Origin of the sequence: Rhizobium leguminosarum (assembly GCF_002953715.1) — a bacterium.
GTDB lineage: Bacteria > Pseudomonadota > Alphaproteobacteria > Rhizobiales > Rhizobiaceae > Rhizobium > Rhizobium leguminosarum_V.
On the sequence record NZ_CP025012.1, the window covers coordinates 4575001 to 4632671 of the forward strand.

A 57671-nucleotide genomic window follows, 5' to 3' on the forward strand; every position below is an offset into this window, starting at 1 on the left:
CCAGTGGCAATTGTGATTAAAGTGGAACGCTCTGGAAAGTGCGGCCGTAGTGGGTGACAGCCCCGTACGCGTAGATATCATGATTGTCCTAGAGTAGGGCGGGACACGAGAAATCCTGTCTGAACATGGGGAGACCACTCTCCAAGCCTAAGTACTCGTGCATGACCGATAGCGAACAAGTACCGTGAGGGAAAGGTGAAAAGCACCCCGACAAGGGGAGTGAAATAGAACCTGAAACCGGATGCCTACAAACAGTCGGAGCCCGCAAGGGTGACGGCGTACCTTTTGTATAATGGGTCAACGACTTAGTGTAACAAGCAAGCTTAAGCCGGTAGGTGTAGGCGAAGCGAAAGCGAGTCTGAATAGGGCGATTTAGTTTGTTGCATTAGACCCGAAACCGAGTGATCTAGCCATGAGCAGGTTGAAGGTTGGGTAACACCAACTGGAGGACCGAACCCGCATCTGTTGCAATAGATTGGGATGACTTGTGGCTAGGGGTGAAAGGCCAATCAAACTCGGAAATAGCTGGTTCTCCGCGAAATCTATTTAGGTAGAGCGTCGAGCGAATACCCCCGGGGGTAGAGCACTGGATGGGCTATGGGGACTCACCGTCTTACTGATCCTAACCAAACTCCGAATACCGGGGAGTACTACTCGGCAGACACACGGCGGGTGCTAACGTCCGTCGTGAAAAGGGCAACAACCCTAACCTCCAGCTAAGGTCCCCAAGTCATGGCTAAGTGGGAAAGGATGTGAGGATCCCAAAACAACCAGGATGTTGGCTTAGAAGCAGCCATCATTTAAAGAAAGCGTAACAGCTCACTGGTCTAAATAAGGGTCTTTGCGCCGAAAATGTAACGGGGCTGAAGCCATGCACCGAAGCTGAGGATTTGCGAGCAATCGCAAGTGGTAGCGGAGCGTTCCGTAAGCTGATGAAGGGAGACCCGTGAGGGCTCCTGGAGGTATCGGAAGTGCGAATGTTGACATGAGTAACGATAAAGAGGGTGAGAGACCCTCTCGCCGAAAGACCAAGGGTTCCTGCTTAAAGTTAATCTGAGCAGGGTTAGCCGGCCCCTAAGGCGAGGCAGAAATGCGTAGTCGATGGGAACCACGTTAATATTCGTGGGCCTGGTGGTAGTGACGGATTGCACAAGTTGTTCATTCTTATTGGATTGGATGGGCAGCGGAGCGGTTCCAGGAAATAGCTCCACCGTATAGACCGTACCCGAAACCGACACAGGTGGTCAGGTAGAGTATACCAAGGCGCTTGAGAGAACTATGTTGAAGGAACTCGGCAAATTGCACGCGTAACTTCGGAAGAAGCGTGACCCCATGCTAGGCAACTATTATGGGGTGGCACAGACCAGGGGGTAGCGACTGTTTATCAAAAACACAGGGCTCTGCGAAGTCGCAAGACGACGTATAGGGTCTGACGCCTGCCCGGTGCTGGAAGGTTAAGAGGAGAGGTGCAAGCTTTGAATCGAAGCCCCAGTAAACGGCGGCCGTAACTATAACGGTCCTAAGGTAGCGAAATTCCTTGTCGGGTAAGTTCCGACCTGCACGAATGGCGTAACGACTTCCCCGCTGTCTCCAACATAGACTCAGTGAAATTGAATTCCCCGTGAAGATGCGGGGTTCCTGCGGTCAGACGGAAAGACCCCGTGCACCTTTACTATAGCTTTACACTGGCATTCGTGTCGGCATGTGTAGGATAGGTGGTAGGCTTTGAAGCGGGGACGCCAGTTTCCGTGGAGCCATCCTTGAAATACCACCCTTATCGTCATGGATGTCTAACCGCGGCCCGTTATCCGGGTCCGGGACAGTGTATGGTGGGTAGTTTGACTGGGGCGGTCGCCTCCGAAAGAGTAACGGAGGCGCGCGATGGTGGGCTCAGACCGGTCGGAAATCGGTCGTCGAGTGCAATGGCATAAGCCCGCCTGACTGCGAGACTGACAAGTCGAGCAGAGACGAAAGTCGGTCATAGTGATCCGGTGGTCCCGCGTGGAAGGGCCATCGCTCAACGGATAAAAGGTACGCCGGGGATAACAGGCTGATGACCCCCAAGAGTCCATATCGACGGGGTTGTTTGGCACCTCGATGTCGGCTCATCGCATCCTGGGGCTGGAGCAGGTCCCAAGGGTTTGGCTGTTCGCCAATTAAAGCGGTACGTGAGCTGGGTTCAGAACGTCGTGAGACAGTTCGGTCCCTATCTGCCGTGGGTGTAGGAATATTGACAGGATCTGTCCCTAGTACGAGAGGACCGGGATGGACATATCTCTGGTGGACCTGTTGTCCTGCCAAGGGCATAGCAGGGTAGCTATATATGGACGGGATAACCGCTGAAGGCATCTAAGCGGGAAACCCACCTGAAAACGAGTATTCCCTATCAGAGCCGTGGAAGACGACCACGTTGATAGGCCGGGTGTGGAAGTGCGGCAACGCATGAAGCTTACCGGTACTAATAGCTCGATCGGCTTGATCGTTCTCATTGACTATGCTCATCGAACTCCCGGCAAACACATCGTGTTTGTCCGGATCGATGTGCCAGACCTTTGTCCTGACGCGCCAATGGCGCTGCGGACGGCCCGCCAAACGATTGGCGACGGCCTCTGGCCTGTATGGGTGCCACAAGCACCCGCAGCCGGAAGAGATCGAAAGACGTGTTCAAAAAAGAAAACAGGCTAACGCCTGCCAGCTTCTCAAAACATATAGTTGCGCTTTGCCGACCTGGTGGTTATGGCGGGGTGGCTGCACCCGTTCCCTTTCCGAACACGGCCGTGAAACGCCCCTGCGCCCATGGTACTTCGTCTTAAGACGCGGGAGAGTAGGTCGCTGCCAGGTCTGCAAAACGCAACTAATCAATCTTCTCATCACAACCTACGGCCCATGCCGTCACAAAAGGGCCGCTCACAAAGCGGCCTTTCGTGTTATAATACTGCAGCAAATCCCATCGATTTGCACATGGCGCGGGGTGGAGCAGCCCGGTAGCTCGTCAGGCTCATAACCTGAAGGCCGCAGGTTCAAATCCTGCCCCCGCAACCAAATCCTCTCTGAAGATCAGCAACTACCTTCTTATCGCTCGCGGAAAAGCTTCGCTTTCCCTGGCGATGGTAGCTCCTCGTTCGCAAAGCTCACCATAACCTGAAGGGTCCGAAGGACGGTTCAAATCCTGCCCCCGCAACCAAAATACATAAGACAATATGCAAAAGCCCGCCTCGTGCGGGCTTTTTGCGTTGCTGTTTTTGTGTCTAGAGTCTGGCATGCCGCGTAAGCGGAGAATCTCGTCAATGCAGACGCGGCCGGCGTCGCTCGCTGAGCTGCCGTCCCCGGTTCCAGCGGGCGATGGTCTCCGGCACGACGTCCGTCTTGCGTGCGGCGGGCTCGGCGAGCGAGCGCAGGCGTTCGAGGGCGGCACTCGCCTTGGCGGCATAATCGAGTGCGGCCGGATCGTCCGAATGCACGTCCTGGATCGCGGCGAAGACGGTCTCCGCCTCGGCCAGCCGTTTGCTGGCCGCAAGGGCGATACCGCGCTTGTAATGCGCCTGGATGAGATGCGGCCCGATCTCGCCGACCCGGCGGAAAGTCTCTGCGGCCTGCTCATATTGATGCAGGGCAAGCTGCGTGTCGCCAAGCCGCATCTGGATCGGCGTCGGATCGGGCGATTGCTCTACGAGAGCCTTGTAGGCAGCCAGTGCCTCCGTCAGCTTGCCTCGGTCAAACAGCAGATTGGCGAGCCCGAATTCCGCGCCGGTATGGCCTGGAGCCGATTGCAGGACCTGGTTGAAGGCGATCTCCGCCTTGCTCCGGGCTCCGTTGCGGTACATGTCGAGCGCCTGTTCATAGACGAAACGAATGCTGCGCGGGTTGAGCACACCATGCAGATTCTGGCCGTTGCGGGTGCGGAACAGGGTGCAGCTGATCCGCCTTTCCTCCGCCCCGAACATGTATTTATAGGGTTCGTTTCCACGCAGGAAGTCATAGGTTTTGAAGCCCTGCTCGATCGCCCGCCGGATGCAGTAGCCATGTAGGATGAGGCCGGGAGGCGGCGTCTTCCAGTTCTCGTCGCGGCCGGTGATATAGAAGAGAATGGCCTTCTTCTGCCGGTCGACGATATTCGCCAGCGCGCCGAGCGGCTGGTCGCCATGCCAAAACACCGGCACCTCGAGATTGCCGCAGTTGAAGCTGTCCATCAGCATCTCGCGCGTGGTGATGATCAGCCGCTCGGTCCGCTCCGCGCCTTTGCGGTCGCTCCATTTGATCCGCCAGAGATTGAAGAGGATGTCCATGTCCCGATCGATGGTCTCGGGAGTTGCCATCGTGATCCGGTAAATATCGTCGCCTTCGACCTTGCGCAGGAACCGCCGGAGCTTCTGGCGCGTTTGGCTGCTCATGCGCTGCTCGAGATAGTCGTCGAAGCTTGCCGGCAGGGGGACGATAGGACAGATCGTATTGTCGATATTCTCGCTGTTCTTGGGCGAGCTGTCGCGAAACAGCACCTCCCGTCCCCGCAGCGCCTCGATCATCTTCTCGCGCCGGGCGGCAGGACCGCTGAAATATTCGAGTTTCAGGTCGGTCCAGTTCTGATGTTTGAGAAACGAAGCAAAACCGGCAATGGCATGATGCTCGTAATCCGGCCTGACGATGAGACCGGTATAATCGGCCGCAAAATTCCCGGCCATCATGATCTCGTCGTAGAAGAGCCCGGTCTTCTCGTTCAGATGCGTGATGAGGCGCAGCGGAAAGAAGGCGACATAAGGTGCTTCGGGGTCGCGTTCGCGAAGAGCAAGGATGAACCAGCGGCGTCTGCGGGATAGGTAATTCTTCAGCCAGATCCAGGAGAGGAAATGCTGCGCGTCGGGATCTTCCATGAAGACCTGATCCCAGTTGTCGCGTACCGCCTCGAACCCGGCAATGGTGTCGATGATATCTATGCGCATGCCGCCCCCCAATACCCCATACGTCACTCGGGAGGTTTCATTCTAATGGGAAATACCGATCTTCAAATAAACCGTCCGGATGATTTGCAGGGCTTAAATGTGATTAGTCCTGAGCCGGCGCATAACCCAAAATCGCAATCGGTTTTTGGTAAAATCATGTACAGATTCAAAGTGATAGAGCGAACGCGTCCTGGAGGATGCTGCGCTTCAATGTATATCGCCCGAAAGTGTGCAGCGGTTTTGAGAACATGCACACATAAGGATTAGATCAGAGCTCACCGGCGATCTGCGGGCTCGCATGGATGAAGGCCCAGAGCGTCCGGCTGATGGCGACGATTTCGGCGATCGACTTTTCCAAAAGGTCGATCTCGCGTGCGTCCATCTGCTCGATCTTGCCGTAACGGATCTCCTTGTCGTCCTCGACGAGCCGCATCAGCTGCGTGCTCGAGATCTCTCCCTTATCGTCGAAGGAATAGATGCAGTGATTGTACTTGTTGCGTGTCTTGGATTCTTTCTTCAGCCGTGACATGGCCGAAAGGATCGCCTTGCGGTCGGAAGGAGAGGTCGAAGCGAGCTTGGAAAGCCGTTCGATGAGATCGATCCGGGCGCGCGTCGTGTTGAGCGTCAGGAACACGACGATTGCTGCTTCCTTTTCGACCCGGAGAAGATGGGCGATGATGTAGATCAGCAGGCTTTCGGTGTTCGTCCAGACATAGTTCAGACGGCCGACCCGCAGCAGGACATCGGACATCGCCGCCATGCTTGACCCTTTCTCCCCGGAGGGGATCCATCCCTCAAGGGATGGCATGTGGACATTACATCAGAACAACGGGCAAGTCCGCCATATTTACCGGACCGCCCACGCCGGATAGCGGGCGATCAGCGTTCCTTAAAAGCCCGGGACATGCTGTCGGTGATTGGTTTGCTCAGATATTCGAAGAAGGTGCGTTCCGACGTCTGGATCAGCACTTCGGCCGGCATACCGGGAACGGGATGGAAATTGTGCACCCGGGCAATCTCGGAATCAGCTATTGCGACGCGGACGATATAAACGTCCTTGACCGAAAGCCCCGAGTTTTCCTCGATCGAATCGGCTGAGACGTAGAACACCTTGCCCTGCAGAACAGGGGTCGTGCGCCGGTTGAGCGCCGTGAGGCGGATCGAGGCCGTCTCTCCCTCATGCAGCTGATCGATCGAGGTGCGCAGCACCTGCGCTTCCAGGATCAGCGGCACATGCGCCGGCAGGATCTCCATGATCGGCTTGCCTGTGGTGATGACACCGCCGGCTGTGTGAAAATAGGAGCGCACGACCGTGCCTGACACCGGTGAACGAATGGTGGTGCGTTCGAGCACGCCGGCGGCCTCGCGCATCTGTTCGCGCACGCTGTCCAAATCGGATTCGGCGGTCTCGAGCGCATCGAGTGCCGCCTGCTTGTTGGAATTGACGGCGATGACGGCTTCTTGACGGAATTTCGCGATCTCCGCCTCGCTCTCGTTGACCTCGCCGTTCAGGCGCGAAATGTCGCCCATCGCATCGGCGATCGCCCGCTCGATCGCCAGCAGATCCGTCCTGCGCATGTAGCCGACCTTCACCAGCCGGGCCTTGGAATCACGTTCCTCCGTCAGCAGCGACAGCTGCCTTTCGAAGGATTCCTTCTGGCCGGTATAGCCGGCAAAGCGGAATTCCAGCGACTGGATGTTCTTCTCGATCAGGTTGAGCTGTTCTTCGAGCTTGATCTGCTTGCTGTGGAAGACGACGTTCTGGCTCTGGATGATCGCGTTGATGTCGGGATCGCTCACCTCTTTCATCACGATATCGGGAAGTTGGAATTCGCGCAGGCCCTGCGCTTCGGCGCGGAGCCTCGCGACGACAGCTTCCAGGCGCAGACGGCGAAGCTGCAACATCCGCTCGTTCGAGCGGGATGCTGTGGGATCCAGGGTCAGCAGGATATCGCCTTCCTTGACCGTATCGCCTTCGCTGACGCGCATCTCCCTGATGATACCGCCTTCCAGGTGCTGGACGATCTTGTTGTTGCCGGTCGCGACGAAACTTCCCTGCGCGATGACGGCCGAAGCGAGCGGTGCCGTCGCCGCCCAGAACCCGAACCCTCCGAACGAGGTGAAGAGAACCGTCAGGCCAACGATGCTGTGCATACGGATCGAGCGCGGCACGTCGCTATACCATTCGAGCTGCACCGGACCTGATGTCTCCTGCCTTTTCCGTCCCATGTCGTTCATCCTTCGATGCGCGGTGCTTGTTGACCGTTATTGCCGTTGTTCTTGGAAAGCGCCTGCAGCACCTCGATCCTTTCTCCGAACATAGCGACAGTGCCCTCCTTGAGCACGAGGATCTTGTCGACGCATTGGAGAAGGGCTGGGCGCTGGGTGATGGTGACAGTGGTAATGCCCTGCTTCTTGGCATGGATCAGCGCCCTGGCAAGCGCTGCCTCGCCTTGTGTATCGAGGTTCGAATTCGGCTCGTCGAGGACGACGAATTTGGGGTTGCCGAAGAAGGCGCGGGCAAGCGCGATGCGCTGCTTCTGGCCGCCCGAAAGCGGAGCGCCATCGGCCGCCACGATGGTTTCGTAGCCCTGGGGGAAGCCTGCAATGAGCTCGTGCACGTCGGCCAGCACTGCGGCTTCGTAGATCTGATGATCATCGACGTCGTCGCGCATGCGGCAGATATTGGCCTTGATCGTACCGGGAAAGAGCTGCACGTCCTGCGGCAGATAGCCGATGCTTTCGCCGAACTGGCGCTGGTCCCAGTTGCGCAGATCCATCAGGTCGAGGCGAACATTTCCCGATGTCGGGACGATCGAGCCGACGAGCATCTTGCCGAGCGTCGTCTTGCCGGACCCGGAATTACCAATGATCGCGAGCGATTCCCCCTTCCTGAGCGAGAAGGAGATGCCGTTGAGAATGACCTTCTTCTGCGGCGGCGGCACGAAGAGAATGCGTTCGACATCGAGCCGGCCTTCGGGATTGGGAAGGCGCAGGCGCGGGAAGTTCAACGGGGAGTTCAAGAGCAGGCTCTTGATCCTGCCGTAGGCGGCGGCCGACCGGTTGAACTGGTGCCAGCCTTCGATGGCGCCTTCGATCGGCGCCAGCGCGCGTCCCGATATGATCGAAGAGGCAATCACCATGCCGCCCGTCAGCTCGCCCGAAAGCGACAGATGCGCGCCCCAGCCGAGCAGGGTGACCTGGGTGATCATGCGGCAGGCCTTCGATATGCCGGAGAAGATGATGTTGCGGTCCTGCGCCTCGACTTGTGATTTCAGCGAGCCCGCCGTTTCCCGGCCCCACATCTTCACGGCCTCGGGGATCATCGCCATTGCGTTGATGATCTGCGAATTGCGCGACATGGAATCGAGGTGGAAATTTGCCCGGCTGAGATAGCCGTTGGATTCGGCAAATTGCCGGGCGGTGAATTTCTGGTTCAGATAGGCGATCACGAAAAGCACCGCGCAGCAGGTCATGATGATGATGCCGAGATGCGGATGCACGAAATAGACGACGACCACGAAGAACGGCATCAGCGGCGCATCGAGAAACGCGATCAGCGTGCCGGATGTCAGGAAGCCCCGCAAAAGCTGCAGGTCCTGCAGCGTCTGATAATCCTTGCCGCTGCCATGCAGCGATGCCCTCGCCGCAGCGCTGAGGATCGGCGCGCCGAGCTGCACTTCGAGTTCCACCGCGGTGCGCATCAGGATGAAGCGCCGCACCGAATCCATGAAGGCCTGCAGCAGCACGGCGCCGATCACGGCGATCGAGAGCATGACGAGCGTATCGATGGAGCGGCTTGTCAGCACCCGGTCGGATATCTGGAAGAGATAGAGCGGGATTGCCAGCAGAAGGACGTTGATGGCGATCGTGAACATCATGACGACCACCATGTTGCGTCGCACCGCCGCCATGCCGCGCGAGAGGCTGGCGGCGAAATTCACAGGCTCGCTGCGCTTGTGAAAACCGCCGCCACTTCCTCCGCCCCCGCCCCCGTCGCCCCCGGGATCGGAATCCTTGCCGTTTCCGCCGCCGCCGGTGCGCAGCCGCCTGTCGTTTTCGCTGATCGGACCGCTTTCGCCGTCGATGGTCTTGCCGAAGGGCATCGTCGGGCTCGATTTGAGCTCGGTCTTCTCTTTCGGCAGTTCCGGGGCCACCCGCGCTTCGATCCGCGGTTCGGCCGGTGCTTCCACCGGTTTTGCTGTCGACGGGCTCTGCGCCACCGCGGCAGGAGGCGCTGTTTTCACGTTCGAGGCTTCCGGCGTCACCGTTTTTTGCGTCAGGGGCGGCTGAGTTGTACTTGCGCCTCCGATATCGGCAGCCTCGCGTGCCGCAACTTCGACCGTCGCCTTGCCGCCATCGGGAGACGAAGCAACGGCGCCGCTGAGCCTGCGAAGATTCTCGACCGCCTGGTCGATCGCGGAGATGCACACATCGCTCATCGCACCGTCCGAGGGGGCAGCGGAAGGAATATTGCCCGACCTGAGATCGAGGGCGCTGCCTGCCGCAAAGATTTGTTTTGAAATCTGGTTCATCGTGGTTCCTCCGCAATACTCAAGGTCACGCGACCATGGCTTGCATTACATCGGCGGGGTGCGCCGACGACCCTGAAAAATCATGTCCGGCATTGATGACGCCGTCCGCGGAATCGCTGCCCGCCGGATCGTCATTATCGAGAAAGGCAATGACTTCGTTGGCGAGCCTGTCGTCGGCCGGCTGCGGCTCGGTCGTGTCATGCTCCACCAGCCCGCCCTGAATGAGGATGGCGTCTGAATAGAGCTGGCCTGCCAGATAGGTCGTCTGGCCGAAACTGTCGTAGTCGACGATCTCGGCGATGTTGATGACCGCATTGCTGCCTGTGTCGATCGTAACCGTTGCATCGGGATTGTTGTCGAGGATGGCCGATGCCGCCTGAGTCACATCATCGGAATCGCCGAGAATGCTGACCTGCTTTATGATCGTCATGTCGTAGAGATTGCCGGTGATGTAGAGCACGTTGAGACCGGCATATCCCTGGAAATTCACATCGAACGACAGGCCTTCCGGCATATTGGGATCGCGATCTTCGATCGCCTTCTGCGCCTCGACCATATAGTCAGGCATGGCCGCGAAGGGGCTGTCCGTCCCGACATTGTGGATCGAGGCGAAATTCCAGATCAGGTTGTTGCCGGTCTGGATGTCGGCGCCGGGATCAACGCCGTCTTCTGCCCGCACCCAGTCATTGTCGTAGAGCAGCGAGATCTGCGTGATGCTGTTGATGTCGAGCACATTGCCGCCGATGATCACCAGATCATACTGCATGCCCATCCCGAAAAAGGAGGAGAAGTTGATGGAGGTATTGCCGCCCGTCAGAACCGTGGCTTCGGATCCCGAGGTGGTTACCGTCATCGTGTCGTTGTCGCTGACGAAGTGATATTGCTCGATCCACTGTACGAAGGAAACGTCGCCATCGATGACGCTGACGCGCCAGCTGTTCGGGAACGTCGGCTCGGCAGCATCGCTGTCGGCGTGGCTCGATGCCTCGAAGGTGCTGTGTTCGAAGAGGGCGATATTCTTGGCGACCGTTCCCGCCTCCTCGGCCGAATGGCCAGATGCGTGCAGCGCCGAGGCGATCTCGTCGTGATCGCTGTAGACGAAGGCCTGGGAGATCGCGTCGATCTGGTGGTAGTTGCCCATCACCGCGGTGACCGAAGTAATGACGCCGGTGTTGATCACCGCGGCGACGTTGACAAGGAGATTTGCACCGGCGGTCACATCAAGGCTACTGCCGCTGGGATCTGTCTGTTCGACGGACGAATTGCTGTCGTCGGGTTCTTCCTGGAGCTTGGCGAGGCCGCGGTCGGGCAGGAAGTCGTCGAGGACGGGTATATCGGTCTCGGCCTTGCCATTGACGTAGACGATGGGGCCGTCGCCCGCGGGATGGGTGGTGACGAAATGATGAGTCGCGTCGGTGCTGGGCGAGGTTGCCCCGCTGTCCTCGGTCTTCTGGGCATTCTGGATATAGCTTTCGATATCCTCGGCGATCTTCAGGGCGCCATCATAGGTATCTGTCCGGTGCAGGCTCGCAAAAGGCGTGAAGATCTCGGCCTCGGTGCTGAAATCCGCGAGCCGCTCGATGACGAAACTCGTGTCTCGAAGGGGATGGACGCCGTCCGTCATATCCAGATAATCGTCGTCGTAGAGGACGTTGACCTGGAGGACATGACTGATCGCCGAACCAGGCCCGGCAAAGACCGTCAGTTCCGGCTCATCCGTGAGCACGATATCCGTCGGCTCGCCGAAATGCGGTAGCGGGATGTCCTTTCCGGCAATCGCCGCCAGCTTCTCGAGGCTCTCCTCGAAGACGCGGCCGAAATGGCGCGTCGGACCATATTCGATGTCGTAGCTGCCGCTTTTGTAAACGACGCCCGGATCGTAGTCCTTGAGCTGGAGATCGGAAGAGAAGGCGGCGGTAAAGGCATCCTGATCCGGCAGAACGGGCCCATCCGAGCCCGGTCCTGCGCCCTCGGCATAGTTGGTGCGCAGCCTCATCTCGTCGGTCGTCATCTCGAAGAGACCGATGAAGTGCGCAATGATTTCCGAAATCTTCTCGATATGCATGGTTCGGCCCTCCCATTCGAGATGACGATCGGCCTTGGAGGCGCCCGCCGGGAGCCGTCATGTGGTCGTCAAATCGTTTTCAAGCAGTCAAACTGCACCGGCTTGAGCCGGTGCAGTTCTCTTGGTCGTTGGAGGTCAGTGTCAGGTGCTGGTATCCTCGCCGACGTCGGAGACATGAGAATTGCCGCCGATGACGCTGGAGTCGACCGTATTGCTGAGCAGGTTCGCGCCCTGAACGAGCTCGAGGTGGAAGCCGGAATTGGCAAGGATCGCCGAAGCATCGGCCGCGCTCGAGCCAGTGGCATCGTCGCCAGCCTTGAGATCCCAGCCTTTGCCGTCCATCTCCATGCCTTCTGCACTATCGGCGTCGCCGCCATCGGCCTTCAGATGGTTCTCGGCCCCGCCATTGTCCATCTTGATGTTCCAGGCCTGGTCCTGGTCGGCCAGATGGTTTGCCTGGACGGCGCTGAAGCCGCTGTCGTTGCCCTCGCCGGACAGCGAATTGTTGAGGATGCTGTCAACGTCGAGCGTGAAGGAGAAGTCGTCGCCGAGGTTGAAGGTGAGGTCGTGGCCGGCAACGCCGAGATTGTCGAAGTCCTTGACGTCTTCGATGACAGCGAAGTCGGTATCCGTCTTGTTGAAGCTGTCGGAGGTGTTGTTGCTGTCGGAGACCGTCTTGGTATCCGTATCCGTAATGGTCTTGATGTCGGTGTCTGTCACCGTCTTCGTATCGGTGTCCGTGATCGTCTTGGTGTCGGTGTCGTTGTCGCTGTACGACTTACTGTCATAGCTCCAGTCGTAGTCGTTATTGGAGTCGGTAATCGTCGTGGTCTTGGTGCTCGTATCGTCGTCGGACTTGTAGCTCCAGTCATATTCGTTGTCGCGGTTGTCGCCATTATTGGCGGCAACATCGATTTCCGCCTTGACGTCCACGTCGACGCTGTTGTCGGTATTATCGCGATTGTCGCCATTGGCGACGCCGCCGACATAACCGGTCGAGCCGTCGTCAACTTCAGTTGAATTGATAGCACTGTTGGCAAAGCCGTCGGCAAGCGCCCCGACCTTGGTGATTTCGGTGTCAGACACTGCAGTCCTCCAGAAAAAACCGGAGCAGCTTTTCGAAATCCCTCTCATCTCAAATGGGATTTTGCTCGCGCTCGCTCCGATGCGGTTAACATCGGCAGATGTATTCGATACTTGTCATCTGCAGCTTCGTCGCGATTTGTTGATCAAATCGTTGGTATTGGGAACGTACGCACTCAGTACAAGGCCGCACATATCCGGCTCCACATCCTGAGGAGGATAAGGAGTATTCAGGCTTGCTTTTCGTTGAGTTGCCCTAAATGGAGGCCAGGTATCAAAAACGCATGACAATACCTGGTTTTTCCATGTCGCCACTTGGACGACGATCACAGATTGCTGGAAAAAATGCGGATCCGATAGATATCAATTCGGGCTAAGGCGGATCTGCCATGCCCGGCTAGCCCTGGATAGCCCCTGTCGTTGGAGCGTTAGGATCTCTTCGGCGGGAGCGTCGGCGGGCAACGAGAATCCGGGGCTCCCGGCGTTCGCTGCCGGGTCGAGGGGCACACCTCTCGATGTTTCCCCATCCTGTATCCGGCCACCCCGCATGACGAAATTATGACAATCTGTACTGAAATATTACATTGAGCCGATCATCTATAGTCAGAGCAAATATAGCCTCGAAGTATATATCGAAGTGAAAATACAACCAAGGCATTGTATCGTATCGTTTTTCCTCCGCTAAAACTAATCACTTTGGGCCATTTCCTTCCTTCTCAATCCGTATTAACATAATTAAGAAATGTCTAAAAAATAAAGCGGTGACACACGGGATCGGCATTTCATACTATATAATACCCGCCATCGCTCCACGTTTGAGTAAAGTGTAACGCTAGGGGAGGCGTATATGTTCATGACAGGGTCTGGGATGGAGAATGCGGACCAAGGAAGGAAGTTAAATTCGTCTGGAGATACTATACTAGTCGTAGCCAAGGCGGATCTATTTTCAGAATGCATGGTAGAAGCACTGGCAAAGAAATTTCCAAACTGTGAAGTAGCAAGCATAACGAGCACAAAGCCGATGCTGGAAAAAGATACCAGTGATATGAAGCTCGTTTTATTCTATCATATACCCGGCCCTGAGCTTCATGAAGCGCTGCAGGCGGCCCGCGAAAACCACCCGGAAACCTCGATCGGACTCGTCGTCGAAGCTATCGACATGCTCGAGCCCTATGTCAGCCGACTGGTGGAGGCAAGGATCATCGATGGCGTCCTGCCGCTCAACCTCCGGCTCGATGTCTTCATGGCCGCTGTGGATTTGCTGATGAAGGGCGGCGAACATTTTCCGTCAGCCCTTCTCAACCGTCTCAACAACAAGAACGCCCAGCTGGAACCTTCGCTCTACCAGACAAAATCGGTCGATGCGGCCCGCAACAATGCGCTCAAGCTGAGACGCGACAGTATCTCCGCTTTGACCACCCGGGAGGTTCAGATCCTGGATCTCATATGCAAGGGCACGCAGAACAAGATCATCGCCGACAAGCTGCATCTTTCGGAAAACACCGTGAAGGTTCACGTCCGCAACATCTACAAGAAGATGAACGTCCGAAACCGCACGGAAGCGGCATCCCGCTTCTTCAATGAGCATCCCGCCGGCGAAGACGATATGTCCGGCCGGTGGCGCAATTGATGTAACGATCTGTTTTGCTTCAGATAGAAGGGCGCGCAAAGCAGCGCGACTTCTGTCCGAAGCCGCTTGGGGAGCAGATATAAGGCGCTGAGCCGTGATAGGCGACAGTGCGGGCCGTTACCCCGGCCGGGCGCTCGGCGTGATTTTCCGGATAGGCATAGGCCTTGGAGACGCGCGGCGCCTCGACCACGACGATATTCTTCTTCGCGACGACGATATCGTCATCAACGACCGTGCAAGCCGTTTGTGCGATCGCCATAAGCGCCGTTCCCCAGATGAACATCGCCAAGCGAAGACGCCGGCCTTTCAGCTGCGCTGGATCTTGTATTTTCACCATGGCCAAAACCCCTCGCATATGGCGCTTCCGGATGCAAGACCGGCCGTGCCGTTGAGCGCGGTCGATCACCCGCCTTCCTCCGTATATTAGCTGCATTGAGTGAAGCTTGAGCGGCGGATGCGAGGCCTAGTGGCGTAAAGCGTTGAAAGTGATTAATCATTTGTTACTTTGAAGAATACTTGCGTAATTACTTTGGATAGCTGGAATTTTTAAAGTTGACCTTGGCGACGGTCGTTGTATTATTTGAATAGTAATTCGGTATCCGAAGAGTAATTCCAAAGTTATTCATGAGATGACGCTCAGTTCAGTGAATATCCAGAGCGGATAACGGAGGCATGCAGTGCATAAATAAATCAAAAGACTAAATACATGGGAAGGAGTTTGTAATGCGTAGTTTCGTTCCCAACGAAGGCTATTCTGAAGTGTCAGGTATACCGGTGCTCCAAGGGCGACGCACCGTTCTGGTGAATGGCGGGGGCGGCTTCCTCGGTTCACATCTCTGCGAAAGGCTCCTGCAGCACGGCCACAGCGTCATATGCCTCGATAATTTTTCGACCGGCCGCCGTGCGAATGTCGATCATCTTGCATCGAACACCCGCTTCCGCATCGTCGAGCACGATGTTCGCCAGCCCTTCGATATCGACGCGTCGCTCATCTTCAACTTCGCCTCCCCCGCCTCTCCGCCTGATTATCAGCGGGATCCTGTGGGAACGCTGCTCACCAATGTGCTCGGCGCCGTCAACACCCTTGATTGCGCGCGAAAGACCGGTGCGATCGTCGTCCAGTCGTCGACGTCGGAGGTCTATGGCGACCCGAACCAGAGCCCGCAGCACGAATCCTATTGCGGAAATGTCAACCCGATCGGACCGCGCGGCTGTTACGACGAAGGCAAGCGCAGCGCCGAAACCCTGTTTTTCGACTATCACAGGACTTACGGCGTCGACATCAAGGTCGGCCGCATCTTCAATACCTACGGGCCGCGCATGCGCCTGGACGACGGACGGGTGGTTTCAAATTTCATCGTGCAGGCCCTGCGCAACGCCGATCTGACGATCTATGGCGATGGTCAGCAGACCCGATCTTTCTGCTATGTCGACGATCTCGTCGAGGGTTTCCTGCGTTTCTCGGCTGCCGGCAGCGCTTGCAACGGCCCGATCAACCTCGGCAATCCAGCCGAAATGACCGTACGACGCCTTGCGGAAATCATTCGGGACCTGACGAACTCGCGTTCCCGGATCGTCCACCTGCCTGCGGTCACCGACGACCCTCGTCAGCGGCGGCCGGATATTTCCCGGGCCATGGCCGATCTTGGCTGGCAGCCCCGCATCGGGCTCGAAACCGGCCTGGCTCGCACCGTCGAATATTTCGACGGATTGCTGGCCGGCACAGAGAAGGCGGAGGTCGTATGAGATGCCCCGCTACATTCTCGTCACCGGCGGCGCCGGTTTCATAGGCAGTCATATCTGCAAAGCGCTGTCACGCGCCGGGATGATCCCGGTCACCTACGATAATCTCTCGACAGGACATGCCGACAGCGTCCGCTGGGGCCCGCTCATCCGGGCAGAGCTTGCCGACGCCGCCATGCTGCGCCGGACTCTTGCAGAGTTTTCGCCCGATTGCGTCATCCATTGTGGTGCCAATGCCTATGTCGGCGAATCCGTCGACATGCCCAGGAAATATTACCGGAATAACGTCGTCGGCAGCCTGACGCTGCTCGAGGCCTGCCTCGACCAGGATATCGAGCGGATCGTCTTTTCGAGCAGCTGCGCCACCTACGGCGTTCCCGCCTCGTTGCCGATACGGGAGGAAAGCCCGCAGCACCCGGTCAATCCCTATGGGCGCACCAAGCTGATCTTCGAGATGGCGCTCGAGGATTTTGCCGCTGCCTATGGCATTCGCTTTGCCGCGCTGCGTTATTTCAATGCGGCCGGCGCCGATCCCGATGGCGAGCTTGCCGAGCGTCATCACCCCGAGACCCATCTCATCCCGCGCGCTCTTCTTGCCGCTGCCGGCAGGCTGGAGCGGCTCGATATCTTCGGCACCGATTATGCGACCGAGGACGGAACCTGTATTCGCGACTATGTTCATGTCAGCGATCTCGCCCAGGCGCATCTCGCCGCCGTCAATCACCTGATGGCGGACGGCGGCTCGCTCAGCGTCAATCTCGGCTCTGGCCGGGGCACTTCGGTACGCGAGATTCTCGAGGCGATCTATCGCGCGAGCGGCCGTGAAGTCCCCGTGAATTATCGCGCCCGCCGCGCCGGCGATCCGCCGATCCTCGTTGCCAATACCGCAAGGGCGAAAGCGGAACTCGGCTTCGCGCCGGCTTTCTCGGATATCGATACGATCATCCGCACTGCCGGTCCCACCTTCGGGCTGGAGATGAGGGCATGAGCGACACTCTGCAACTCGGTCACAGCGTCAGCAAGGCGAAGGCCGCCGCAGCTGATGCATTCGATCCTGTTTTCACCGGCTGGAACCGCGTCGCCTATGGCTTCGGCATCCTCTGCTGGCTGACAGCACTCGGCTATTTCTGGATCTGGTGGTGCCAGTCCGCCCATATCATTTCCTGGGCCGCCTTCGTGCTTATCACCCTCGTGCTTGCCTGGATCACCCTTGTGCCGGCCTATTTCATCCTGATCTTCCTCGATGCGAGGACGGTCAATCCTGCGGCACGGCTGCCGGAAGGGCGGGTGGCAATGGTCGTCACCAAGGCGCCGTCCGAGCCCTTTGCCGTCGTCCGCGCTACGCTGCAGGCGATGCTTGACCAGATCGACGTCGATTTCGATGTCTGGCTGGCCGATGAGGACCCTTCGGAGGAAACCAGGCGCTGGTGTGCGGCGCACGGCGTGCTGATCTCCACCCGAAAGGGCGTGGCGGAGTATCATCGCACCACCTGGCCCCGCCGGACGCGTTGCAAGGAAGGCAACCTTGCTTATTTCTACGACCATTTCGGCTATGCGCGCTACGATTTCGTCGCCCAGTTCGATGCCGACCATGTGCCGACGCCGACCTACCTCCGTGAAGTCCTGCGCCCCTTTGCCGATCCCGGGATCGGTTATGTCTCCGCTCCCAGCATCTGCGATGCCAATGCCGGGACAAGCTGGGCGGCGCGTGGCAGGCTCTATGCCGAGGCAAGCCTGCACGGTTCGCTGCAGACGGGTTACAATAATGGCTGGGCGCCTCTTTGCATCGGCTCCCACTATGCGGTTCGCACGGCGGCCCTTCGTCAGATCGGCGGCCTCGGCCCGGAACTTGCGGAAGACCATTCGACAACGCTGATGATGAATGCCGGCGGCTGGCGTGGCGTGCATGCCGTCGATGCGATCGCTCACGGCGACGGACCGGCAAACTTCACCGATCTCGTCGTCCAGGAATTCCAGTGGTCGCGCAGCCTCGTCACGATCCTGCTGCAACATTCCCGCCGTCACATCATGCACCTGCCCTGGCGACTGAGATTTCAGTTCGTGTTCTCGCAGCTGTGGTATCCGCTTTTCTCCACCTTCATGGCCGTGATGTTCCTGCTGCCGGTTGCCGCCTTGATGACGGGCCAGGTCTTTGTCAATGTGACCTATCCGGATTTCCTGCTGCATTTTGCGCCGATATCGGTCGTGCTGACGCTGTTTGCCTTCTTCTGGCGGGCCACGGGAACCTTCAGGCCGCACGATGCGAAACTGTTCGGCTGGGAAGGGCTTGCTTTTATCTTCCTGCGCTGGCCGTGGTCGCTTGCCGGCAGCCTCGCCGCGCTTCGCGACTATATCTGCGGCTCTTTCGTGGATTTCCGCATCACGCCGAAGGGTAGGCAGCAGCAGCGGTCTTTGCCGTTGCGCGTCATCGCGCCCTATATCGGGCTCGCCGGATTGTGCGCAGCCGCCATGGCACTGGCCAGCGAGGCCGCTGCCGCCCAGGGCTTCTATATTTTCGCGGCGATGAATCTTTCGATCTATCTGTCGCTGACGGTGCTGATCGTCATTCGCCATGCGATCGAGAACGATCTGCCGCGGCTGCCGCAATCACGCGGGCTGTGGCTTGCGACGGCCACGGGGCTTGCGATTTGCATCACCGGCGGCATGCAGGCGGGCAGCCATGGTCTGCATAGCCTCGAGGCCCTTTCCCACGGCCAGACGTTCATCAGTTTCAGCCAATCCCAGTTTGCCGTGGCCGGTGCCGGTGTCGGCGGCGGCAAGACCAGGATCGTGAAGTTCCGGCTCAGATGGAATGGGTTCGGAAGCACGGGGCGGGACGAACAAGGTGTCTGAGCCGGCGGAACCGGCAAGTGTCGAGTAGGAGGATATAATGAGTATCGGATCGAGACTATACGGAGCGGCCCTCGCTCTCAGCCTGTGTCTGCCCATGGCGGCACACGGCGCCGAGGTCGCCAAACAGAAAGCGCCGACGCCGGTCAGCGCCTATGAGCTCTATCGTATCTATGGCGACAAGACCTGGACCTGGAACACCGGCGGCGGCCGTTTCTTCGATGACGGCCGGCGCTTCATCGCCTGGAGCAATGACAAGGGGAAGCCGTCCTTCGCCGAAGGCAGATGGGTGGTCGACGATCTCGGCCAGCTCTGCATGCGTGCCACCTGGACGAATGCCGAGGGTGCGGCCCGCGCCAGCACCTGTTTCGGTCACCGCAAGATTGGCAACACGATCTATCAGCGGCGCCAGCCGGACGGCAAGTGGTACGTTTTCCGTCATGCATCGGTGCTCCCGGATGACGAGTTCCGCAAGCTCGTTCCCGTCGATACGGTCAGCGCGAAGGCGCGCGAACTGAAGCAGGTCCTGCTGAGCCAGGAAATAGCCCGAAAAGGAGGGTGAAGCCATGAAGAAGCTAATGAAAAACAACCTCTCGACCACCGCGATTGCGCTGCTGCTGTTGTGTGTCGCGGATCTGCCGGGCCGAAGCGAAGTGCAATATGCGGGCATTGCGCCAAACCCGGCGGCGGCCGTGCAGACGATCATCGACAAGCGCCCCGTCCTTCATGCCGACGGCATCAAGTTCGGGACCTACGATCCGCACGGCGATTTCGGCGCGCAGGCGAATGTCGCGACCGAAGCCCTGTTCCTGCCGTGGGAGGACGTCGACCTCGAAACGTTGCGCGTCGCCGATGCCTATGCGCTGGCTAGAGGCCGCAACCTGCTGATCACTGTGGAGCCATGGTCCTGGGACGTCGATTGGCGGCTCACCTCCGCACAGCTTCGCGCGAAGGTCCTGCGCGGTGACTACGATGTCAACATGCGTTCGATCGCGCATATGATATCCGAGCTGAAAAGCCCGGTGATCGTCCGCTGGGGACAGGAGATGGAGGACAAGTCAGGGCGGTTCTCATGGTCCGGCTGGAGCCCGCAAGACTATATCACGGCCTACAAGCGGATGATGGACATCGTCCGTAAGGAGGCGCCCGGCACAGAGCTAATGTGGTCGCCGAAGGGAGAGCCTGGCCTCCAAGCCTATTATCCCGGCGACGATTATGTCGATCTCGTCGGGCTCTCGGTCTTCGGTCTGCAGCGCTACGACGAGCTTGCCTACAATGAGCACCGGACGTTCTCGGAAGCATTGAAGCAGGGATATGATCTCGTCGCCGGTTACGGAAAGCCCATCTGGGTGGCGGAGCTCGGCTATGAAGGCGGTGACGCCTATATCAGGCCGTGGATCGAAACAGCCACGTTGAAGCAGAGCGCCTTCCCGAATCTGCAGGAAGTCGTCTATTTCAACGACCGGGATGTGCATGCATGGCCGTTCGATCTCGGCCGGCCGGACTGGCGCGTGGTCAAAGACCTGGGCAGCAACTGATAGTCCGGAAAACAGAGGCCTGAAAACAGGGAGGCCCGCCGGGGTGTTGCGGGCCTCTCCTCATGTCGGGCGACCGATCATCCCTTGATCGTTGCCTTACCCTCTTCGATGAGCCGGGTCGCCGCATCGGCGGGCGAAATCCGTTCGAAGGCGAGTTCGTCACAAATCGGGCGCAGCACGCGCTGGTCGAATTGGGTTGCCCCCATCGGTACCGGCGGCGGATACTCACCGACTTGATCCTTGAGCAGGTTCACGTATTTGACCGTTTCCTGCTCCGTCGGGTTGAGCTGCGGCAGGATGGCTTCACGCACTGTCGGCGACATAGGCACACCGCGTTCCACACCGAGAATCTTGCCGGCTTCGGGATCGTTGACAAAGAAGCTGATGAACTTCGCGGCAGCTTCGCCGTGCTTGGTCGTAGCTCCCACACTCCAGATCAGTGCGGGACGGTAATAATGGCCGGATGGACCGCCCTTCTTTTCACGCGGCAGCATGGTGATGCCAAGCTTGTTCTTGATGATCAGCTGATAGCCGACCATCTGGTTTGAATAGGCCATGCCGATCACCGATTTGCCGAGACCGAGGCAATTGGTGTCGATCGTGTTCTGATCGAGCGTCTGCACGTCGGCAGCAACGGTACCGTCCGCCTTGCGCAGTTTCTCCCAGTAGTCGAACCATTCCCTGGCGTCGTCGGCCGTGAAGCCGAGCCCCACGCTTTCCTTCGCAAAGAGGCTCTTGCCGCGCTGGCGCAGCCAGGCATCGAACACATAGGCGTAGCGCGCCGCATAGGGGCCGCCGCCCTTGCCGGAGGACTTGGCGAGTTCTACGGCGAGCTTGGCATACTCATCCCAGGTTAGGTCGGCCGTCGGCAGCGGGATGCCTGCCTTTTCGAATTCGACTGTATCGAAGAACATCGAGAAGGAGTTGAGGCCGAGGCCGACACCATAGAGCTTGCCGTCGATGGTGGTCAGTTTCAGCATGTCGGCGCCAAAGGACCGAACATCCAGCGTCGAGGGGACGAATTCATCGAGCGGCAGGCAGGCGCCGCGCTTCGAATAGTCTGAGATTGTTCCCGGCTCGAGTTGGAAGATGTCGGCGATCGAGCGGCCGGCCATCTGCGTTGCGAGCTTCGTCCAGTAGCCGTCGCCCGACAGCGATTCTCCGACGAGAGTGACGCCAGGTGTCTTCGACTGATAAAGCTTGGCAACATCGAGCGTGCGCTTGGCGCGGTCGTTGGACCCCCACCACATGGCACGCAGCTGTGCGTCTTCGGCAAAGGCCGGGATGGCGCTTCCGGCACCGAGGGCGAGACCGGCGGCCGCACCGGCTGAACCCATCAGAAATGAACGGCGATTGACCTGCATTGATAATCCTCCTTGTCCCAACTGCCCGCTGCCATCCTCCAACGGCATTATCGAGCACTTCGGCAAACAGATTACGCAAAAAAAATATTATTGCAAGAAGCAACCATTTTCTTGCAAATTTGCATTACTTGCATAATGTTTGCCTATGAACGACCAAAAGATCAGACGGCCGCGTCAGGCCGATATAGCCACATTGGCCGGCGTTTCCGTCTCCACGGTGTCGCGGGTGCTCGCCAACGAACCTGGTATCAGCGAAACCGTCCGTCGCCAGATATTGAAGGTGGCAGCCGAGCACGGCTATCCCGTCAAGCCGGCTTCCGAAGCTGTTGCCGGCGGGCTGGCGCTGATTGCCAGCGACGGCGTCACCGGCACCCTCAGCGTCTTCTATGAAGCGATCGTCGACGGCCTGCGCGCTGGCGCTGCGGAAGCGGGCATGCCCTTCGACGTCCGGCTGGTCCGCGAGGATCGTATCACGCCGGATGCTGTGCGCGACTATATGCAGACAGCCGGGGCTGAAGGTCTCTTTCTCGTCGGCATCGATCCGAACGAGACGTTGCGCGGCTGGCTGCAAGCCAGCATGACACCGACCGTTCTTGTCAATGGCACCGATCCACGGATGCAGTTCGATGGCGTTTCGCCGGCTAATTTCTTTGGCGCCTACGAGGCGACCAGCCGGCTGACCAAAGCCGGCCATCGCCGAATCCTGCATTTGAGCGGATCTCACCGCCATACGATCCGGGAGCGCGTGCGCGGTTTCGAGGCGGCGATCGCCGCCGTCCCCGGCGCCGAGGGCCGTCTCTTGTCCCTGACCCTTGACGGCAGCGCCAGCCGGGAGGCGCATGACCGCACCGCCGCGGCACTTGCCGAGGATGCCGGTTTTACGGCCGCCTTCTGTATGAATGATTTCATCGCCGTCGGCGTGCTCGAGGCCGTCACCGAGGCGGGGCTGCGTGTGCCGGAGGATTTCGCGATTGTCGGTTTCGACGATCTGCCCTGCGCGCTGATGACAAGTCCGCAGCTTTCCACCATGCGCGTCGACCGCGCTGCCCTCGGGCGTGAAGCCGTTTCGTTGATGCTGTCCCGCTTCCGCAACAGGACGGCCGCTGCGCGCCATATCTGCCAGGCGGTTGTTCCCATTCCGGGAGGAACCGTTCCGAACGCCTAGAACAGGATGATTTAGGCCAAGCCTAAAATCTGAATCCTGTTCTAAATTAAATAGTTAGAGCATGATGTCGTCCGAAAACCGCTCACACTTTTCGGCATCATGCTCTAGAACCCGTGAGTAATGCCGATGACCTATGATCCCGCCAGCGCCAACCCGCTCGCAGGTAATCCGCTGGAAACCCGCGCCGATATGAGCCGCGCCCTGCTTGCGCTCTTCGATCCGCTGCTTGCCTGTTTCTCGAATGGTAATGCCCGCGTCACGCTCAATGGCGGCGGCGCCCATTTCGATCGGGCGGCGGCCGATCTCGAAGGGTTCGCTCGCCCGCTCTGGGGATTGGCGCCGCTGGGCGCAGGCAATGGCGACTTCGCCCATTGGCATCGTTTCGCCGAAGGTCTCGCAAACGGCACCGATCCCGCCCATCCCGAATATTGGGGAACGGTCAACGGCCGCGATCAGCGGATGGTCGAGCTTGCCGCTCTCGGTTTTGCCTTGGCTCTGGTGCCCGAAAAGATCTGGGCGCCGCTCGATGTGCGCGCCCGCAGCAATGTCGTTGCCTATCTCAAGCATGCCAGGCAGTTCGACTATGCCGACAACAATTGGAAATTCTTCCGGATCTTCGTCGATATCGCGCTCGATCGTCTCGGCGCCGATTTCGACCGCAGCCTGACGCGGCAATATCTGCAGGAACTCGAAGGCTTTTATATCGGCGACGGCTGGTATCGCGACGGAAACGTGCGCCGTATCGACCACTACATTCCCTTCGCCATGCATTTCTATGGCCTGATCTATTCGAAGCTCGTCGACGACGACTATGCAAAGCGCTACCGCGAGCGCGCGGTCCTCTTCGCCCAGGATTTCCGGCACTGGTTTGCCGTTGACGGGGCGACGATCCCCTTCGGCCGCAGCCTGACCTATCGCTTTGCCTGCGCCGGCTTCTGGTCGGCGCTCGCCTTTGCCGATGTCGAGGCTCTGCCCTGGGGGGAGGTCAAGCATCTCTGCCTGCAGCATCTGCGCTGGTGGAAAGACAAGCCGATTGCCGATCGCGACGGCGTACTGTCGATCGGTTTCGGCTACCCGAACCTGCTGATGTCGGAGAGCTATAATTCCGCGGGCTCCCCTTATTGGGCCTTCAAGGCCTTCCTGCCGCTGGCGATCGCTGAGGATCACCCATTCTGGACGGCGAAGGAAAAAGTGCCGGAGCAGGCGCCTGACATCATCCCCCAGCGTCATCCCGGCATGGTGATCATGCGGGCGGGCGGCGATGTCGTGGCGCTGTCTTCCGGCCAGGAAAACCTGCAGATGCGGTGCGGCACGGAAAAATACGCGAAGTTCGCTTATTCCACCCGCTACGGCTTCAGCGTCGAGGCCGATGAGCGCGCCTTTGCGCTTGCCGCCTTCGATTCAGCGCTTGCCTTCAGCGATGACGGCCTTCACTACCGCGTGCGCGAAACGAACGAGGAAGCCAAGCTCGCCGGCGACGTGCTCTATGCGAAATGGTCGCCTTTTGCCGATGTCGACGTCGAAACCTGGCTCGTGCCCGCCGCACCCTGGCATATCCGCCTCCACCGGATCAGGACAAGCCGGCCGTTGCGGATTGCCGAAGGCGGATTTGCCATCGGCCGCCGGGATTTCGAGCTGGATACCCTGTCCGCTTCGGGTGGGGTTGCCTATGCGATCGGCGAAGCCGATTTCACCGGCATTCTCGATCTCGGCTCTTCGGTCAAACGTTCGGGTCTCGTCCAGAAGGCAATGCCCAACACCAATGTGATCGTCGCGAAAACCCTCGTGCCGCAGCTGCGCGGGCAGATTCCGGCCGGTGAAACCATCCTGGTGACGGCGGTGCTCGCACTTGACGATCCCGCTGCTGTCTCGTCTGTCTGGACGATCCCACCGAAAGCGCCTGACATCGCAGCGCTGGAGGCCCTGGTGAGGGAAAAGGGCGTGACAGTCAGCGCCATCGAAGCGCCGGGACAGATGCCATGAGCCAGCCGGCCATCGTCCTTGCCATGCAACCGTCGCGCACCGAGCACGTCCTGCCGGATGAGGTCCTACGCCGGCTGAGCGGCATCGGTCGCCTGCTGGATTCCAAACCGCTGCAGCGCTTCGACGACGAACGTGCGAGGCGTCTGCTGGCCCAAGCCGAAATCCTGATCACCGGCTGGGGCGGGCCCTATGTCGGGCCTGAAATCCCCGTCGCGGCGCCGCATCTTAAGCTCGTCGTCCATGCGGCGGGTACGGTCAAAGGCGTCATCGACGACGCCATCTTCGAAGCGGGTATCCCGGTCAGTCATTCGGCCGAGGCCAATGCCGTGCCGGTGGCCGAATTCACGCTGGCGGCGATCATCTTCGCCGGCAAGCGCGTTTTCCGTTTCCGCGATCTCTACGTCGCCGACCGAAACCGCAACCGCACCCATCCGATGCAGCGCGAAGCGATCGGAAATTACCGCCGCACCGTCGGCATCGTCGGCGCTTCGCGCATCGGCCGGCGCGTCATCGAGCTCCTGAAACCCTTTGACTATAGACTGCTGCTCGCCGACCCGACGCTTGATGCCACCGAGGCGGCCGGCCTCGGAACGGAAAAGGCCGATCTCGACGAATTGATGCGGCAGGCGGATATCGTCTCCCTGCATGCGCCGTCGCTGCCGTCGACACAGCATATGATCGATGCGCGAAGGCTGTCGCTGATGAAGGATGGCGCGACGCTCATCAACACGGCGCGCGGCATTCTCATCGATGAGGCGGCCTTGCTTTCAGCGCTCAAGACCGGTCGTATCGACGCGGTCCTCGACGTCACCGATCCGGAAATCCCGGAGGCAGCTTCTGCTTTCTACGATCTGCCGAACGTGTTTCTGACGCCGCATATTGCCGGCGCCATCGGGCTGGAACGGGCACGCCTCGGGGAGATGGCGGTGGATGAGATAGAGCGCTTCGTGACCGGCCAGCCGCTGCTTTACCAGATCCACCTGGAAAATCTCGAAAACATCGCCTGAGGCGCGTCGAGCGGCTTAGACGGTTTTGCGTCCCGAATTGCGTAAAAACAAAGAGATAGAGCATTTCCGTGATTCGAAGAAAACGGAAATGCTCTAGGCAGGAGGCATCAGCGCGACGTCCTCAGTGAATTTGGCGAACCGTCATTGGCAAGTTCAGGCATGAGATCGGCAATGTTGACCACCTTGCCGGTGCGCGAACTCGTCAGCGCGGCAATACCGCAAAGCACGGACATGGCGCCCGCTCGCGTGCCGGCGCGCTGCGCGAGCCTGTCTTCCATGTCGGGCTTGAAGATCATGTTGCGCATCCGGTCGTCGCCGCCGTAATGGCCGCCGGTGAAATGCGGAACGACGATGCGCTCCACAGCCTCCTTGCCGTTCGGGAAATTGCGGATGAGGAGGATCGTGTCTTCCTTCGGCTCTTCCCAGGGCTGGGCCTCATATTGGCGAAGCTCGATCCGCCCTTTGGTGCCGTTGAAGGCAAGGTGATGGCCTTCGATCGGCTGGAAGGTGTTCAGCGAATAGGAGACATGGACGTTGTTGCGGTAACGGAGCGACACCACCATCGTATCGGGAATGTCGATGTCCTCGCGGAAGACGCAACCGTCACGGAAGTAGCCGTCGATCTTCGAGGGATCCTCGTAAAGCGAATCGAGGAAGGGATCGGCCTCAAGATCGAGATAATAGTCACATTCATGCGTATGCGGACAGAGCTTGCAGCGCGGGCCGCGGAACGGGCCCTTGCGGCCGTAATTCTGCAGGTCGGCGAAGGAGGTGACGGCCTCGGGATCGCTGTCGAGATACCAGTTCAGCAGATCGAAATGATGCGTCGCCTTGTGGACGAACAGGCTGCCGGAATTTTCCGTATAGGCATGCCAGCGGCGGAAGTAGTCGGCACCGTGCTTGGTGTTCAGATACCAATGAAAATCGACCGAGGTGACCCGGCCGATCTCGCCGGCATTCAGCAATTCCTTGATCTTCGCAGCCGTCGGCGCATAGCGATAGTTGAAGGACACGTCGACCCGGCGACCAGTGCGCTTTTCGGCATCCAGAATCCGGCGAATCTTTTCGACCGAGGTCGTCATTGGCTTTTCGGTAATGACGTCGATGCCGGACTCCAGCGCACGCACGACGATATCGTCATGCGTATGGTCGGGCGTACAGACGATGACCAGATCCGGCTTCTGCTCAGCAAGCATCGAATCGATGTTTTCGTAGAGCGGCGCATTGCTGCCGATCATGTTGCGGGCGCGTTCGCCGCGCAGCGAATTCTTTTCGACGATCGCGGTCAGGTCGACATGTTCGCGCCAGCCGGCAAGCAGATCCTTGCCCCACATGGTGGTGCCGCGGTTTCCCGTACCGATCAGGGCAAAACGGCGTTTCTCCATCGAATGATCCTCCTGCATGCGTGATGAAACAAATACTGAAATCAGGCCTGGCAGCAGCTCCTGAAGCGCTCGACGCAGGTGGCGATCACTTCTTCGGCCGGGCGTTTCCACCAGTTTTCGGCCGAAAAGATCTCCACCTCCTGAGCGCCGAAGAAACCGGCGGCCTCCACCATCCGTCTTATGCCTTTGAGGTCGATCACACCATCGCCCATCATGCCGCGGTCGAGCAGCATGTCCTTTGTCGGCACCAGCCAGTCGCAGATGTGATGGGCAAAGATGCGTTTCATTCGGCCGGCGCGGGCGATCTGGTTGGCAAGATCGGGATCCCACCAGACATGGTAGACATCGACCGCAACGCCGACCTCCTCCCCGAGTTGTTCGCACATGTCGAGCGCCTGACCGAGCGTGTTCACGCAGGCACGGTCGGCGGCATACATTGGATGCAGCGGTTCGATGGCGAGCTTCACGCCGGCAGCCTGCGCATGCGGCAAAACGGCGGCAATGCCGTCGAACACCATTCGGCGCGCGGCGACGATGTCCTTCGAGCTGCCCGGCAGACCGCCGACGACGAGCACGAGGCAATCAGCTGAAAATGCCGCCGCCTCGTCGATCGCACGCCTGTTGTCGTCGAGGTTTTTCTGCCAGTCGGCATCGTTCGCCGCCGGGAAGAAGCCGCCGCGGCAAAGACCGGTCAGCTTGATGCCGTTCGATTTGACGATACGCACCGCCTCGTCGAGACCGACCTTGGCGACCTGGTCGCGCCAGGGGGCGATCGCGGTGATGCCGTGTTTCAGGCAAATATCGACGGCCTCGGCAAAGCCGCATTGCTCGCGGATCGTCGCCAGGTTGATCGAAAGTCCTTCGACCTGCATGTCATTCTCCTCCCGTTCCGCGTGCTTCAGTTGACGCCGTGGACGGCAAGCACCTGTTTCATGCGCGCCGTTGCGAGTTCCGGATCGGCGAGAACCCGGGCCTTGTCGGCAAGGCGGAAGAGTTCGGCCAGATGCGTCAGCGAGCGGGTGCTCTGCTGGCCGCCGACCATGACGAAATGATCCTGCAGGCCGTTGAGATAGGCGAGGAAGACGACGCCGGTCTTGTAGAAGCGGGTCGGCGCCTTGAAGATGTGGCGCGACAGCGGCACGGTCGGCTCCAGCAGATCGAAGAATTCATGGTTGCTCTTGCGGCCGAGCGCTTCGAGGGCGGCCGAGGCAGCCGGAGCGATCGCATCGAAAATGCCGAGCAGCGCGTCGGAATGGCCCTCTTCGTCGCCGGCGATCAGTTCGGCATAGTTGAAATCGTCGCCGGTATACATGCGCACGCCTTTCGGCAGCCGGCGGCGCATCGCCACTTCCTTCTCCTTGGACAGCAGCGAGATCTTGATGCCGTCGACCTTGTCGGCATGGGCTTCGATCACCTCGAGGCAGGTGGACATGGCTTGGATATGATCACTGTTGCCCCAATAACCCTGAAGCGCCGGATCGAACATTTCGCCGAGCCAATGGATGATGACGGGTTCCTTGACCTGGCGAAGGATGCGGTCATAGACGCTTACATAGTCGTCCGGCCCTTTGGCGGCGGCGGCAAGCGCCCGGCTGGCCATCAGGATGATGCGGCCGCCGGCCGCTTCCACCGTTTCGATCTGCTCCTCATACGCCCTGAGGATCGTGTCGATAGTGACGTCGGGTCCTGGCGTCAGATGGTCGGTCCCGGCGCCGCAGGCAATCAGCGCGTCCTTGCGGCCGGCCGCCTCACTGAGCGCCCGGCGGATGAGGTCGCGCGCTTCCGGCCAGCCGAGGCCCATGCCGCGCTGCGCCGTATCCATCGCTTCGGCAACCCCGAGGCCGAGATCCCAGAGCCGGTGGCGGAAAGCCAGCGTGCGCTCCCAATCGATCGCCGGCGTCAGCCACGGATCGTTGTCGGCGAGCGGATCGGCGACGACATGGGCGGCGGCAAAGGCGATGCGCGGAAAGGCCTTGGCGTCGCGCTTGGCGAGCGCGATCGGCGTGCCGGTCAGCGTGTAGGGGACGATCTTGCCGTCGAGAGGGAGATTGATCGTCGTCACGGCTCAGAACTCCAGTGCGGGAACGTCGAGCCAGCGACGCTCGGCCCAGGATTTTAGGCCGAGTTCGGCAAGCTGCACGCCCTTGGCGCCGGCTTCCAGGCCATAGGGCCACGGCGCGTCTTCGACGACATGGCGGATGAACATTTCCCACTGCGCCTTGAAACCGTTGTCGAAGGCCTGCGTATCGGGAACCTCGTCCCAGGTCTTGTAGAAGTCGATCGTCTGCGGCTGATCCGGGTTCCAGACCGGCTTCGGCGTGTTGACGCGGTGCTGGCTCCAGCATTTCGTCAGACCGGCGACGGCCGAACCATGTGTACCGTCGACCTGGAAGGTGACGAGGTCGTCGCGGCGGACGCGGACGGCCCAGGAGGAATTGACCTGCGCGATCGCGCCGCCTTCGAGCTCGAAGGTCGCATAGGCCGCATCGTCCGTGTCGCAGTCATAGGGCTTGCCCTGCTCGTCGATGCGGCGCGGAATATGCGTAGCACCGAGGCAGGATACGGCTTTGACTTCGCCGAACAGATTGTCGAGCACGTAGCGCCAGTGGCAGAGCATGTCGAGGATGATGCCGCCGCCGTCGCCCTTGCGATAGTTCCAGGACGGGCGCTGGGCCGGCACGCCCCAATCGCCTTCGAAAACCCAGTAGCCGAATTCGCCGCGCACGGAGAGGATCTTGCCGAAGAAGCCGGAATCCCTGAGCAGCGCCAGCTTCCGCAGGCCAGGCAGGAAGAGCTTGTCCTGCACGACGCCGTGTTTGAGGCCGGAGCGGCGCGCCTTGCGGGCAAGGTCGAGCGCCACCTGCAGATCGTCGGAGATCGGCTTCTCGCAATAGACATGTTTGCCGGCATCGAGCGCCTTGGACAGCAGTTCGGCCCGCATCAGCGTCGTGCCGGCGTCGAAGAAGATCGTGTCGTCGGGATTGGCGAGAGCGGCATCGAGATCGGTCGACCAGCGCTTGATGCCGTGCTTCTTCGCCAGCTCTTCCATCTTGGCGGCGTTGCGGCCGACGATGATCGGGTCGATCTCGAGTTTCTCGCCGGATTTCAAAGTGATGCCGCCCTGGTCGCGGAAGGCGAGAATCGAACGCACCAGGTGCTGATTGTAGCCCATGCGGCCGGTGACGCCGTGCAAGATGATACCCAAGCGTGCCATTTTTTCCTCCCAGCAATCTTTTGCGGCGGGAGCGGGCATCCTGGCCCGGCCCTCCCAAGCCGGTAACTAAACAGTTACTTGATGGCAGAAGATCCGAGCGACTGTCAAGAGTCAAATCCGATTTTCGAGATTCAGCGCTTGATCGAGGCGAGCGTGACGTGGACGATATGCCTTTCCCAGGCATTGAGATGGGTCGGCTCGATCAGGTCGCGGCCGAAGATCGTCGACAGCGTGTACTGGTTGGAGAGGTAGAAATAACCGAGCGAGGCGATCGTCAGGTAGACATGCAGGGGATCGGCGGTCTGGATGAAGACGCCCTGCTTCTTTCCCTGCTCGAGCACGTCCGAAAGCTCGCCGATCAAATGCGAATGCAGTTCCTTGAGCCGGACCGACTGACGCAGCCAGCGGGCCCGATGCAGATTTTCCGTGCCGAGCAGGCTGAGGAATTCCGGATGCTGGAGAAAATAACGCCAGGTGAAGAGCGCAAGTTCGCCGATGCCTTCCTCCGGGCTGCGGTCGCCGATATGAAGCGCGCGCTCGGCGGTGCGGATGCCGACATAGGCTTCTTCGAGCACTTTGAGGTAGAGTTGCTCCTTGTCGCCGAAATAATGATAGAGCATCCGCTTGTTGGTGCCGGCGCGCTCGGCGATCGCGTCGACGCGAGCCCCACCCATGCCGTTTTCGGCGAATTCCCGGGTTGCCGCTTCGAGGATCGCAGCGCGTGTCCGCTCCGGATCGCGGTGGGCTGTCCGTTCCGCGACCGGGCGTCGAGACCTCTTCTTTTCCCCATTCTCCCCGCTGTCGTTCATCTCTCCACCTCCGTCTTCACATGTTGCGCTCATAAGCCTTCGGTGCGAAATTGTAAAAACCGAATTTGAAGGGCCCGCGAGCGACACCGCTTGACACGCTCGCCGCTTTGCTCGTAGCTTGTAACCAATTAGTTATTTATGCAAGGGTAACTAGGTTTCGGAAGCGTGTGGAGGCGCTTCCCTTTGGAGGAGGAAAAAATGAGCCTACGTGTAAGCAGACGTAATTTCGTTGCGGGCGGAGCGACGCTTCTTTCGCTCTCGGCGCTGGGAACCAGCGCTTTGGCACAGGAAACGCGCCTGCGTCTCCTGTGGTGGGGCTCGCAGCCGCGCGCGGATCGCACCAACAAGGTATCGCAGCTCTATCAGACGAAGAAGCCGGGCACGTCGATCACCGGCGAATTCCTCGGCTGGGGCGACTACTGGCCGCGCCTTGCGACCCAGGTCGCCGGCCGCAACGCGCCCGATGTCATCCAGATGGACTATCGCTATATCGTTCAGTATGCGCGGCGCGGCGCGCTCGCCCCGCTCGAATCCTATATGCCGGCCAAGCTGAACCTCGACGATTTCGACAAGGCGCAGATCGAAGGCGGCAGCGTCGACGGCCATCTCTATGGCGTCAGCCTTGGGGCGAATTCGGCGGCCACCGTCCTGAACACCACTGCCTTCAAGGAGGCCGGCGTCGATCTGCCGACCCAGGCAACCACCTGGGAAGAATTCGGCCGCATCGGTGCGGAGATCACCAAGGCAGGCAAACGCAAGGGCATGTTCGGCATGGCCGACGGCAGCGGCGGTGAACCGCTGTTTGAAAATTGGCTGCGTCAGCGCGGCAAGGCGCTTTATACCGCCGACGGCAAGATCGCCTTCGGCGTGGACGATGCCTCGGAATGGTACGACATGTGGGCCAAGTTCCGTGAGGCCGGCGCCTGCGTTCCTGCCGATGTCCAGGCACTCGACAAGAACGACATCGAAACCAACACGGTTTCGCTCGGCAAGTCGGCCGCTGGTTTCGCCCATTCCAACCAGTTCGTCGCCTATCAGGCAATGAACAAGGACAAGCTGGCGCTGACCAACTACATGCGCGTCAAGGCGGATTCGAAGGGCGGCCACTACCGCAAGCCTTCGATGTTCTTCTCGGTCTCCGCCCAGTCGAAAGCCGTGGACCTGGCCGTGGACTACGTCAATTTCTTCGTCAAGAACCCAGAGGCAGCGCTGCTTCTGGACGTCGAACGCGGCATTCCGGAATCGAGCGCCATGCGTGAGGTCGTCGCGGCGAAGCTCGACGAGAACGGCAAGATTGCGCTGGCCTATGTCAGCGGCCTTGGCGAACTCGCCGGCAAATTGCCGCCGCCACCGCCCGCCGGCGCCGGTGAAGGCGAGCTAACCCTACGCAACATCGCCGAACAAGTGGCCTTCGGACAGGTATCTCCTTCCGATGGCGGCAAACAGCTCGTCGATGAAATCACGCAGATTCTCGCACGAGGCTGATCCCGTATGAGCAATGCGATGCGCACGCCCGCAGGGGCCATAAATGTGGAAAGATATCAGGGGGCCGTGGCCGATGGACGCTTCAGGCGTCTCTGGAACGCCAATGCTCCCGGCTATCTCTTCCTTCTTCCGTGGCTCATCGGCTTTTTCGGGCTGACGCTCGGGCCGGCCCTGATTTCGCTCTATCTCTCCTTCACCGACTTCGACATGCTGCAGTCGCCGAGGTGGGTGGGAATGGCGAATTACGTGCGCATCGCCACGGCGGACCCTAAATTCTCGGCCGCCATGCACGTCACCCTGACTTATGTCGTCTTCTCGGTGCCGTTCAAACTGACCTTCGCCTTGCTGGTCGCCATGGCGCTGAACCGCGGCCTGCGTGGGCTGTCGATCTATCGCGCCATCTTCTATCTGCCGTCATTGCTGGGCGGCAGCGTGGCGATCGCCGTGCTGTGGCGTCAGCTTTTCGCCAGCGATGGCCTTGTCAATGCCGCGCTCTCGCATTTCGGCATCGAAGGGCCGAGCTGGATCTCGCATCCGAACTATTCGATCTACACGCTGGTGGCTCTGTCCGTCTGGCAGTTCGGCTCGCCGATGATTATTTTCCTGGCCGGCCTGCGCCAGATCCCGCAGGATATGTATGAGGCCGCGAGCCTCGACGGTGCCTCGAAGTTCCGGCAATTCTACAAGATCACACTGCCACTTCTGACACCGGTGATCTTCTTCAATGCCGTCGTCCAGACGATTGAAGCCTTCAAGGCCTTCACACCGGCCTTCATCATCTCCGGCGGCACGGGCGGTCCGATCAATTCGACGCTCTTCTACACGCTCTACCTCTATCAGGAAGCCTTCGGCAATTTCCGCATGGGCTACGCCTCGGCGCTCGCCTGGATCCTGGTGGTGATCATCGCGATCTTCACCGCCTTCTCCTTCCTGACCTCGCGTTATTGGGTGCACTACGATGACTGAGATGACCGCTTCTGTGACTGCGGCCAGGCCGCCATCCGACATCACCAAACGCAGCCTGCCGGCGTCGCTCATCATCCACGCCCTGCTGATCGCCGCTTCACTTCTCATGCTCTATCCGCTGTTGTGGATGGTTTCGGCATCGGTGAGGCCGGAAAACGAGATCTTCTCGTCGACCTCGCTCATCCCGTCGTCGATCGATCTCTCCTCCTATGCGCGCGGTTGGGTCGGCCTCGATGTCAGCTTCGGACGGTTCTTCTGGAATTCGCTCGTCATCTCGCTGCTGGTGGTGACGGGCAATGTCATCGCCTGTTCGCTGACGGCCTTCGCCTTTGCGCGGCTGCGTTTTGCCGGTCGGAACTTCTGGTTCGCGATCATGCTCGGCACGTTGATGATCCCCTACCATGTGACGCTGATCCCGCAATATGTGCTCTTCCTCAACCTCGGCTGGGTGAACACCATCCTGCCGCTGGTTGTGCCGAAGTTCCTGGCAAGCGATGCCTTCTTCATCTTTCTCATGGTGCAGTTCTTCCGCGGCATCCCGCGCGAACTCGATGAGGCGGCGATGATGGATGGCTGCAGCGCCTGGCGCATCTACTGGAAGATCATGCTGCCGCTGTCGCTGCCGGTTTTGGCCACAGCCGCCATCTTCTCCTTCATCTGGACCTGGGACGATTTCTTCGGTCCGCTGATCTACCTGAACGACATGAACACCTATACGATTCAGCTCGGCCTGCGCACTTTCGTGGATTCCACCAGCGCATCGGATTGGGGCGGTTTGTTCGCCATGTCGACCCTGACGCTCGTGCCGGTCTTCTTCTTCTTCCTGTTCTTCCAGCGCCTGCTGATCGAGGGCATCGCCACGACGGGCATGAAACGTTGATGGCGATAACGGGAAAGAGCGACATGAGCATCAGGACGGTCGCGATCGTTGGTTGCGGTATCGGCCGCTCCCACATCGTCGAAGGTTACCTGCCGCATTCCGACAAGTTCAAGGTCGTGGCGATCTGCGACCTGAACGAGCAGCGCATGGCGGCGGTCGGCGACGAGTTCGGCATCGAACGCCGCACGACTTCCTTTGCGGAGCTGTTGGCCGACGACACGATCGACATCATCGATATCTGCACCCCTCCCGGTATCCATCTGGAACAGGTGGTCGCGGCCCTGGCTGCCGGTAAACATGTCGTTTGCGAAAAGCCGCTGACAGGTTCGCTTGCCGCCGTCGATACCATCATGGAAGCGGAAAAGACCGCCAAGGGCGTGCTGATGCCGATCTTCCAGTATCGTTACGGCGACGGCATCCAGAAGGCCAAGCGGATCATCGACGCCGGTATTGCCGGCAAACCCTATACCGCTTCCGTCGAAACCTTCTGGCTGCGCAAACCGGAATATTACGCCGTGCCTTGGCGCGGCAAATGGGCGACGGAACTCGGCGGCGTGCTCGTTACCCATGCCCTGCACCTGCACGACATGCTGATGCATCTGATGGGCCCGGCTGCAAGGGTCTTCGGCCGCGTCGCCACCCGTGTCAACGATATCGAGGTCGAGGATTGTGCCTCCGCCAGCCTGCTGATGGAAAACGGCGCCTTTGTCTCGCTTTCCTGTACCCTTGGGTCGCAGGAGCAGATTAGCCGGCTCAGGCTGCATTTCGAGAATGTTACTTTCGAGAGCAGCCATGAGCCTTACACGCCCGGCAAAGACCCCTGGAAGATCATTGCCGCGAACGACGATGTGCGGGAGAAGATCGACCGGGTGGTTGGTGACTGGCAGCCGGTCGCGCCGCGTTTCACCACGCAGATGGGCCAGTTCCATGCCTTTTTGAGTGGCCATGCGCCACTGCCGGTAACGAGCCGGGACGCCCGCCGCGCGCTGGAACTCGTCACCGCCATCTACCAGTCTTCCGACAGCGGCGCTGATGTGCCGCTGCCGGTCGGTCCCGACAGTCCGAAATACGCCGATTGGCGCGCAAGAACGAAATAAACGACAAAATAAAAAGAGAGGGTTTTGACAAGATGGCAACCAGTGTCGTTCTTCAGAAGGTCGAAAAGCGCTACGGCTCGCTGGATGTGATCCATGGCATCGATCTGACGATCGATCCCGGCGAATTCGTCGTTTTTGTCGGCCCCTCGGGCTGCGGAAAATCGACCCTTCTGCGCATGATCGCCGGTCTCGAGGAGATCACCGGCGGCGGGCTGCTGCTCGACAACGAACGCATGAACGAGGTGGCGCCAGCCAAGCGCGGCATCGCCATGGTCTTCCAGTCCTATGCGCTCTATCCCCACATGTCGGTCTACAAGAACCTCGCCTTCGGCCTGGAGACGGCGGGTTACAAGAAGGCCGATATCCAGCCGAAAGTGAAGCGCGCCGCCGAGATCCTGCAGATCGAGAAGCTGCTGGAGCGCAAGCCGAAGGCGCTCTCCGGCGGCCAGCGCCAACGTGTCGCGATCGGCCGCGCCATCGTGCGCGAACCGCGGATCTTCCTGTTCGACGAGCCGCTGTCGAACCTCGATGCCGAACTGCGTGTGCAGATGCGCGTCGAGATCTCCCGCCTGCACCGCAGCCTCGGCAATACGATGATCTATGTCACCCATGACCAGGTCGAAGCCATGACGATGGCCGACAAGATCGTGGTGTTGAATTCCGGCCGTATCGAGCAGGTCGGCGCGCCGCTCGATCTCTATAACAATCCGGCCAACCGCTTCGTCGCCGGTTTCATCGGCAGCCCGAAGATGAATTTCCTGAAGGCCCGCATCGAGCAGGTCGGCGAGGCCGAAACCAGCATCCATGTCTGCGGCAATTCCGTCCGCCTGCCGCGCCGGCTGAAAGGCCAGGCCGGAGAGGACGTCACCTTCGGCATCCGTCCCGAGCATCTTTCGCTGGCCGAAGGTACAATCGCGCTGTCGACCGTCAATGTCGATCTCGTCGAAAATCTTGGCGGCGCCACCATGCTCTACACCACGACGCCGGATAGCCAGCTCCTGACCGTGGCGCTTGACGGCCAGCAGAAGGTGGAGCGCGGCGCCAATGTGAAGGCTTCCTTCGATCCGGCCCGCTGTCACGTCTTCGACGCGGCCGGCAAGACGATCTAAGCGCACCGCCGCTTGACATCAGATCCTCCTCTGCCCCATCATTTCGGAAGGGGCAGAAGGGGATGAGCATGACGCCTGAAGATAGGATTCATGCGCTTGGCATCTGGCAGGGCCCGATCGAAATCTCGCCGATAGCAGGCGGCATCACCAACAGGAATTATCTCGTCAGCGATGCCGTCGCGCGCTGCGTGGTCAGGCTCGGCACCGATATTCCGATCCACCACATCAACAGGCAGAACGAGCTTGCCGCAAGCCGTGCCGCCCATGCGGCCGGCATTTCGCCGGCGGTCATCCACCATTTGCCGGGCGTCCTGGTGCTCGAATATATCGAGGCGAGGGCGCTTTCGCCGGAGGATATCAGGACACCTGACATGCTGGCCCGGGTTGTCCCGCTGGTCCGCGCCTGCCATCATGACATTGCCCGGCATTTCCGCGGTCAGGCAATGATCTTCTGGGTCTTCCACGTCATCCGCGATTATGCCGCCAATCTGAAGGCATCGGAGAGCGCCTATCTTCCACTGCTGCCGGGGCTCCTCGGCAGGGCTGAGAGGCTGGAAGAAGCGGCAGGACCTTTCGAGATCGCCTTCGGCCACAACGATCTGCTGGCCGCCAACTTTCTCGATGACGGCAAACGGCTCTGGCTGATCGACTGGGACTATGCCGGTTTCAACACGCCGCTTTTCGATCTTGGCGGATTGGCCTCCAACAACGAACTCTCGGAAGCGGCCGAGCGCGCGATGCTGGAGACCTATTTCGACCAGCCGTTGACCAATGATCTCAGCCGGCGCTATGCGGCGATGAAATGCGCCTCGCTGCTGCGCGAGACGCTGTGGAGCATGATTTCGGAAATTCATTCCACCATCGATTTCGATTACGCCGGCTACACGGCCGAAAATCTCGCGCGCTTCGAGCGCGCCTATCAAGCCTTTGAACAGGACCAATAAATGACGAAGGAATTACCGAAGACGGCGAAAGCCGTGGTCATCGGCGGCGGCATCATCGGCTGCTCGACGGCCTATCATCTCGGCAAGCTTGGCTGGACCGATACCGTCCTGCTGGAGCGCAAGAAGCTTACTTCGGGCACCACCTTCCATGCCGCCGGCCTCGTCGGCCAGCTGCGCACCAGCGCCAACATCACCCAGCTTCTTGGCTATTCCGTCGAACTCTACAAACGGCTGGAGGCGGAAACGGGTCTCGGCACCGGCTGGAAGATGAATGGCGGCCTGCGCCTTGCCTGCAACGAGGAACGCTGGACCGAGGTCAGGCGCCAGGCGACCACCGCCCAGTCCTTCGGTCTCGAAATGCAATTGCTGACCCCGCAGGAAGCCTTCGATCTCTGGCCGCTGATGACGGTGGACGATCTCGTCGGCGCCGCTTTCCTTCCCACAGACGGCCAGGCCAATCCCTCCGACATTACCCAGGCGCTGGCAAAGGGCGCCCGCATGTCAGGGGTTTCGATCTTCGAGGATACCGAAGTCCTCGACCTCGAAATCGACAAGGGAAAGATCCGCGCCGTCGTCACGGCGCAAGGGCGCATCGAATGCGAGCGCGTCGTCGTCTGCGCCGGCCAATGGACGCGCGCCTTCGCCGCCCGCTTCGGCGTCAACGTACCGCTGGTCTCCGTCGAGCATCAATACATCATCACCGAATCCTTCGGCGTGCCCTCCAACCTGCCGACGCTGCGCGATCCCGATCGCCTGACCTACTATAAGGAGGAGGTCGGCGGCATCGTCATGGGCGGCTACGAGCCGAACCCCATTCCCTGGGCGAAAAGCGGCATCCCCGAAGGTTTCCACTACACGCTGCTGGACAGCAATTTCGACCATTTCGAACAGATCATGGAACAGGCGCTCGGCCGCGTTCCGGCGCTGGAAAACGTGGGCGTCAAGCAGTTGCTGAACGGCCCGGAAAGCTTCACGCCGGATGGCAACTTCATTCTCGGCGAGGCCCCGGAGCTGAAGAATTTCTTCGTCGGCGCCGGTTTCAACGCCTTCGGCATCGCCTCGGCCGGCGGCGCCGGCATGGCGCTTGCCGAATGGGTGACGAAGGGCGAACCGCCTTATGATCTCTGGCCGGTCGATATCCGCCGTTTCGGCCGGCCGCATTTCGATACCGACTGGGTGCGGACACGCACGCTCGAAGCCTATGGCAAGCATTACACCATGGCCTGGCCGTTCGAGGAACATTCGAGCGGCCGCCCCTGCCGCAAATCGCCACTCTATGACCGGCTGAAGGCGCAGGGCGCCTGTTTCGGCGAAAAGCTCGGCTGGGAGCGGCCGAACTGGTTTGCCGATCTCTTCGCCAACGAGGAGCCGAAGGATGTCTACAGCTACACCAGGCAGAACTGGTTCGACGCCGTCGGCCGCGAGCACAAGGCCGTGCGCGAAGCGGCCGTCATCTTCGACCAGACCTCCTTTGCCAAATTCGTGCTGAAGGGCAGGGATGCCGAGGCAGCCTTGTCCTGGATCGCCGCCAACGATGTCGCAAGACCTGTGGGATCGCTCATTTACACGCAGATGCTGAACGACAAGGGCGGCATCGAATGCGACGTGACGGTCGCCCGCATCGCCGAGAACGAATATTACATCGTAACCGGTACCGGCTTCGCCACCCATGACTTCGACTGGATCGCACGCAATATCCCGGCGGCGATGCATGCCGAGCTGGTCGAAGTCACATCCGCCTATTCCGTGCTGTCGCTGATGGGACCGAATTCGCGCGCCGTGCTGGAAAAGGTGACGGGCAGCGATGTCTCGAATGCAGCCTTCCACTTCGGCAAGGTCAGGACCATCGGCATTGCAGGTTGCCCGGTGCGGGCGTTGCGCATCACCTATGTCGGCGAGCTCGGCTACGAACTGCATGTTCCCATCGAGTATGCGACCACGGTCTATGACGTGCTGATGGCATCAGGCGGTGAGCTCGGCCTCGTCAATGCCGGCTACCGCGCCATTGAGAGCTGCCGCCTGGAAAAGGGTTATCGCGCCTGGGGGTCGGATATCGGTCCCGACCATACGCCTGTTGAAGCCGGTCTCGGCTGGGCGGTGAAGATGCGGAAGAATATTCCGTTCCGCGGTCGCGAGGCGATCGAACGGCAGCTTGCGGGCGGGGTGAAGAAGCGCCTCGCCTGCTTCATTCCGGAGGATGCGGATGCCGTGCTGCTCGGCCGCGAAACGATCTATCGCGACGGCAAGCGCGTCGGCTGGCTGTCGAGCGGCGGCTTCGGTTATACGCTGGGCAAGCCGATCGGCTACGGCTACGTCCGCAATCCCGACGGCGTGACCGAGGATTTCGTCCTCTCCGGCACCTATGAGCTTGATGTCGCGCGGGAACGCATCCCCTGCAAGGTGTCGCTGTCGCCGCTCTACGATCCCGATATGGCGCGCATCAAGGCGTAGCCGGGTCTAGAGCAGTTCAGCTTTAACGGAAACGCAGAACCGCTCTATCCTTTTGTTTTTACGCAATTCCGGACGGAAAACCGCTTCGCACTTTTCCTGGAATTGCTCTAGAACAGCGGCAGCCGGTCGTCCTGGATCAGGATCTCCAGCTTGTCGGAGACGTCCTGCGTCCACGCCCGGTGTCCTGTCAAAGCCGCTGGGAAAAGTCCTGGAAGGGTGAAAAGAGCCGCCGAAATCGCAAGGCCGGTGCGCGGGACATCGGCGATGAGAGCGGCGATTTCGCCAGCACGGGGATCGCGCAGTTCATAGCGCTCGCCGTTGCCGTGCTCGCCGATCGCATAGCGCATCCATGCCGCAACGGCGATCGCATAGGTCTCTGCCTTGTCGCCATGCGCCAGTGCCTCGGTTGCCGGTTCCAGCAGCCGCTGCGGCAGTTTCTGCGTGCCGTCCATGGCGATCTGATAGGTGCGATGCGCGATCGCCTTGTTTGCAAAGCGCGCTATCAATTCGCTGGCATAGTCATCGAGATCGATGCCCGACACCGGATCGAGCGTACGCGCGGCCGCATGCATGTGGCGATAGGCAAGTGCTGCCAGGGCTGCATCGTCCATCACGTCGCGGATGAATTCATAGCCGCCGATATAACCGAGATAGGCGAGCAGCGAATGGGCGCCGTTCAGCATCCGCAGCTTCATTTTTTCGTAGGCCGAGACTTCCTCGACCATCAGCGCGCCACGGACCTTTTCCCAGGCCGGCCGCCCATTGGCGAAATGATCTTCGATGACCCACTGTGTAAAAGGCTCTGTCTCGACCGCCGCCATGTCGGTGCGGCCCGTTAGCCGCTCGGCATCGGCATAGGTTGCTTCGGTGCTTGCCGGCGTTATGCGGTCGACCATCGTCGAAGGGAAGGGCACATTTGCTTCGATCCAACGATGCAGCTCGGGGTCGATGCGGGAGGTGAATTCGAGCACGAGGCGTTTTAGAACCGCGCCGTTGCTCGGCAGGTTGTCGCAGCTGAGCGGCGTAAAGGGCGCGATCCCCTTCTGCCGGCGGCGCGCAAGGCCTTCGACGAGGTAGCCGATGACGCCGCGCGGCGTATGCCGGCTGGCGAGATCGGCGACAATATCGGGGTGCTTCAGGTCGAGGCCGCCGGTTGCCGGATCGAAACCATAGGCCTTTTCCGTCACCGTCATGCTGACGATGCGGATAGCGGGATCTTCGAGCCGCGCCAGCAGGCCAGCCGGATCGCGGGGCGCCACATGCGCCTTCAGGATCGAACCGATCACCTCAGCCGCCGTGCCCGAGCTGTCGCGGATCAACGTTGTATAAAGCCCGTTCTGAGCGCTCAGATTGTCAGCGACATCAGCAGTGCGTAGACTTGCCACCTCGATGCCCCAGTCTCCGCCCTCTGCGGCAAGTGCGGCATCGGTAAACGGCGCGAAATGCGCGCGGAAAAAGGCGCCTGGCCCAAGATGCAGGATGCCGCTTTTCAGCTGGTTACGGACATAGCCGGGAAGCTTCGCCGTCGAGGCGAGGCCGGAAAGGGTCTGCAGTCGTTCGGTCACAGCTTGTAGGCCTTCTTTGCATTGCCATAGGAGAGCTCGCCCGCGACGATCTCGGCTTCCCGCTTGGAAATCCGGTGCTCGGCGGCGAGCTGGGCAAGGAAGCGGCAGACTTCGCGGCGCCAGACGTCGTGCCGCGCGGGGATCGAAAGCAGCGCGCGCGTATCGTCGTTGAAACCCGCCATATTGGCAAAGCCCGCTGTCTCGACGACTTGGTCGAGGTAGCGGCGGATGCCGTTCGGGCTGTCATAGAACCACCAGGGCGGGCCGATCATCAGGCAGGGCCAATGTCCAGCCATGGGCGCCAGCTCGCGTGCATAGGTCGTCTCGTCGAGCGTGAAGAGCAGGATGCGCAAACCCGGCGCATGGCCATATTTTGATAGCAGCGCATTCAAGCCGCCGACCCAGTCCGTGCTTGTCGGGATATCGGCGCCCATATTGGGGCCTCGGGTCGAGAAAAGTCCGCGGTCGGTGTTGCGTCTGGAGCCGGCATGGATCTGCATCACCATGCCGTCCTCGGCCGAAAGCCCGGCCATCTCGGTCATCATCTGGCCACGGAAGAGCTCTGCCTCTTCGGCCGAAAGCGGCCCCTTCAGCGCCTTGTCGAGCAGCGCCTGCTTTTCCGAAAGCGGCAGGTCGGCGGTGAAGGCGGTGGGCACGCCGTGATCGGTCGCGGTGGCGCCGAACTGGCGGAAATAGGCGCGCCGGCGCCGATGCGCCTCGATCAGACCGTCCCAGCGCGTCACCTCAGTGCCGGTGATCTCTCCGAACTTCACGAGATTGTCGCGGAAGCCGACGGCATCGGGATCGGTGACGCCGTCTGGCCTGTAGGTGGTGCGCACCTTGCCGATCCAGCCGTCGGCCGCCATCTTCTGGTGATGCGCCAGCGGATCGAGCGCCCCATCTGTCGTCGCGATCGTTTCGATGCCGAATCGCTGATGCAGCGACCGCGGGCGGAATTCGGGAAGGGCAAGCTGGGCATTGATATGGTCGTAGAGCGCATCGGCATTGTCAGATGTCAGCGGCTCGGTGCAGCCGAGCACGGCCGACATGGCGTGGTCGACCCAGAGACTCGAAGGCGTTCCGCGGAAGAGATGATAATGCGCGGCAAAGGTCCGCCAGATCGCCCGTCCCTCAGCCACCGGCTTGTCGTCGAGCCGCGGCACGCCGAGCTCGTCCAAGGTGACACCGACGCTGTGCAGCATGCGGAATAGATAGTGATCGGGAATGACCAGCAGCGAGGCCGCATCTTCGAAAGGCTTGTCGTCGGCGAACCAGGACGGCTCGGTATGCCCGTGCGGGCTGACGATCGGAAGATTGCGCACCGTCTCGTAGAGGTCTCGCGCGATGGTCCGTGTTGCCGGATCAGCCGGAAAAAGCCGGTCCGGATGAAGAAAGCCGTTTCCTGCATCCATCAGTATTCCTCCCAGATGGATAACGGCCTACCCCACAATATCCGGCCCGGCAAGGTCTTTTAGTAACCAAACGGTACAGTTTTGCGTGTGGCCGCGCCGGGCATGGAAAGCATTGACGCGGCGGCCTATTTCCGCTTTGGGAGAACCATCTGTTCTGCCGGTTTCGGCAAAGGAGGATCGATGTCCGACGAGACGAACCGCATCACCCAGCTGGAAGAAATGCTGGCCCACCAGGCAAAGACGATCGAAGAGCTTTCCGATCAGCTCGCCGAGCAGTGGAAGACCGTCGAGCAGATGCGCACCAAGCTCGACCGGCTGACCGAACGCTTTCTGTCGCTGGAGGAGCAGTCGCTGGAAGCGCCTGGCATCACCCGCCCGCCGCATTATTGACGATACGCGGCGCAATGCCGCGTGCTCGTCTCATTAGGATGATCAATCAGACGCCGCCGATACAGAGATATTTCATTTCCAGATAGTCGTCGGCGCCGTGCCGCGAGCCTTCGCGGCCAAGGCCGGATTGCTTGATGCCGCCGAAGGGTGCCGTCTCGGATGACATCAGGCCGGTATTGATGCCGATCATGCCGTATTCCAGCGCTTCCGCCACCCGCCAGACCTTCTTCAGATCGCCGGCGTAGAAATAGGCTGCGAGGCCGAACTCCGTGTCGTTGGCCTGTTGAATGACGTCCTCGACCGTGTCGAAGCGAAAGAGCGGCGCCACCGGCCCGAAGGTCTCCTCGCGCGCCACCTTCATGCCGCGCGCAACGCCTGTCAGGACCGTCGGCGTGAAGAAGGTGCCGGCGCCGTCGATGCGCTTGCCGCCGGTCAGTACTTTGGCGCCCTTGGCAAGCGCGTCGCTGACATGGTCTTCCACCTTGGCAAGGCCTTGCGCGTCGATCAGCGGCCCGATGACGACACCCGGCTTGAAGCCGTCGCCGACCGACATCTCGGCGACCTTGGCGGCAAGCTTGGCGGCGAAGGCGTCATAGACGTTCGACTGGACGTAGAGGCGGTTGGCACAGACGCAGGTCTGGCCGGCATTGCGGTATTTGGAGGCGATCGCGCCTTCGACGGCAGCGTCGAGATCGGCATCGTCAAAGACGATGAAGGGCGCGTTGCCGCCGAGCTCCAGGCTCACCTTCTTGATCTGGTCGGCGCACTGCCGCATCAGGATGCGGCCAACCTCCGTCGAACCGGTGAAGCTGATCTTGCGCACCTTTTCGTTGCCGCAGAGCTCGCGGCCGATCGCCGGGCCGTCGACCCCGACGATGACGTTGAAGACGCCCGCCGGAATGCCGGCCTGCTCGGCGAGTACGGCAAGGGCGATCGCCGTCAGCGGCGTCTGTTCGGCGGGCTTTGAGACCACGGTGCAGCCGACGGCAAGCGCCGGGGCGATCTTGCGGGTAATCATTGCTGCCGGGAAATTCCACGGCGTGATCGTGCCGACGACGCCGACCGGCTGCCGGATGACGATCATCCGTTTATCGTCGGAAGGCGCGGGGATCGTCTCGCCGTAGATGCGTTTGGCTTCTTCCGCGTACCATTCGATATAGGCCGCGGCATAAAGGATCTCGCCGCGCGCTTCCGGGTACGGCTTGCCCATTTCGGCGGTTAGGATCGCCGCGAGTTCGTCGGCATTGGCGACCATCAGGTCGAACCATTTGCGCAGGATCGCGCTGCGCTCCCTGGCCGGACGGGCAGCCCAGCCCGGTTGGGCGGCATAGGCCGCATCGATTGCCGCCCGCGTCTCGGCCGCACCCATATCGGGCAGCGAGGCGAGCAGCTCGCCGGTTGCCGGGTTCAGCACGTCGAACGTCCGAGTGGCATCGCCTGATGTCCAGACGCCGTCGATATAGCCGGCATCGCGCAGCAAGGGCGAGGAGAAGGGAACGTGCTTGGTCAGTGCGCTGGTGAAAGCCATGTCATATCCTCCTTGGGAGTGCGGCTGCCGGTTGCCGGCAGCCATTGAAATCCGGCTAGAGCAATTCCAGGAAAAGTGCGCAGCGGTTTTCCGTCCGGAATTGCGTAAAACAAAAAGTTAGAGCGGTTCTGCGCTTCCGTGAAAAGCTGAACCGCTCTAGGGTGCGATCACTTGGCCGCGCTTGCTTGCAGCATCGAGGCCTCGAGAATATCGAGCGCTTCGCCGAAGATCTCGTCCTGGATGGTGATCGGCGCGAGGAAGCGGATGACGTTTCCGTGGACGCCGCAGGTGAGCAGGATCAGGCCCTTGTCGAGCGCAATCAGCCGCACCTGGTTGGCGAATTCCGCGCTCGGCAGTCCCGTCGTCCGGTCGTTGAATTCGACGGCGTTCATGAAGCCCGGCCCGCGGATATCGACGATCTCCGGCACCGTCTCGCGCAACGACTCCAGCCGCTGCTTCAGCCGCCCCCCAAGCTGGTTGGCGCGGTTGCAGAGATCTTCGTCGGCAATGACGTCGAGCACGGCATGGGCAGCGGCGATCCCGAGCGGATTGCCGCCATAGGTGCCGCCGAGCCCGCCCGGTCCCGGCGCATCCATGATTTCGGCGCGGCCGGTGACGGCGGCAAGCGGAAAGCCGCCGGCCAGGCTCTTTGCCATCGTCGTCAGGTCGGGCGCCACCTCGTGGTGATCCATTGCGAACATCCTGCCGGTGCGGGCAAAACCGGTCTGCACCTCGTCGGCGATCAGCAGGATGCCGTGCTGGTCGCAGAGCTCGCGCAGCGCCTTCATGAAGGCGGCGGGGGCCGCATAGAAGCCGCCTTCGCCCTGCACCGGCTCGATGATGATGGCGGCGACGCGCTGCGGATCGACATCGGCGGCAAAGAGCTTCTTCAGCGCCGCCAGCGACTGATCGGCGGTGACGCCGTGCAGCTCGATCGGGAAGGGAACGTGGAATACGTCGCCCGGCATCGCGCCGAAGCCGACCTTGTAGGGCACGACCTTGCCGGTCAGCGCCATGCCCATGAAGGTGCGGCCATGGAAGCCGCCGCCAAAGGCGATGACGGCCGAGCGGCCGGTCGCGGCGCGCGCGATCTTGACGGCGTTCTCAACCGCTTCGGCGCCCGTCGTGACGAAGATCGTCTTCTTCTCGAAATCGCCAGGCAGCAGCGCGTTCAGTCGTTCGGCAAGGTGCACGTAGCTTTCATAGGGCACCACCTGATGGCAGGTGTGGGTGAAGCGGTCGAGCTGATCCTTGACCGCTGCGATGACCCGGGGATGGCGGTGGCCGGTATTGAGAACGGCGATGCCGGCGGCGAAATCGATGTAACGTCGGCCTTCCTTGTCCCAGATCTCCGCATTCTCTGCGCGATCGGCATAGATCTGAGTGGTCATGCCGACGCCGCGTGAAATAGCGGCGTTCTTCCGGTCGGTAAGGCTTGTCGCGGTCATCGATGGCTCCTGCGCTGAAAGGGTTGGAAAGCTATCTTGTATAATTTCTGCAAGATGTATATAAAACTCCTTCATTTTTCCTGCAAGAAAACAAGAGGCATTTTTTGCTTCAAACATCACGCTTTTTGATGGAGGTTCTGGGGCGATTGGAATCGGGGATAGTTTCGAATGAACGATAACGGGCCTGTACGCTACAAGGTGGCGGAAGCCGCGCGGCTGGCGGGTGTTTCGGCCTCGACGCTGCGCCTCTGGGAAAGCCAGGGCCTGGTGGTTCCCGGTCGTTCCGAAACCGGCCATCGGCAATACAGCGCCGACGATGTGGCGCGGTTGAAGCGCATCTCCTGGTATCGTGTCGAGCGCGGGCTCAATCCCGCGGCAATCCGCGAGGCGTTGGAGAGCGAGGAACCTTCCGCCGATGGCGCCGAGGCAAGCCAGGATACCGGCCTCGGCCGCAAGCTGCGCAGCCTGCGGCATGCGAGCGGCAAGACGCTCGATCAGGTGGCCGGCGACATCGGCGTCACCTCGTCGACGCTCTCGACGCTGGAGCGCACCTCGCAGGGCGTCAGCTTCAAGACGCTGCATGATCTCGCCGAATATTACGGCACCACCGTCTCCCGCCTCTCCGGTGAGGAAAGCGGGGAGGTATCGGCGCATGTGCGCGCCGGCGAATGGCGCGCCTGGCCGGAAACGACGCCGGGTGTCGCGGTGCAGCTCCTCGCCGAAGGTCGCCGGATGATGGATTGCCATCGTTTCGTGTTGGCGCCGGGTGCTGCCAGCGAGGGCGCCTATCGCCACGAGGGCGAGGAATTCATGCATGTTCTGTCCGGCCGGCTCGAACTGGTGCTCGACGGCGATCAGTTCTTCGATCTCGGCCCCGGCGATTCACTCTATTTCGAAAGCCGCCGCGATCATTCCTGGCGCAACCGTCACGACGGCGAAACCGTGCTTCTCTGGATCAATACGCCGCCAACATTCTGATGCGGAGATAAAAGAGGGAGAGCGTCCTATGTGCGCCCAAGAGGACGCACGGCGCTCTAGCGGCAGGAAAGCGGTTTCGCGCTCTGCGCCTTTGCGCTATAGCGCTGCTGCATAATTCCTTAAATCGGAATCGATTTAAGGATAAAATAATGCAGCCATTCAAAGTGCTACGGCGCTGTAGGGGATGCATCGAACGAAAGACAGTCTCATGGCGGCGACCATACGTTATCACGAAGGCGATATTTCCGCGGCCGATGCCGCCCGCTACACCGGCGCGATTGCAATCGACACCGAAACGCTCGGCCTTGTGCCGCGCCGCGATCGGCTCTGCGTCGTCCAGCTTTCGCCGGGTGACGGCACCGCCGATATCATCCGCATCGCCGCCGGCCAGAAGCAGGCGCCCAATCTGGTCGCCCTGCTCGAAGACCCCACCCATCAGAAGATCTTTCATTACGGCCGCTTCGATATTGCCGTGCTCTTCCATACCTTCGGCGTCACCACGACCCCGGTTTTCTGCACCAAGATCGCCTCGCGCCTGATCCGAACTTATACGGATCGCCACGGCCTCAAGGATAATCTCAAGGAGATGCTCGATGTCGATGTCTCCAAGGCGCAGCAATCTTCCGATTGGGCGGCCGAGACGCTGTCTCCGGCCCAACTCGAATATGCCGCGTCCGACGTGCTTTATCTGCATGCGTTACGCGATAAGCTGACGGAACGCCTGATCCGCGACCGCCGCTACGATCATGCGACGGCTTGCTTCGAATTCCTGCCGACCCGCGCCAAGCTCGACCTGCTCGGCTGGGAAGAGGCCGATATCTTCGCCCATAGCTGAGCGAATTGCTTTCATTCCGCGTTTGCTAACAACCGTGCGGCAGACTTGTCCGCGGCCGTTAGCGATTCATTAACGCCTGTTTATTAACATTCCTGTTAATTTTTATGCATTCGATGACGCCGAAACGCGTCATGCGGATAGGAGGATCTGCTGGGATGCAAGGGGATCGGATGAGCGCGGTCCTTTTCTAGAGCCTGCTTTCATCGTCACTTTACGAAAGGAGCATGCCATGTTGACTCCCGTTCGTGCAGCGTCCAATGCAAGCTTTTCGTCCCAGGGTCAGGCAGCGGCGATCGTTGCCAGTGGTCTCGGCCACTCCGCGATTGCCCCCCCGCCTGTCAACGCCGTCGAAGCCGCAGACCTCAATTCCGCCATTGCCGGCAAGCTCAATATTCTGCTCCTTGCGGCGCGTGAGCGCATGGTCGAAGCCCTTTTCGATGTCATCGATGCGGCAGGCCGCTCGATCTCGCTGGATCGTGGCGAGGACGAGAGCAATCTTGCCTTCGCCTCTCGGCTGGCCGATGCCATCCGGCAGCTGCCAACCGCTGGGATCGACGAGGTTGGGCGCCAGCTCACCGAGCAGGGGCATAGCGTGCCGCTCCGGACGATCGCCGAGGCCCTGAAGAACCCGACGGGCCCTGAAGCCGCCCGCATCGTCGCCTATCTGGAAATCGTCCGCTACAAGGATCGCGACCTCGCCGCCCGCGCTGTCGTCCGCTCCTATGGCCAGAACGATGCATCGCCGATGCGCGCCGAACCTCGCCCCGAGATCCGGCTGCCCGAGATCCGGCTGCATGAGGACAGCCTGCCTGCCGCCATGCGCCAGCCGGCAGACAAGCTGCCCGCGCCGGCCGATTCGCTGATCGAGGCCGCAGCTCTGACGACCACCGAAGAAGCGGTTATCGCCGAAGCGGTGGAAGCTGCCGATGCGGAAACGCCGCAGGCTGAAAACCGGGCTCAGTCCACTCCGGCGACGGCAAGGGAGGTCGCCCCGGAAAAATCTGCGCCGCAGGAGATCGAAGCCGGGCAACCGCTGCCGACGGAAGCCGCAGCGGCCGACGATACGCAGGCAACGCCGGAGCCGCCTGCCATCCAACCCCGCGCGATGTCGGAAAAGGTCGATCCTGTCATTCCCAGGAACTGGGCAGGAATCGTTGCCTCCATGACCGAAGAAGTCTCCGAGCTGATCGCCACGATCATCCGCGAGCAAGACGTCGAAACCGTGCTGGAGGATGTTCCCGTCGAGGCGGCAGTGGAGATTGATGCGATCCTCGACGACGCCGTCATCAGCGATGCGACCGAGACCTTGAGGCAGCCGGCCGAATTCACCGCACCCGATCCCCGCCAATCAGCAGCACTCCGCCCACCGCAGATGGATGAGGCCGCGGCGGCGGCAGCCCGTCAGCCGAAAGAAATCTCCGCGCAACCGCAGACGATGCCGATAGCCGAGACCGCCGAGGCTTCCTATCTGCCGCTGGCGGCAAAGATGCCGGAGGGACTTGCCTATAGCCAGCTGCCCTACCAGTTCGCCAAGGATACGCCATCGAACGAGGAGGCGGGCGAAACGCACCACCAGCATCAGCACCACCGCGATGATGCGTCCGAGGATCAGCAGCAGGCACAGTCCGGTGGCGAGGACGCCGAGCCCGATGCCGAAACGACCGACACGGCACCCGAGCGCAGGACGCCGAGGATGATTGATACCGAGCCGTCGGCTTATCAGCCCGGCCGCCCGGCCGACGACCCGGTCTATACGCTCTATCAGCGCATGGTCGGCTGGGAATAACATTTTCATCGCCTGAAAATGAAGAACCCGCCGGATCGCTCCGGCGGGTTCTTCAATTCAAAGGCGGATGCGAGGCTTATTCGCCGCCGCGGTTCTTCAGGGCTGCGCCCAGGATGTCGCCGAGCGAAGCGCCGCTGTCGGACGAACCGAACTGGGCAACGGCTTCCTTCTCTTCCGCAATCTCCAGAGCCTTGATGGACAGCATGATCTTGCGGTCCTTCTTGGAGAAGTTGGTGACGCGGGCGTCGAAGACCTGGCCGACCGAGAAGCGCTCAGGGCGCTGCTCGTCGCGGTCGCGGGCGAGATCGGCGCGACGGATGAAGGAAGTGATGTCCTCGTGGTTGACGAGCTTCACTTCGACACCGCCGTCGTTGACCGCGATGACTTCGCAGGAAACGACTGCATTCTTGCGCAGGTCGCCAGAAGCAGCGGCGTCGCCGACTGCATCCTTGCCGAGCTGCTTGATGCCGAGCGAGATGCGTTCCTTCTCGACATCGACGTCGAGAACGACGGCCTTGACGACGTCACCCTTGTTGAACTCCTCGATGACCTGTTCGCCCGGACGGTTCCAGTCGAGGTCGGAGAGGTGCACCATGCCGTCGACATCGCCGTCGAGGCCGATGAACAGGCCGAATTCGGTCTTGTTCTTGACTTCGCCTTCGACTTCAGTGCCGGCCGGGTGGCTGCGGGCGAATGCTGCCCACGGGTTTTCCAGCGTCTGCTTGAGGCCGAGCGAGATACGGCGCTTGGACGGATCGACTTCGAGAACGACGACTTCGACTTCCTGGCTCGTGGACAGGATCTTGCCGGGGTGAACGTTCTTCTTGGTCCAGGACATTTCCGAGATGTGGATCAGGCCTTCGATGCCCGGCTCCAGCTCGACGAATGCACCGTAATCGGTGATATTCGTAACGGTACCGGAAATCTTCTTGCCTTCCGGATACTTGGCCTGGATGCCATCCCACGGATCGCTCTCGAGCTGCTTCATGCCGAGCGAGATACGGTGGGTTTCCTGGTTGATGCGGATGATCTGAACCTTGACCTGCTGGCCGATGTTCAGGATTTCCGACGGATGGTTCACACGACGCCATGCCATGTCGGTGACGTGCAGCAGGCCGTCGATGCCGCCGAGGTCAACGAACGCACCGTAATCGGTGATGTTCTTGACGACGCCGTCAACAACCTGGCCTTCTTCGAGGTTCTGAACGATTTCAGAACGCTGCTCGGCACGGGATTCTTCCAGAACCGTACGGCGCGAAACCACGATATTGCCGCGGCGCTTGTCCATCTTGAGGATTTCGAAGGGCTGCGGATTGTGCATCAGCGGGGTCACGTCGCGGATCGGGCGAATATCGACCTGAGAACGCGGCAGGAAGGCGATCGCACCGTCGAGGTCGACCGTGAAGCCGCCCTTGACCTGGTTGAAGATCACGCCTTCGACGCGCTCGCCAGCTTCGAACTTGGCTTCGAGCTTGACCCAGCTTTCTTCGCGGCGAGCCTTCTCGCGCGACAGAACGGCTTCGCCAAGCGCGTTTTCGATGCGCTCGACATAAACTTCGACTTCGTCGCCGACCTTCAACAGGCCGTCCTTGGCGCGCGCGCCGAATTCCTTGAGCGCGATGCGGCCTTCAACCTTCAGGCCGACGTCGACAACGGCGACGTCCTTCTCGATGCCCGTGACGATGCCCTTGGTGACATAGCCTTCGGCCAGGTCGTTCTTGGCAAAGGACTCTTCGAGAAGAGCCGCGAAATCCTCGCGGGAGGGGGTAGCTACTGACATAAAATCTCCTGCGTGTCCTGATAACGGAAGCGGACACGTATGCGCCGGTTGGTTTGCGTTGAACGGGCCTGAACCCAGTCCGCCCTCTCACGAAGGCAATCCGGCGCTTGGACGGAATTTCAGGCTTGCTATATTAGAAGCGATCCATGCTCAGAGCACGCAAAATCGCTTGAATTTAGGCATTTCGGCTCAAGACCGCATCGATGATCGATTGAGCAGCTTGAAACGCGGCCTCTATACTCATTTCCGACGTATCAAGCAAGTGCGCATCATCAGCTGGTTTCAAAGGGCTGTCGGCCCGTCCCATGTCGCGTTCGTCGCGCCGCTTGACGTCCTCGAAGATCGCATCGAAATCCGCCGTCAGGCCTTTGCCCAGGATCTCGTCATAACGGCGTCTTGCGCGGACTTCCGGCGACGCCGTTACATAGAATTTCACCGCCGCATTCGGACAGACAACCGTGCCAATATCGCGCCCGTCGAGCACAGTTCCCGGCGCTTTTGCCGAAAACCGCCGTTGCGCCTCGACCAGAGCCCGGCGCACCGCCGGCATGACGGCAATCTTCGAGGCGGCTTCGCCGATCTCATGTTTGGAAAGTATATCGCGATCCAATCCAGCGAGTTCAACCTCTAGCGCGATCTTTTCCGCTACCGCCTCCTCGTCGAGCGGCAGGCCGGCATCGAGCAGCGCCTTGGCCGTGGCGCGATAGGTCAGGCCGGTATCAAGATGGTGATATCCGTAGCGCTCTGCGATGAGGCGCGAAAGCGTCCCCTTACCCGCTGCGGCGGGGCCATCGATGGCGATGGTGAAGGTCTCGTTAGTCATGTGATCAATCCTGCGACAGCGCGCCGAAACGGCAAATGAGTTTGGCTTCGCGGAATGCGGAATGGTGGCTGGCACATCATTCCGGCACCGCCTCGATCTTTGCGCCAAGGCCGGTCATCAGCTGCATGAATTCGGGAAAGCTGGTCGCGATCATCGCCGCGTCGTCGATCGTGACAGGATGCTCCGAGGCAAGCCCCATGACAAGGAAGCTCATGGCGATGCGATGGTCGAGATGTGTGCTGACCCTGCCGTCGGCAGCATTGCCGAGGCCCTTGCCGTCTGGCCTGCCGCGCACGACGAGAAAATCCTCACCCTCGTCGCAGTCGACACCATTGAGTTTCAGCCCGTCGGCGACAGCGGAAAGACGGTCGGACTCCTTGACGCGCAGTTCCTCCAGCCCCTTCATGATCGTCGTGCCCTCGGCGAAACAGGCAGCGACGGCGAGGATAGGATATTCGTCGATCATCGACGGAGCACGATCTTCGGGAACGGTCACGCCCTTGAGCTCGGAATGGCGCACGCGCAGATCCGCCACGTCCTCGCCGCCGGCAAGACGCGTGTTCAGCACCTCGATATCAGCCCCCATCTCCTGCAGCGTCAGGATCAGCCCCGTACGGGTCGGGTTCATCAGCACGTTGACGATGGTAATGTCGGAGCCGGGGACAAGCAGCGCAGCAACCAGCGGGAAGGCGGTGGAGGAGGGATCGCCCGGAACGTCGATCACCTGGCCCGTCAGCTTGCCGCGGCCTTCGAGCCGGATCGTGCGGACGCCGTCCTCGTCGGTCTCGACGGAAAGGGCGGCGCCGAAACCCTGCAGCATCTTTTCAGTATGGTCACGCGTCATCACCGGCTCGATGACCGTGGTGACACCCGGCGTGTTGAGGCCGGCAAGCAGCACGGCCGATTTCACCTGGGCGGATGCCATCGGCACCCGATAGCGGATCGGGCTCGGCGTTCCCGGGCCTCTGAGCGTCACCGGCAGCCTGTCGCCCTCGGAGGCGCTGACCTGCACGCCCATTTCGCGCAGCGGATTGAGCACGCGGCCCATCGGCCGTTTCGAAAGCGAGGCGTCGCCTGTCAAGGTGGAGCGAAAGTCGTAGGTGCCGACGAGGCCCATGGTCAGCCGCACGCCGGTGCCGGCATTGCCGAAGTCGAGCGGCGCGTCAGGCGCAAGCAGCGCACCGTTGCCGGTGCCCTCGATCACCCATTGTTCGCCCTCCTTGCGGATCCTGGCGCCCATTGCCTGCATTGCCCGGCCGGTATTGATCACATCCTCGCCCTCGAGCAGGCCGGTGATCCGGGTTTCGCCGGAAGCAAGCCCGCCGAACATGAAGGAACGATGCGAGATCGATTTGTCGCCCGGAATACGGACGCTGCCCGAAAGGCCAGCGGATTTGCGGGCGGTGGCGGGCCGGGGCGCAGAGCCGTGCAGCATGCGTAATCCTTTGCAAACACAGTCTATTTTTGCCGCAAGACAGGCTTGGCGGGTCGCAATTCCCGTCCGCTTCTGCAGCTGTTGCGGCTCGTTAACATAAACGCGCCGGGCGGTCATCCGTCGGCTTGCCAAAAACCCCGCGCTCCGATCTCAAAGTTTGGCTTTGACATGGGAAGCCACAGCGATTAAGGGGACCGGCTTATAAATTCCGATGGAACGCCGGCTTGGTCGGCATTTGCCGAATCTCGCATTCGGTCATTCACACGAGGCTCATAGTGGCGAAAGCGGAACTTGGAACCAAGCGTACCGATCCGGAAACCGGCAAGAAGTTTTATGATCTGAACCGGGATCCGATCGTCTCTCCTTATACCGGCAAGTCCTACCCTCTGTCCTTCTTCGAAGAAACCTCGGCGATCGCCGAAGTTGCCGAGGAAGACGAGGTCGCGGAAGTCGATACTGAAAACACTGAAGTCGAACTGGTTTCGCTGGAAGATGCCGATGACGCCGCCAGCGGCGACGACATCCCCGATATCGGCGATGACGATGTCGAAATCGAAGGCGATGACGACGACGATACCTTCCTCACACCCGACGAAGATGACGATGATGACGACATGAGCGACATCATCGGCGTGACCGGCGACGAAGACGAAGTCTGAGACCGCATTTCGGCCCGGTGAGGAAAAAATTCTCCGGGCCGGATTTTTTAGGCTTGCTATCTCCGAAAACCGGAAGTAATAAGCCGCCACTCCGCAGGGCACGCCTTGAGGAGTATCCCAGGACCGGCCCTGAGCCGGACCACCTTGATGGGGCTATAGCTCAGCTGGGAGAGCGCTTGCATGGCATGCAAGAGGTCAGCGGTTCGATCCCGCTTAGCTCCACCACGCTTCGCCCTTACGGGCTTCGCGTGGCACCGCCGCGAGAAACCGTTAGGCCGAAGCAGTGCCCGGCATAGCCCGAAGGGCGACGACGGGCAGGAATATACCGGGTCTACCGCAGATCTGAAACAGCGGCTTGCGGCTCACAATGCCGGAAAATCCACCCACACTGCCAAATTCGTACCATGGAATTTGCTCTGGTATTGTGCCTTTCCCGACAAGCACAAAGCTCTTGAATTCGAAAAATTTCTAAAATCGCATTCTGGCAGGGCTTTTGCCAGCAAGAGATTGGTCGAGCCGAGCCTGGATCCGGGTCGCCTCGCCAATTGGAAGACCGATTCCGATTAAGTACCGCCTGCTGCCCTGCGAGAACCGAACAGCTAAATCGTGCGGATGTGCTTGGTGCATTCGCAAAGAAAAGACTCTAGCCGCCCCGACCTCAACTCCGGCAGGCCACTTGCGCAGCCCGCCGGCCGCCTTGCACTCACATCTCGACTATAACAGCCGTCAGCCGCTTGACCACCGGCAGCACCAAGAGCAGGACGGGAAAGGCGATCGCCCAGGAGAGCGCCCATGCGGAGGGCCACATGGCAAGGGCAGGTGCGGTCAGGCCTTGTGCTCTCACGATGCTGATCGCTGAGACGACTGATGTCATCAACAGCGAGAGGATGAGCGGCATGACGATTGTATTGTAACGTTTGGGGAGTTTGCCTTTGGGCATTTTGATCTCCGTAAGGTGCCGATCCGACAATTGCGCAGCGCCGATCGGCGGGTTGCGCGTTGATTGACGTAAACGCTTACGGAGCTTCGATCTGAAGCAACACCATTTCTATGGGCGAAAATGTCTTGCCGTTCAAGACCGCCCCCATCCCTTCCGATCGCCTTTGCCAATTCCTCAATGAGAGGATGTATGTTCGGTGCTGGAATCTCAGCGATTCGGCTCTAGGACCCTCAGCCAATGACCAGATCAAGACGCCGCCGCATCATCCGGACCCGACGAACCTTAACCGGGCTCGCCCTCGTCGGCTCGATCTCGTTTCTTGCCGGCATGACCGATGCCACCGGTCTTCTGCTGACCGGCGATTTCGTCTCCTTCATGACAGGCAACACGACGCGGGCGGCACTGGCCTTGAGCGATGGCAATGTTTACCACGCGGCAGTCCTTGTCTGTGCCATCATCGTCTTCGTCCTTGGCAATGCGGCAGGCATCGTCATCTCTCATGTTTCGCAACGCCGCATTTTCGTGGTGCTCGGCTGCGTCGGTCTCGTCCTGGCTTTCGCCTCGATGATGACGGTGCAGAACATGCTGTTCGCGCGGTTCTACATGATCGTTTTTTCCATGGGCATGGTGAATGCTGCCGTCGAGCATATCGAAGGCCTGCCGATCGGCCTGACTTATGTCACAGGCGCCCTGTCGCGCTTTGGCCGCGGCATCGGCCGCTGGATCATCGGCGATCGTCATGTCGAATGGACGATCCAGATTGTGCCTTGGGGCGGCATGGTGCTCGGCGCGATCGTCGGCGCCGTCCTGACGCGGCTGACGGGCGCGCATGCACTGTGGCTGGTCTCCCTCTTCGCCATGGTGCTTGCACTTGCCGCCATGCTCATCCCGCGGCCGCTTCAGCGCCGCTTCAACCAGAAGATCGCGCCGCATCGGTCGGCCGTTGCGCGGATGAAATAGAACCGTCGCATTCCTGTTACCGTCGAATCGGATAGGAAGCACCGCTGCCAATCCTCGAGGAGTAGGTCTTGTTCCTGATTTCGAAGCTTGTCTGGATTTTCGCTCAGCCGCTGTCGCTGGCATTCTTCCTCGTCTTCTTGGCCCTCATTGCCGGCTTTCTGCGCTGGCGTACCTTAACTATCCTCGGTGCAACGGGTTCGGCCCTCATCCTCTTCGTCACGCTCTACACCACGACCGGCAACCTTCTGATGCAAGGTCTCGAGCAGCGCTTCGCAAAGCCCGCCGCCGATCCAGATAGGCTGCAATGCATGATCGTGCTCGGCGGCGGCTTCGAAAACGAGGTGAACACGGTGCGCCACGGCATAGAATTCAACGGCGGAGCCGACCGCTTCATCGAAGCCTTGCGGCTTGGGCAGAAATTTCCGCAGTCGCGCATTCTGGTATCGGGCGGCGACGGCTCCATTTCGGGCATCTACGAAGGCGATGCGGCGGCATCCGAGCGCTTCTTCCCGCTCTTCGGCGTTGGCAGGGATCGCCTGATCGAAGAGAGGCAATCGCGCACGACCTTTGAAAATGCCGTCAACACTAAGGAATTCCTGGCAAGCCAGGGGCTTTCCAATTGCCTGCTGATCACCTCGGGTTTCCACATGCCGCGGTCCGTCGGCATCTTCCGCAAGCTCGGCATCGATATCGTGCCCTGGCCGACCGATTATCGCACCGACGGCCAGGTGAGGCTCGGGCTCGATTTCACTCAGCCGAACCTCAATGCGCAGAACCTGGCGACGGCGATCCGCGAATGGTACGGCCTGGTGGGATATTATCTCGCCGGCCGGACGTCGGAGCTTTATCCGCAATAGAGCAATTCCAGGAAAAGTGCGAAGCGGTTTTTCCG

The 57671-nt window shown here is 60.4% G+C and carries 44 protein-coding genes, 2 tRNA genes, 2 rRNA genes and 1 pseudogene (1 of these 49 running past the window's edge); 28 read left to right on the forward strand and 21 right to left on the reverse strand.

Annotated elements, in window-relative coordinates; all coding sequences use genetic code 11:
• The 3 genes from CUJ84_RS22635 to CUJ84_RS22645 form a co-directional block, all read left to right on the forward strand.
• Positions 1 to 2483, forward strand: a 23S ribosomal RNA gene (locus CUJ84_RS22635) (it extends 332 nt beyond the left edge of the window).
• Between the two features lie 243 nt (positions 2484 to 2726).
• Positions 2727 to 2841: ribosomal RNA gene (gene rrf / locus CUJ84_RS22640) — 5S ribosomal RNA — on the forward strand.
• A gap of 124 nt (positions 2842 to 2965) precedes the next feature.
• A tRNA-Met gene (locus CUJ84_RS22645) sits at positions 2966 to 3042 on the forward strand.
• A 242-nt stretch (positions 3043 to 3284) separates the two neighbouring features.
• Here the strand turns inward: CUJ84_RS22645 and CUJ84_RS22650 are convergent.
• The 6 genes from CUJ84_RS22650 to CUJ84_RS22675 all read right to left on the reverse strand — a co-directional run bounded on the left by CUJ84_RS22650 (position 3285) and on the right by CUJ84_RS22675 (position 12623).
• Positions 3285 to 4937 carry a GNAT family N-acetyltransferase gene (locus tag CUJ84_RS22650; protein ID WP_105008283.1) on the reverse strand — a complete coding sequence of 551 codons (1653 nt, stop codon included), beginning with the start codon at positions 4935 to 4937 and terminating at the stop codon, positions 3285 to 3287.
• A gap of 268 nt (positions 4938 to 5205) precedes the next feature.
• Positions 5206 to 5697 (reverse strand): hypothetical protein, encoded by a 492-nt coding sequence (locus tag CUJ84_RS22655; RefSeq protein WP_018244207.1) that lies wholly within the window; start codon positions 5695 to 5697, stop codon positions 5206 to 5208.
• A gap of 119 nt (positions 5698 to 5816) precedes the next feature.
• Positions 5817 to 7166, reverse strand: coding sequence for an HlyD family type I secretion periplasmic adaptor subunit (locus tag CUJ84_RS22660; RefSeq protein WP_027682286.1), 1350 nt, complete (start codon positions 7164 to 7166; stop codon positions 5817 to 5819).
• A gap of 5 nt (positions 7167 to 7171) precedes the next feature.
• The gene (locus tag CUJ84_RS22665) at positions 7172 to 9472 is read right to left on the reverse strand and encodes a type I secretion system permease/ATPase (protein ID WP_027682285.1); all 2301 of its coding nucleotides are present in this window, start codon (positions 9470 to 9472) and stop codon (positions 7172 to 7174) included.
• A gap of 25 nt (positions 9473 to 9497) precedes the next feature.
• Entirely contained in the window at positions 9498 to 11537 is a 2040-nt protein-coding gene (locus CUJ84_RS22670; RefSeq protein WP_105007808.1) for a hypothetical protein, read from the reverse strand.
• Positions 11538 to 11678: 141 nt separating this feature from the next.
• Positions 11679 to 12623, reverse strand: coding sequence for a fibrinogen-binding protein (locus CUJ84_RS22675; protein ID WP_245457502.1), 945 nt, complete (start codon positions 12621 to 12623; stop codon positions 11679 to 11681).
• A gap of 844 nt (positions 12624 to 13467) precedes the next feature.
• Between CUJ84_RS22675 and CUJ84_RS22685 the strand changes: the two genes are divergently transcribed.
• A complete protein-coding gene (locus CUJ84_RS22685; RefSeq protein ID WP_027682282.1) occupies positions 13468 to 14250 on the forward strand; it encodes a helix-turn-helix transcriptional regulator in 783 nt (260 codons plus the stop codon).
• A 19-nt stretch (positions 14251 to 14269) separates the two neighbouring features.
• On the opposite strand, the gene CUJ84_RS22690 is transcribed toward CUJ84_RS22685, so the two are convergent.
• Entirely contained in the window at positions 14270 to 14587 is a 318-nt protein-coding gene (locus CUJ84_RS22690; RefSeq protein ID WP_105007810.1) for a hypothetical protein, read from the reverse strand.
• Between the two features lie 386 nt (positions 14588 to 14973).
• On the opposite strand from CUJ84_RS22690, the gene CUJ84_RS22695 reads away from it, so the two are divergent.
• The 5 genes from CUJ84_RS22695 to CUJ84_RS22715 are packed head-to-tail and all read left to right on the forward strand — an operon-like array spanning position 14974 to position 20381.
• Positions 14974 to 15996, forward strand: a complete 1023-nt coding sequence (locus tag CUJ84_RS22695; RefSeq protein WP_105007811.1) for a UDP-glucuronic acid decarboxylase family protein — start codon at positions 14974 to 14976, stop codon at positions 15994 to 15996.
• A gap of 1 nt (position 15997) precedes the next feature.
• A complete protein-coding gene (gene galE, locus CUJ84_RS22700; RefSeq protein ID WP_105007812.1) occupies positions 15998 to 16981 on the forward strand; it encodes a UDP-glucose 4-epimerase GalE in 984 nt (327 codons plus the stop codon).
• Positions 16978 to 18846 (forward strand): glycosyltransferase family 2 protein, encoded by a 1869-nt coding sequence (locus CUJ84_RS22705; protein WP_105007813.1) that lies wholly within the window; start codon positions 16978 to 16980, stop codon positions 18844 to 18846. Before galE ends, CUJ84_RS22705 begins: the two co-directional genes overlap by 4 nt.
• Positions 18847 to 18883: 37 nt before the next feature.
• Entirely contained in the window at positions 18884 to 19405 is a 522-nt protein-coding gene (locus CUJ84_RS22710) for a DUF995 domain-containing protein (protein WP_018244217.1), read from the forward strand.
• Between the two features lie 4 nt (positions 19406 to 19409).
• Complete coding sequence (locus CUJ84_RS22715; protein WP_105007814.1) at positions 19410 to 20381, forward strand: glycoside hydrolase family 26 protein; 972 nt, start codon at positions 19410 to 19412, stop codon at positions 20379 to 20381.
• A gap of 77 nt (positions 20382 to 20458) precedes the next feature.
• On the opposite strand, the gene CUJ84_RS22720 is transcribed toward CUJ84_RS22715, so the two are convergent.
• Positions 20459 to 21745 (reverse strand): ABC transporter substrate-binding protein, encoded by a 1287-nt coding sequence (locus CUJ84_RS22720; RefSeq protein ID WP_105007815.1) that lies wholly within the window; start codon positions 21743 to 21745, stop codon positions 20459 to 20461.
• A 145-nt stretch (positions 21746 to 21890) separates the two neighbouring features.
• Here CUJ84_RS22720 and CUJ84_RS22725 point away from each other — a divergent pair, with 145 nt between their 5' ends.
• The 3 genes from CUJ84_RS22725 (at position 21891) to CUJ84_RS22735 (ending at position 25900) form a co-directional block, all read left to right on the forward strand.
• Complete coding sequence (locus tag CUJ84_RS22725) at positions 21891 to 22910, forward strand: LacI family DNA-binding transcriptional regulator (protein ID WP_105007816.1); 1020 nt, start codon at positions 21891 to 21893, stop codon at positions 22908 to 22910.
• A gap of 126 nt (positions 22911 to 23036) precedes the next feature.
• Complete coding sequence (locus tag CUJ84_RS22730; protein ID WP_105008284.1) at positions 23037 to 24893, forward strand: DUF2264 domain-containing protein; 1857 nt, start codon at positions 23037 to 23039, stop codon at positions 24891 to 24893.
• The gene (locus CUJ84_RS22735) at positions 24890 to 25900 is read left to right on the forward strand and encodes a hydroxyacid dehydrogenase (protein WP_105007817.1); all 1011 of its coding nucleotides are present in this window, start codon (positions 24890 to 24892) and stop codon (positions 25898 to 25900) included. The genes CUJ84_RS22730 and CUJ84_RS22735 overlap by 4 nt, the downstream gene beginning before the upstream one ends.
• Before the next feature lie 107 nt (positions 25901 to 26007).
• Here CUJ84_RS22735 and CUJ84_RS22740 read toward each other — a convergent pair whose 3' ends face one another.
• From CUJ84_RS22740 to CUJ84_RS22760, 5 genes are all read right to left on the reverse strand, one after another.
• Positions 26008 to 27285 (reverse strand): Gfo/Idh/MocA family protein, encoded by a 1278-nt coding sequence (locus tag CUJ84_RS22740; RefSeq protein WP_027682272.1) that lies wholly within the window; start codon positions 27283 to 27285, stop codon positions 26008 to 26010.
• Positions 27286 to 27326: 41 nt separating this feature from the next.
• Complete coding sequence (locus CUJ84_RS22745; protein ID WP_105007818.1) at positions 27327 to 28157, reverse strand: sugar phosphate isomerase/epimerase family protein; 831 nt, start codon at positions 28155 to 28157, stop codon at positions 27327 to 27329.
• 26 nt (positions 28158 to 28183) lie between these two features.
• Positions 28184 to 29347 carry a dihydrodipicolinate synthase family protein gene (locus CUJ84_RS22750; RefSeq protein WP_105007819.1) on the reverse strand — a complete coding sequence of 388 codons (1164 nt, stop codon included), beginning with the start codon at positions 29345 to 29347 and terminating at the stop codon, positions 28184 to 28186.
• Between the two features lie 3 nt (positions 29348 to 29350).
• On the reverse strand, positions 29351 to 30499 hold the full coding sequence (locus tag CUJ84_RS22755; RefSeq protein WP_105007820.1) for a Gfo/Idh/MocA family protein: 1149 nt from the start codon (positions 30497 to 30499) through the stop codon (positions 29351 to 29353).
• A gap of 131 nt (positions 30500 to 30630) precedes the next feature.
• A complete protein-coding gene (locus CUJ84_RS22760) occupies positions 30631 to 31308 on the reverse strand; it encodes a TetR/AcrR family transcriptional regulator (protein WP_027682268.1) in 678 nt (225 codons plus the stop codon).
• Positions 31309 to 31506: 198 nt separating this feature from the next.
• On the opposite strand from CUJ84_RS22760, the gene CUJ84_RS22765 reads away from it, so the two are divergent.
• The 7 genes from CUJ84_RS22765 to CUJ84_RS22795 all read left to right on the forward strand — a co-directional run bounded on the left by CUJ84_RS22765 (position 31507) and on the right by CUJ84_RS22795 (position 40240).
• Positions 31507 to 32793 (forward strand): ABC transporter substrate-binding protein, encoded by a 1287-nt coding sequence (locus CUJ84_RS22765; protein WP_105007821.1) that lies wholly within the window; start codon positions 31507 to 31509, stop codon positions 32791 to 32793.
• A 6-nt stretch (positions 32794 to 32799) separates the two neighbouring features.
• Complete coding sequence (locus CUJ84_RS22770; RefSeq protein ID WP_027682266.1) at positions 32800 to 33759, forward strand: carbohydrate ABC transporter permease; 960 nt, start codon at positions 32800 to 32802, stop codon at positions 33757 to 33759.
• On the forward strand, positions 33752 to 34639 hold the full coding sequence (locus CUJ84_RS22775; RefSeq protein WP_027682265.1) for a carbohydrate ABC transporter permease: 888 nt from the start codon (positions 33752 to 33754) through the stop codon (positions 34637 to 34639). The genes CUJ84_RS22770 and CUJ84_RS22775 overlap by 8 nt, the downstream gene beginning before the upstream one ends.
• Positions 34639 to 35736: a Gfo/Idh/MocA family protein gene (locus CUJ84_RS22780; protein ID WP_199788749.1), complete on the forward strand. Its 1098-nt coding sequence runs from the start codon at positions 34639 to 34641 to the stop codon at positions 35734 to 35736. The genes CUJ84_RS22775 and CUJ84_RS22780 overlap by 1 nt, the downstream gene beginning before the upstream one ends.
• 32 nt (positions 35737 to 35768) lie before the next feature.
• The gene (locus tag CUJ84_RS22785) at positions 35769 to 36845 is read left to right on the forward strand and encodes an ABC transporter ATP-binding protein (RefSeq protein WP_105008286.1); all 1077 of its coding nucleotides are present in this window, start codon (positions 35769 to 35771) and stop codon (positions 36843 to 36845) included.
• Between the two features lie 68 nt (positions 36846 to 36913).
• On the forward strand, positions 36914 to 37789 hold the full coding sequence (locus CUJ84_RS22790) for a phosphotransferase (protein WP_105008287.1): 876 nt from the start codon (positions 36914 to 36916) through the stop codon (positions 37787 to 37789).
• The gene (locus CUJ84_RS22795) at positions 37790 to 40240 is read left to right on the forward strand and encodes a GcvT family protein (protein ID WP_105007822.1); all 2451 of its coding nucleotides are present in this window, start codon (positions 37790 to 37792) and stop codon (positions 40238 to 40240) included.
• 107 nt (positions 40241 to 40347) lie between these two features.
• Here the strand turns inward: CUJ84_RS22795 and CUJ84_RS22800 are convergent, their stop codons facing one another.
• Together CUJ84_RS22800 and uxaC are read right to left on the reverse strand one after the other, a co-directional pair.
• A complete protein-coding gene (locus CUJ84_RS22800; protein ID WP_105007823.1) occupies positions 40348 to 41805 on the reverse strand; it encodes a mannitol dehydrogenase family protein in 1458 nt (485 codons plus the stop codon).
• Positions 41802 to 43217: a glucuronate isomerase gene (gene uxaC / locus CUJ84_RS22805; protein WP_105007824.1), complete on the reverse strand. Its 1416-nt coding sequence runs from the start codon at positions 43215 to 43217 to the stop codon at positions 41802 to 41804. The genes CUJ84_RS22800 and uxaC overlap by 4 nt, the downstream gene beginning before the upstream one ends.
• Before the next feature lie 180 nt (positions 43218 to 43397).
• Here uxaC and CUJ84_RS22810 point away from each other — a divergent pair, with 180 nt between their 5' ends.
• Entirely contained in the window at positions 43398 to 43607 is a 210-nt protein-coding gene (locus CUJ84_RS22810) for a SlyX family protein (RefSeq protein ID WP_012759624.1), read from the forward strand.
• Between the two features lie 46 nt (positions 43608 to 43653).
• Here the strand turns inward: CUJ84_RS22810 and CUJ84_RS22815 are convergent, their stop codons facing one another.
• Together CUJ84_RS22815 and CUJ84_RS22820 are read right to left on the reverse strand one after the other, a co-directional pair.
• Positions 43654 to 45135 (reverse strand): NAD-dependent succinate-semialdehyde dehydrogenase, encoded by a 1482-nt coding sequence (locus tag CUJ84_RS22815; RefSeq protein WP_105007825.1) that lies wholly within the window; start codon positions 45133 to 45135, stop codon positions 43654 to 43656.
• 167 nt (positions 45136 to 45302) lie between these two features.
• The gene (locus CUJ84_RS22820) at positions 45303 to 46583 is read right to left on the reverse strand and encodes a 4-aminobutyrate--2-oxoglutarate transaminase (protein ID WP_105007826.1); all 1281 of its coding nucleotides are present in this window, start codon (positions 46581 to 46583) and stop codon (positions 45303 to 45305) included.
• A 168-nt stretch (positions 46584 to 46751) separates the two neighbouring features.
• On the opposite strand from CUJ84_RS22820, the gene CUJ84_RS22825 reads away from it, so the two are divergent.
• The 3 genes from CUJ84_RS22825 to CUJ84_RS22835 all read left to right on the forward strand — a co-directional run bounded on the left by CUJ84_RS22825 (position 46752) and on the right by CUJ84_RS22835 (position 50182).
• Positions 46752 to 47561 (forward strand): MerR family transcriptional regulator, encoded by an 810-nt coding sequence (locus CUJ84_RS22825; protein WP_012759627.1) that lies wholly within the window; start codon positions 46752 to 46754, stop codon positions 47559 to 47561.
• Positions 47562 to 47769: 208 nt separating this feature from the next.
• The gene (locus CUJ84_RS22830) at positions 47770 to 48396 is read left to right on the forward strand and encodes a ribonuclease D (RefSeq protein WP_105007827.1); all 627 of its coding nucleotides are present in this window, start codon (positions 47770 to 47772) and stop codon (positions 48394 to 48396) included.
• Between the two features lie 229 nt (positions 48397 to 48625).
• Entirely contained in the window at positions 48626 to 50182 is a 1557-nt protein-coding gene (locus CUJ84_RS22835) for a hypothetical protein (protein ID WP_105007828.1), read from the forward strand.
• A gap of 76 nt (positions 50183 to 50258) precedes the next feature.
• On the opposite strand, the gene rpsA is transcribed toward CUJ84_RS22835, so the two are convergent.
• The 3 genes from rpsA to aroA all read right to left on the reverse strand — a co-directional run bounded on the left by rpsA (position 50259) and on the right by aroA (position 54220).
• Positions 50259 to 51962, reverse strand: a complete 1704-nt coding sequence (gene rpsA, locus CUJ84_RS22840; RefSeq protein ID WP_003544285.1) for a 30S ribosomal protein S1 — start codon at positions 51960 to 51962, stop codon at positions 50259 to 50261.
• A gap of 175 nt (positions 51963 to 52137) precedes the next feature.
• Positions 52138 to 52785, reverse strand: coding sequence for a (d)CMP kinase (gene cmk / locus CUJ84_RS22845; RefSeq protein ID WP_105007829.1), 648 nt, complete (start codon positions 52783 to 52785; stop codon positions 52138 to 52140).
• A 76-nt stretch (positions 52786 to 52861) separates the two neighbouring features.
• Entirely contained in the window at positions 52862 to 54220 is a 1359-nt protein-coding gene (gene aroA, locus CUJ84_RS22850; protein WP_105007830.1) for a 3-phosphoshikimate 1-carboxyvinyltransferase, read from the reverse strand.
• Positions 54221 to 54495: 275 nt separating this feature from the next.
• On the opposite strand from aroA, the gene CUJ84_RS22855 reads away from it, so the two are divergent.
• The 3 genes and pseudogenes from CUJ84_RS22855 to CUJ84_RS22865 all read left to right on the forward strand — a co-directional run.
• Positions 54496 to 54879 carry a TIGR02300 family protein gene (locus CUJ84_RS22855; protein ID WP_011649932.1) on the forward strand — a complete coding sequence of 128 codons (384 nt, stop codon included), beginning with the start codon at positions 54496 to 54498 and terminating at the stop codon, positions 54877 to 54879.
• A gap of 149 nt (positions 54880 to 55028) precedes the next feature.
• A tRNA-Ala gene (locus CUJ84_RS22860) sits at positions 55029 to 55104 on the forward strand.
• A 90-nt stretch (positions 55105 to 55194) separates the two neighbouring features.
• Positions 55195 to 55446 (forward strand): annotated as a pseudogene (locus CUJ84_RS22865) (GIY-YIG nuclease family protein); the annotation flags it as partial.
• Between the two features lie 136 nt (positions 55447 to 55582).
• On the opposite strand, the gene CUJ84_RS22870 reads toward CUJ84_RS22865, so the two are convergent.
• On the reverse strand, positions 55583 to 55819 hold the full coding sequence (locus CUJ84_RS22870; protein ID WP_105007831.1) for a DUF2798 domain-containing protein: 237 nt from the start codon (positions 55817 to 55819) through the stop codon (positions 55583 to 55585).
• 237 nt (positions 55820 to 56056) lie between these two features.
• Here CUJ84_RS22870 and CUJ84_RS22875 point away from each other — a divergent pair, with 237 nt between their 5' ends.
• Both CUJ84_RS22875 and CUJ84_RS22880 read left to right on the forward strand, forming a co-directional pair.
• Positions 56057 to 56779, forward strand: a complete 723-nt coding sequence (locus CUJ84_RS22875) for a YoaK family protein (protein WP_105007832.1) — start codon at positions 56057 to 56059, stop codon at positions 56777 to 56779.
• 68 nt (positions 56780 to 56847) lie between these two features.
• Complete coding sequence (locus tag CUJ84_RS22880) at positions 56848 to 57636, forward strand: YdcF family protein (RefSeq protein WP_105007833.1); 789 nt, start codon at positions 56848 to 56850, stop codon at positions 57634 to 57636.
• Positions 57637 to 57671: the final 35 nt, after the last annotated feature.

Excerpts from the sequence above, each read along its gene's own strand:
- CUJ84_RS22665 (WP_027682285.1), bottom strand. The coding sequence starts at position 9,472 with ATGAACCAGATTTCAAAACAAATCTTTGCGGCAGGCAGCGCCCTCGAT.
- aroA (WP_105007830.1), bottom strand. The coding sequence starts at position 54,220 with ATGCTGCACGGCTCTGCGCCCCGGCCCGCCACCGCCCGCAAATCCGCT.
- CUJ84_RS22725 (WP_105007816.1), top strand. The coding sequence starts at position 21,891 with ATGAACGACCAAAAGATCAGACGGCCGCGTCAGGCCGATATAGCCACA.
- CUJ84_RS22670 (WP_105007808.1), bottom strand. The coding sequence starts at position 11,537 with ATGCATATCGAGAAGATTTCGGAAATCATTGCGCACTTCATCGGTCTC.
- CUJ84_RS22735 (WP_105007817.1), top strand. The coding sequence starts at position 24,890 with ATGAGCCAGCCGGCCATCGTCCTTGCCATGCAACCGTCGCGCACCGAG.
- CUJ84_RS22875 (WP_105007832.1), top strand. The coding sequence starts at position 56,057 with ATGACCAGATCAAGACGCCGCCGCATCATCCGGACCCGACGAACCTTA.
- CUJ84_RS22705 (WP_105007813.1), top strand. The coding sequence starts at position 16,978 with ATGAGCGACACTCTGCAACTCGGTCACAGCGTCAGCAAGGCGAAGGCC.
- CUJ84_RS22710 (WP_018244217.1), top strand. The coding sequence starts at position 18,884 with ATGAGTATCGGATCGAGACTATACGGAGCGGCCCTCGCTCTCAGCCTG.
- CUJ84_RS22720 (WP_105007815.1), bottom strand. The coding sequence starts at position 21,745 with ATGCAGGTCAATCGCCGTTCATTTCTGATGGGTTCAGCCGGTGCGGCC.
- CUJ84_RS22770 (WP_027682266.1), top strand. The coding sequence starts at position 32,800 with ATGAGCAATGCGATGCGCACGCCCGCAGGGGCCATAAATGTGGAAAGA.
- CUJ84_RS22760 (WP_027682268.1), bottom strand. The coding sequence starts at position 31,308 with ATGAACGACAGCGGGGAGAATGGGGAAAAGAAGAGGTCTCGACGCCCG.
- CUJ84_RS22825 (WP_012759627.1), top strand. The coding sequence starts at position 46,752 with ATGAACGATAACGGGCCTGTACGCTACAAGGTGGCGGAAGCCGCGCGG.
- CUJ84_RS22730 (WP_105008284.1), top strand. The coding sequence starts at position 23,037 with ATGACCTATGATCCCGCCAGCGCCAACCCGCTCGCAGGTAATCCGCTG.
- CUJ84_RS22695 (WP_105007811.1), top strand. The coding sequence starts at position 14,974 with ATGCGTAGTTTCGTTCCCAACGAAGGCTATTCTGAAGTGTCAGGTATA.
- CUJ84_RS22740 (WP_027682272.1), bottom strand. The coding sequence starts at position 27,285 with ATGGAGAAACGCCGTTTTGCCCTGATCGGTACGGGAAACCGCGGCACC.
- CUJ84_RS22830 (WP_105007827.1), top strand. The coding sequence starts at position 47,770 with ATGGCGGCGACCATACGTTATCACGAAGGCGATATTTCCGCGGCCGAT.
- CUJ84_RS22870 (WP_105007831.1), bottom strand. The coding sequence starts at position 55,819 with ATGCCCAAAGGCAAACTCCCCAAACGTTACAATACAATCGTCATGCCG.
- CUJ84_RS22660 (WP_027682286.1), bottom strand. The coding sequence starts at position 7,166 with ATGGGACGGAAAAGGCAGGAGACATCAGGTCCGGTGCAGCTCGAATGG.
- galE (WP_105007812.1), top strand. The coding sequence starts at position 15,998 with ATGCCCCGCTACATTCTCGTCACCGGCGGCGCCGGTTTCATAGGCAGT.
- CUJ84_RS22765 (WP_105007821.1), top strand. The coding sequence starts at position 31,507 with ATGAGCCTACGTGTAAGCAGACGTAATTTCGTTGCGGGCGGAGCGACG.
- CUJ84_RS22790 (WP_105008287.1), top strand. The coding sequence starts at position 36,914 with ATGACGCCTGAAGATAGGATTCATGCGCTTGGCATCTGGCAGGGCCCG.
- CUJ84_RS22810 (WP_012759624.1), top strand. The coding sequence starts at position 43,398 with ATGTCCGACGAGACGAACCGCATCACCCAGCTGGAAGAAATGCTGGCC.
- CUJ84_RS22715 (WP_105007814.1), top strand. The coding sequence starts at position 19,410 with ATGAAGAAGCTAATGAAAAACAACCTCTCGACCACCGCGATTGCGCTG.
- CUJ84_RS22745 (WP_105007818.1), bottom strand. The coding sequence starts at position 28,157 with ATGCAGGTCGAAGGACTTTCGATCAACCTGGCGACGATCCGCGAGCAA.
- cmk (WP_105007829.1), bottom strand. The coding sequence starts at position 52,785 with ATGACTAACGAGACCTTCACCATCGCCATCGATGGCCCCGCCGCAGCG.
- uxaC (WP_105007824.1), bottom strand. The coding sequence starts at position 43,217 with ATGGATGCAGGAAACGGCTTTCTTCATCCGGACCGGCTTTTTCCGGCT.
- CUJ84_RS22690 (WP_105007810.1), bottom strand. The coding sequence starts at position 14,587 with ATGGTGAAAATACAAGATCCAGCGCAGCTGAAAGGCCGGCGTCTTCGC.
- CUJ84_RS22820 (WP_105007826.1), bottom strand. The coding sequence starts at position 46,583 with ATGACCGCGACAAGCCTTACCGACCGGAAGAACGCCGCTATTTCACGC.
- rpsA (WP_003544285.1), bottom strand. The coding sequence starts at position 51,962 with ATGTCAGTAGCTACCCCCTCCCGCGAGGATTTCGCGGCTCTTCTCGAA.
- CUJ84_RS22685 (WP_027682282.1), top strand. The coding sequence starts at position 13,468 with ATGTTCATGACAGGGTCTGGGATGGAGAATGCGGACCAAGGAAGGAAG.
- CUJ84_RS22755 (WP_105007820.1), bottom strand. The coding sequence starts at position 30,499 with ATGGCACGCTTGGGTATCATCTTGCACGGCGTCACCGGCCGCATGGGC.
- CUJ84_RS22655 (WP_018244207.1), bottom strand. The coding sequence starts at position 5,697 with ATGGCGGCGATGTCCGATGTCCTGCTGCGGGTCGGCCGTCTGAACTAT.
- CUJ84_RS22785 (WP_105008286.1), top strand. The coding sequence starts at position 35,769 with ATGGCAACCAGTGTCGTTCTTCAGAAGGTCGAAAAGCGCTACGGCTCG.
- CUJ84_RS22795 (WP_105007822.1), top strand. The coding sequence starts at position 37,790 with ATGACGAAGGAATTACCGAAGACGGCGAAAGCCGTGGTCATCGGCGGC.
- CUJ84_RS22775 (WP_027682265.1), top strand. The coding sequence starts at position 33,752 with ATGACTGAGATGACCGCTTCTGTGACTGCGGCCAGGCCGCCATCCGAC.
- CUJ84_RS22650 (WP_105008283.1), bottom strand. The coding sequence starts at position 4,937 with ATGCGCATAGATATCATCGACACCATTGCCGGGTTCGAGGCGGTACGC.
- CUJ84_RS22780 (WP_199788749.1), top strand. The coding sequence starts at position 34,639 with ATGGCGATAACGGGAAAGAGCGACATGAGCATCAGGACGGTCGCGATC.
- CUJ84_RS22815 (WP_105007825.1), bottom strand. The coding sequence starts at position 45,135 with ATGGCTTTCACCAGCGCACTGACCAAGCACGTTCCCTTCTCCTCGCCC.
- CUJ84_RS22835 (WP_105007828.1), top strand. The coding sequence starts at position 48,626 with ATGTTGACTCCCGTTCGTGCAGCGTCCAATGCAAGCTTTTCGTCCCAG.